The organism is Paucibacter sp. XJ19-41 (genome assembly GCF_028462495.1).
In the GTDB taxonomy this organism is placed as follows: domain Bacteria; phylum Pseudomonadota; class Gammaproteobacteria; order Burkholderiales; family Burkholderiaceae_C; genus Roseateles_E.
On sequence record NZ_JAQOWX010000023.1, the window covers coordinates 1 to 51,851 of the forward strand.

50 protein-coding genes and 1 tRNA gene are annotated in these 51,851 nt (G+C 67.6%); 37 read left to right on the forward strand and 14 right to left on the reverse strand.

Annotation, left to right across the window (positions count from 1 at the left end; translation table 11 throughout):
• From PO768_RS08290 to PO768_RS08300, 3 genes are all read left to right on the forward strand, one after another.
• Positions 1-394: urease accessory protein UreH domain-containing protein (locus tag PO768_RS08290; RefSeq protein WP_272645679.1), on the forward strand; the 394-nt coding region annotated here is incomplete at its 5' end.
• Between the two features lie 112 nt (positions 395-506).
• Positions 507-1,760: an NADP-dependent isocitrate dehydrogenase gene (gene icd, locus PO768_RS08295; RefSeq protein ID WP_272645680.1), complete on the forward strand. Its 1,254-nt coding sequence runs from the start codon at positions 507-509 to the stop codon at positions 1,758-1,760.
• A 156-nt stretch (positions 1,761-1,916) separates the two neighbouring features.
• Positions 1,917-2,660 carry a hypothetical protein gene (locus PO768_RS08300; RefSeq protein WP_272645681.1) on the forward strand — a complete coding sequence of 248 codons (744 nt, stop codon included), beginning with the start codon at positions 1,917-1,919 and terminating at the stop codon, positions 2,658-2,660.
• Between the two features lie 13 nt (positions 2,661-2,673).
• Here the strand turns inward: PO768_RS08300 and PO768_RS08305 are convergent, their stop codons facing one another.
• On the reverse strand, positions 2,674-3,507 hold the full coding sequence (locus PO768_RS08305) for a hypothetical protein (protein ID WP_272645682.1): 834 nt from the start codon (positions 3,505-3,507) through the stop codon (positions 2,674-2,676).
• Between the two features lie 159 nt (positions 3,508-3,666).
• On the opposite strand from PO768_RS08305, the gene PO768_RS08310 reads away from it, so the two are divergent.
• The 9 genes from PO768_RS08310 (at position 3,667) to PO768_RS08350 (ending at position 12,696) form a co-directional block, all read left to right on the forward strand.
• Positions 3,667-6,027, forward strand: coding sequence for a TolB family protein (locus PO768_RS08310; RefSeq protein WP_272645683.1), 2,361 nt, complete (start codon positions 3,667-3,669; stop codon positions 6,025-6,027).
• A gap of 100 nt (positions 6,028-6,127) precedes the next feature.
• Positions 6,128-6,820: a CPBP family intramembrane glutamic endopeptidase gene (locus PO768_RS08315; RefSeq protein WP_272645684.1), complete on the forward strand. Its 693-nt coding sequence runs from the start codon at positions 6,128-6,130 to the stop codon at positions 6,818-6,820.
• Positions 6,821-7,016: 196 nt separating this feature from the next.
• On the forward strand, positions 7,017-7,739 hold the full coding sequence (locus PO768_RS08320) for a hypothetical protein (protein ID WP_272645685.1): 723 nt from the start codon (positions 7,017-7,019) through the stop codon (positions 7,737-7,739).
• Positions 7,740-7,796: 57 nt separating this feature from the next.
• Positions 7,797-8,291: a VOC family protein gene (locus tag PO768_RS08325; protein WP_272645686.1), complete on the forward strand. Its 495-nt coding sequence runs from the start codon at positions 7,797-7,799 to the stop codon at positions 8,289-8,291.
• Between the two features lie 17 nt (positions 8,292-8,308).
• On the forward strand, positions 8,309-8,659 hold the full coding sequence (locus PO768_RS08330) for a hypothetical protein (RefSeq protein ID WP_272645687.1): 351 nt from the start codon (positions 8,309-8,311) through the stop codon (positions 8,657-8,659).
• 27 nt (positions 8,660-8,686) lie between these two features.
• On the forward strand, positions 8,687-9,112 hold the full coding sequence (locus PO768_RS08335; protein WP_272645688.1) for a YciI family protein: 426 nt from the start codon (positions 8,687-8,689) through the stop codon (positions 9,110-9,112).
• 87 nt (positions 9,113-9,199) lie between these two features.
• Positions 9,200-9,955, forward strand: coding sequence for a hypothetical protein (locus tag PO768_RS08340; RefSeq protein WP_272645689.1), 756 nt, complete (start codon positions 9,200-9,202; stop codon positions 9,953-9,955).
• A 103-nt stretch (positions 9,956-10,058) separates the two neighbouring features.
• On the forward strand, positions 10,059-11,285 hold the full coding sequence (locus PO768_RS08345; protein WP_272645690.1) for a serine hydrolase domain-containing protein: 1,227 nt from the start codon (positions 10,059-10,061) through the stop codon (positions 11,283-11,285).
• A 211-nt stretch (positions 11,286-11,496) separates the two neighbouring features.
• Positions 11,497-12,696 (forward strand): erythromycin esterase family protein, encoded by a 1,200-nt coding sequence (locus tag PO768_RS08350; protein ID WP_272645691.1) that lies wholly within the window; start codon positions 11,497-11,499, stop codon positions 12,694-12,696.
• A gap of 32 nt (positions 12,697-12,728) precedes the next feature.
• Here PO768_RS08350 and PO768_RS08355 read toward each other — a convergent pair whose 3' ends face one another.
• From PO768_RS08355 to PO768_RS08365, 3 genes are all read right to left on the reverse strand, one after another.
• Positions 12,729-14,099 (reverse strand): sensor histidine kinase, encoded by a 1,371-nt coding sequence (locus PO768_RS08355; RefSeq protein ID WP_272645692.1) that lies wholly within the window; start codon positions 14,097-14,099, stop codon positions 12,729-12,731.
• Positions 14,096-14,755: a response regulator transcription factor gene (locus tag PO768_RS08360; protein ID WP_272645693.1), complete on the reverse strand. Its 660-nt coding sequence runs from the start codon at positions 14,753-14,755 to the stop codon at positions 14,096-14,098. Before PO768_RS08360 ends, PO768_RS08355 begins: the two co-directional genes overlap by 4 nt.
• Positions 14,756-15,011: 256 nt before the next feature.
• Complete coding sequence (locus tag PO768_RS08365) at positions 15,012-15,248, reverse strand: cold-shock protein (protein ID WP_272645694.1); 237 nt, start codon at positions 15,246-15,248, stop codon at positions 15,012-15,014.
• Between the two features lie 222 nt (positions 15,249-15,470).
• On the opposite strand from PO768_RS08365, the gene clpS reads away from it, so the two are divergent.
• Both clpS and clpA read left to right on the forward strand, forming a co-directional pair.
• A complete protein-coding gene (clpS, locus tag PO768_RS08370) occupies positions 15,471-15,839 on the forward strand; it encodes an ATP-dependent Clp protease adapter ClpS (protein ID WP_137942239.1) in 369 nt (122 codons plus the stop codon).
• Entirely contained in the window at positions 15,836-18,160 is a 2,325-nt protein-coding gene (clpA, locus tag PO768_RS08375; protein WP_137942240.1) for an ATP-dependent Clp protease ATP-binding subunit ClpA, read from the forward strand. Before clpS ends, clpA begins: the two co-directional genes overlap by 4 nt.
• A gap of 27 nt (positions 18,161-18,187) precedes the next feature.
• Here clpA and PO768_RS08380 read toward each other — a convergent pair whose 3' ends face one another.
• Genes PO768_RS08380 through PO768_RS08400 form a run of 5 tightly spaced genes read right to left on the reverse strand, consistent with a single transcriptional unit; the run spans position 18,188 to position 21,372 of the window.
• Positions 18,188-18,973 carry a zinc-dependent peptidase gene (locus tag PO768_RS08380; RefSeq protein ID WP_272645695.1) on the reverse strand — a complete coding sequence of 262 codons (786 nt, stop codon included), beginning with the start codon at positions 18,971-18,973 and terminating at the stop codon, positions 18,188-18,190.
• Complete coding sequence (locus tag PO768_RS08385) at positions 18,973-19,746, reverse strand: UDP-2,3-diacylglucosamine diphosphatase (RefSeq protein ID WP_272645696.1); 774 nt, start codon at positions 19,744-19,746, stop codon at positions 18,973-18,975. The genes PO768_RS08380 and PO768_RS08385 overlap by 1 nt, the downstream gene beginning before the upstream one ends.
• Positions 19,733-20,227, reverse strand: a complete 495-nt coding sequence (locus PO768_RS08390; protein WP_137942447.1) for a peptidylprolyl isomerase — start codon at positions 20,225-20,227, stop codon at positions 19,733-19,735. The genes PO768_RS08385 and PO768_RS08390 overlap by 14 nt, the downstream gene beginning before the upstream one ends.
• Before the next feature lie 5 nt (positions 20,228-20,232).
• The gene (locus PO768_RS08395; RefSeq protein WP_442953201.1) at positions 20,233-20,802 is read right to left on the reverse strand and encodes a peptidylprolyl isomerase; all 570 of its coding nucleotides are present in this window, start codon (positions 20,800-20,802) and stop codon (positions 20,233-20,235) included.
• A 51-nt stretch (positions 20,803-20,853) separates the two neighbouring features.
• Positions 20,854-21,372, reverse strand: a complete 519-nt coding sequence (locus PO768_RS08400; RefSeq protein ID WP_272645698.1) for a tetratricopeptide repeat protein — start codon at positions 21,370-21,372, stop codon at positions 20,854-20,856.
• A 223-nt stretch (positions 21,373-21,595) separates the two neighbouring features.
• Here PO768_RS08400 and cysS point away from each other — a divergent pair, with 223 nt between their 5' ends.
• The 6 genes from cysS (at position 21,596) to PO768_RS08430 (ending at position 27,473) form a co-directional block, all read left to right on the forward strand.
• Entirely contained in the window at positions 21,596-22,972 is a 1,377-nt protein-coding gene (gene cysS / locus PO768_RS08405) for a cysteine--tRNA ligase (RefSeq protein WP_272645699.1), read from the forward strand.
• Between the two features lies 1 nt (position 22,973).
• Positions 22,974-23,627 (forward strand): DNA-3-methyladenine glycosylase family protein, encoded by a 654-nt coding sequence (locus PO768_RS08410; protein ID WP_269840917.1) that lies wholly within the window; start codon positions 22,974-22,976, stop codon positions 23,625-23,627.
• 62 nt (positions 23,628-23,689) lie between these two features.
• Positions 23,690-24,661, forward strand: a complete 972-nt coding sequence (locus tag PO768_RS08415) for an acetyl-CoA carboxylase carboxyltransferase subunit alpha (RefSeq protein WP_137942245.1) — start codon at positions 23,690-23,692, stop codon at positions 24,659-24,661.
• On the forward strand, positions 24,630-25,955 hold the full coding sequence (gene tilS / locus PO768_RS08420) for a tRNA lysidine(34) synthetase TilS (RefSeq protein WP_272645718.1): 1,326 nt from the start codon (positions 24,630-24,632) through the stop codon (positions 25,953-25,955). The genes PO768_RS08415 and tilS overlap by 32 nt, the downstream gene beginning before the upstream one ends.
• 106 nt (positions 25,956-26,061) lie before the next feature.
• Positions 26,062-27,333 (forward strand): aspartate kinase, encoded by a 1,272-nt coding sequence (locus PO768_RS08425; protein ID WP_272645700.1) that lies wholly within the window; start codon positions 26,062-26,064, stop codon positions 27,331-27,333.
• Between the two features lie 47 nt (positions 27,334-27,380).
• Positions 27,381-27,473, forward strand: a tRNA-Ser gene (locus PO768_RS08430).
• A gap of 59 nt (positions 27,474-27,532) precedes the next feature.
• Here the strand turns inward: PO768_RS08430 and pdxR are convergent.
• Positions 27,533-28,990, reverse strand: a complete 1,458-nt coding sequence (gene pdxR, locus PO768_RS08435; RefSeq protein ID WP_272645701.1) for a MocR-like pyridoxine biosynthesis transcription factor PdxR — start codon at positions 28,988-28,990, stop codon at positions 27,533-27,535.
• 57 nt (positions 28,991-29,047) lie between these two features.
• Between pdxR and PO768_RS08440 the strand changes: the two genes are divergently transcribed.
• Genes PO768_RS08440 through PO768_RS08450 form a run of 3 tightly spaced genes read left to right on the forward strand, consistent with a single transcriptional unit; the run spans position 29,048 to position 30,117 of the window.
• Positions 29,048-29,668 carry an FMN-binding negative transcriptional regulator gene (locus tag PO768_RS08440; RefSeq protein WP_272645702.1) on the forward strand — a complete coding sequence of 207 codons (621 nt, stop codon included), beginning with the start codon at positions 29,048-29,050 and terminating at the stop codon, positions 29,666-29,668.
• Complete coding sequence (locus tag PO768_RS08445; RefSeq protein WP_272645703.1) at positions 29,665-29,814, forward strand: hypothetical protein; 150 nt, start codon at positions 29,665-29,667, stop codon at positions 29,812-29,814. The genes PO768_RS08440 and PO768_RS08445 overlap by 4 nt, the downstream gene beginning before the upstream one ends.
• 12 nt (positions 29,815-29,826) lie before the next feature.
• Complete coding sequence (locus PO768_RS08450; protein ID WP_272645719.1) at positions 29,827-30,117, forward strand: GNAT family N-acetyltransferase; 291 nt, start codon at positions 29,827-29,829, stop codon at positions 30,115-30,117.
• Positions 30,118-30,122: 5 nt separating this feature from the next.
• On the opposite strand, the gene PO768_RS08455 is transcribed toward PO768_RS08450, so the two are convergent.
• A complete protein-coding gene (locus PO768_RS08455; protein WP_272645704.1) occupies positions 30,123-32,105 on the reverse strand; it encodes an alpha/beta hydrolase family protein in 1,983 nt (660 codons plus the stop codon).
• Positions 32,106-32,183: 78 nt separating this feature from the next.
• On the reverse strand, positions 32,184-33,869 hold the full coding sequence (locus PO768_RS08460) for an electron transfer flavoprotein-ubiquinone oxidoreductase (RefSeq protein WP_272645705.1): 1,686 nt from the start codon (positions 33,867-33,869) through the stop codon (positions 32,184-32,186).
• A 203-nt stretch (positions 33,870-34,072) separates the two neighbouring features.
• Between PO768_RS08460 and PO768_RS08465 the strand changes: the two genes are divergently transcribed.
• The 6 genes from PO768_RS08465 to PO768_RS08490 all read left to right on the forward strand — a co-directional run bounded on the left by PO768_RS08465 (position 34,073) and on the right by PO768_RS08490 (position 40,240).
• Positions 34,073-35,170 carry a phospholipase A gene (locus PO768_RS08465; RefSeq protein WP_272645706.1) on the forward strand — a complete coding sequence of 366 codons (1,098 nt, stop codon included), beginning with the start codon at positions 34,073-34,075 and terminating at the stop codon, positions 35,168-35,170.
• Positions 35,171-35,260: 90 nt separating this feature from the next.
• Positions 35,261-35,653, forward strand: a complete 393-nt coding sequence (locus tag PO768_RS08470; RefSeq protein ID WP_336297756.1) for a PAS domain-containing protein — start codon at positions 35,261-35,263, stop codon at positions 35,651-35,653.
• Between the two features lie 12 nt (positions 35,654-35,665).
• Positions 35,666-36,988 carry a sensor domain-containing diguanylate cyclase gene (locus PO768_RS08475; protein WP_269840326.1) on the forward strand — a complete coding sequence of 441 codons (1,323 nt, stop codon included), beginning with the start codon at positions 35,666-35,668 and terminating at the stop codon, positions 36,986-36,988.
• Positions 36,985-38,718: a putative bifunctional diguanylate cyclase/phosphodiesterase gene (locus PO768_RS08480; protein ID WP_272645707.1), complete on the forward strand. Its 1,734-nt coding sequence runs from the start codon at positions 36,985-36,987 to the stop codon at positions 38,716-38,718. The genes PO768_RS08475 and PO768_RS08480 overlap by 4 nt, the downstream gene beginning before the upstream one ends.
• Before the next feature lie 75 nt (positions 38,719-38,793).
• Positions 38,794-39,576, forward strand: a complete 783-nt coding sequence (locus PO768_RS08485; protein ID WP_137941953.1) for an SDR family oxidoreductase — start codon at positions 38,794-38,796, stop codon at positions 39,574-39,576.
• 4 nt (positions 39,577-39,580) lie between these two features.
• Positions 39,581-40,240 carry a YceH family protein gene (locus PO768_RS08490; RefSeq protein ID WP_336297757.1) on the forward strand — a complete coding sequence of 220 codons (660 nt, stop codon included), beginning with the start codon at positions 39,581-39,583 and terminating at the stop codon, positions 40,238-40,240.
• 10 nt (positions 40,241-40,250) lie between these two features.
• On the opposite strand, the gene PO768_RS08495 is transcribed toward PO768_RS08490, so the two are convergent.
• The gene (locus tag PO768_RS08495; protein ID WP_137941954.1) at positions 40,251-40,718 is read right to left on the reverse strand and encodes an Lrp/AsnC family transcriptional regulator; all 468 of its coding nucleotides are present in this window, start codon (positions 40,716-40,718) and stop codon (positions 40,251-40,253) included.
• Between the two features lie 131 nt (positions 40,719-40,849).
• Between PO768_RS08495 and PO768_RS08500 the strand changes: the two genes are divergently transcribed.
• Entirely contained in the window at positions 40,850-42,409 is a 1,560-nt protein-coding gene (locus tag PO768_RS08500; protein WP_272645709.1) for an aminotransferase class V-fold PLP-dependent enzyme, read from the forward strand.
• Here PO768_RS08500 and PO768_RS08505 read toward each other — a convergent pair.
• Positions 42,394-45,075, reverse strand: coding sequence for a TonB-dependent receptor (locus PO768_RS08505; protein ID WP_272645710.1), 2,682 nt, complete (start codon positions 45,073-45,075; stop codon positions 42,394-42,396). The genes PO768_RS08500 and PO768_RS08505 overlap by 16 nt on opposite strands.
• A gap of 304 nt (positions 45,076-45,379) precedes the next feature.
• Between PO768_RS08505 and PO768_RS08510 the strand changes: the two genes are divergently transcribed.
• From PO768_RS08510 to PO768_RS08540, 7 genes are all read left to right on the forward strand, one after another.
• Complete coding sequence (locus PO768_RS08510) at positions 45,380-46,615, forward strand: cyanophycinase (protein ID WP_272645711.1); 1,236 nt, start codon at positions 45,380-45,382, stop codon at positions 46,613-46,615.
• Between the two features lie 17 nt (positions 46,616-46,632).
• Positions 46,633-47,322, forward strand: a complete 690-nt coding sequence (locus tag PO768_RS08515; RefSeq protein ID WP_262970433.1) for an ABC transporter permease — start codon at positions 46,633-46,635, stop codon at positions 47,320-47,322.
• Complete coding sequence (locus PO768_RS08520; protein ID WP_272645712.1) at positions 47,319-48,005, forward strand: ABC transporter permease; 687 nt, start codon at positions 47,319-47,321, stop codon at positions 48,003-48,005. Before PO768_RS08515 ends, PO768_RS08520 begins: the two co-directional genes overlap by 4 nt.
• Before the next feature lie 4 nt (positions 48,006-48,009).
• Entirely contained in the window at positions 48,010-49,134 is a 1,125-nt protein-coding gene (locus tag PO768_RS08525) for a succinylglutamate desuccinylase/aspartoacylase family protein (RefSeq protein ID WP_272645713.1), read from the forward strand.
• A gap of 12 nt (positions 49,135-49,146) precedes the next feature.
• Complete coding sequence (locus PO768_RS08530; RefSeq protein WP_262970436.1) at positions 49,147-49,911, forward strand: ABC transporter ATP-binding protein; 765 nt, start codon at positions 49,147-49,149, stop codon at positions 49,909-49,911.
• Between the two features lie 10 nt (positions 49,912-49,921).
• Entirely contained in the window at positions 49,922-50,905 is a 984-nt protein-coding gene (locus PO768_RS08535; protein ID WP_272645714.1) for a GlxA family transcriptional regulator, read from the forward strand.
• On the forward strand, positions 50,902-51,851 hold a 950-nt coding region (locus PO768_RS08540; protein WP_272645715.1), incomplete at its 3' end, for an arginine N-succinyltransferase. The genes PO768_RS08535 and PO768_RS08540, both read left to right, overlap by 4 nt.

The following is a 51,851-nucleotide window of genomic DNA, read 5'->3' on the forward strand; positions in this document are numbered from 1 at the left end:
TCTCGGCCAGCGGGTCTCGCGCGAGGCCAGCGTCTCGCTGGCGGGGCTGCGGCCCGGCCAGGCGGTGTTGGGAGGGGCCCGGCCCACCCGCGCGCTGCTGGGCGGCCTGGCCTGGCTGGCCTGGCCCTGCGGCCTGCTCCAGTCGGCCCTGGTGGTGGCGGCGCTGGCCTCGGGGCCGGCTCAGGGCGCGCTGGTGATGACGGCCTTCGCCGCCGGCTCCGGCCTGGGCCTGGTGCTCGGGCCGGCGCTGCTGCGCCGCCTGTTTGGTGTCGGGGAGGGCGGCCTGGTCTGGGCGATCCGGCTGGCCGGGCTGGGTCTGGCGGCGGCCTCGGTTTTCGCGCTTGGCCATGGGGTCTGGGTGCAGATCGCCGACTGGTGCGGTCGCGCTTTCTGAGTCCAACACTTATATAAGACTTGAGCCCGTCGCCGGGCTTGCCGGCATAGAATCGGCGCCTCAGTCCTTACACCCTTTAGACCCCTTGCGCTTTGCGCGGAGCAGACCACACATGTATCAACACATCAAGGTGCCCGAGGGCGGGCAGAAGATCACCGTCAACGCCGACTTCTCCCTGAATGTGCCCGATCAGCCCATCATTCCCTTCATCGAGGGCGATGGCACCGGTTTTGACATCACGCCGGTGATGATCAAGGTGGTCGATGCGGCGGTGGCCAAGGCCTATGCCGGCCAGAAGAAGATCCACTGGATGGAGATCTATGCCGGCGAGAAGGCCACCCAGGTCTACGGCCCCGACGTCTGGCTGCCGGCCGAGACGCTGGAGGTGCTGCGCGAGTATGTGGTCTCGATCAAGGGGCCGCTGACCACGCCGGTTGGCGGCGGCATCCGGTCGCTGAACGTCGCACTGCGCCAGGAGCTGGACCTGTATGTCTGCCTGCGCCCGGTGCAGTATTTCAAGGGTGTGCCCTCGCCGCTGAAGGAGCCCGAGAAGACCCATATGGTGATCTTCCGTGAGAACTCGGAAGACATCTACGCCGGTATCGAATACGAGGCCGAGAGCGACAAGGCCAAGAAGCTGATCAAGTTCCTGCAGGAGGAGATGGGGGTCAAGAAGATCCGTTTCCCCAATACCTCGGGCATCGGCATCAAGCCGGTCTCCCGCGAGGGCACCGAGCGCCTGGTGCGCAAGGCCATCCAGTACGCGATCGACAACGACAAGCCCAGCGTCACCATCGTGCACAAGGGCAATATCATGAAGTACACCGAGGGTGGCTTCCGTGACTGGGCCTACAGCCTGGCGCAAAAGGAATTCGGCGCCGAGTTGATCGACGGCGGCCCCTGGTGCAAGTTCAAGAGCCCGAAGAGCGGCAAGGACATCACGATCAAGGATTCGATCGCCGACGCCTTCCTGCAGCAGATCCTGCTGCGCCCGGCCGAGTACTCGGTGGTCGCAACGCTGAACCTCAACGGCGACTACATCTCCGACGCGCTGGCCGCCCAGGTCGGTGGCATCGGCATCGCGCCCGGCGCCAATATGTCGGACTCGGTGGCCTGCTTCGAAGCCACCCATGGCACCGCGCCGAAATATGCAGGCAAGGACTATGTGAACCCGGGCAGCGAAATCCTGTCGGCCGAGATGATGCTGCGCCATATGGGCTGGACGGCCGCCGCCGACCTGATCATCAGCGCGCTGGAAAAGGCCATCGCCAGCAAAAAGGTCACCTATGACTTCGCCCGACTGATGGACGGCGCGACCCAGGTCTCCTGCTCCGGCTTCGGCCAAGTCATGATCGACCAGATGTAAGCAGGTTCCAGGGCGTTTTACCGAATCCCGCCCTCTTGGAGGGGCAAGCGGCGCTTGACCGCGCGCCCCTTCCCCGGCCAACGCGGGCTGGCCAAGCCAACCCCAAGTTGATGTATCCATGATGTTCGGCGTCGCAACCCATCGAGAGCCGAACCCATGGATACCATTGCTACAGACACATTCAGTGCCAAGACGCTGCGCCTGTGCGCGCTGGCCGGCGCGGCTTCGGCGCTGAGCACCCTGGCCCTGATCCTGCTACCGGAGCAGTTCCCGGCGGTCGAGACCATGGCCGACCGCGCCGCGCGGGCCGCCAGCCCGCTGTACCGCGCCTACCTGCTGATCTATCTGGTGCACCCGCTGCTGTGCCTGGCCGCCGCGCTGGCCGTCGCTCAGCAGGTCCGGCGGCAAGCGCCGCAACTCGCAGGATTGGCGCTGCTGGGGTTTGCCGCCTGGGCCTCGGCCGAGTTTCTGCAGCAATGCCTGTCCTGGGTGGCCAACATCGGGCTGGCCAATGCCTGGTCGGCGCCAGATGCCAGCGGGCGCGACACCTGGACGCAGCTGTGGCCCAGCTATCGCCTTGTCTGGGATGCCCTGTACCTGTTCCTGCTCTATGGCTTCATGCTGGGGAACACGGCCATGGCACTTGGCTTGGCGCGGGGGGGCGCCGTGCAGCATTGGTTCGGCCTGGCGTTTGGCGGCGCCGCCTTGCTGACGCTGGGTCTTCTGTCCGGTGAGTTTGGCTACCCCTTGCCGGCCGGGATGTTTGACTGGGCCTATCTGGTTTGGCAGCCTGCCGCCAGGCTGGCGGTGGCGCTCTGGCTGTGGCGCCTTGCGGCCCGTGCAACCCCGGCGCTGAGCGACGGCGACGCGGCGACGCGGGGCGCCGCTGCGGGGGTCTGATCGGGGCCGACGCTCAGGCCGATGCGAATCCCGTCGGCGCGGCGAACATGCCGGCGTCGATGGCGGTGCGCTTGGGCTCGGTGACCTCCACCGCCAGGGTGTTGGTCGAGCGGCCATCGCTGTCCTCGGTGCTGAGCTCGCAGTGCAGTCGCACCGGGTTCAGGCCGGGCAGTTCGTCGAGTGCGGCCCGGTGCTTGGCGCGCGACTGCGGGGTCAGCCTCAGCATCACGCTGGCCAGCGACAGGGTCAGCGCGGCCAGCGGGTTGGCGGTGTCCGCAAACTCGTCGGCGAACCAGAAGTCCAGCTTGTCGCTGAGGCTGAGGGACTCCTTGAAGAACAGCAGGCTGGCTTGTGCGCGCAGGCGACGCTCGATGCGCCAGTGTGTGGTGGCCATGCCCGCGACCCGGCCACCGGGGCCGATGCGCCGGACCCCGATGTCGAGATCGCGCAGCTTGAACTTCATCAGGCCGGCAGCGGCATCCGCCCCATGCTCCAGCGTGTCGGGCGTGAGCCGCTCGACGCGGCGCGACGCCAGGTCGTAGACCAGCAGGCTGCGTCCGCCGTCCTCGGTCAGCGCGAAGTCGCCCGGGCGCCAGTCATCATCCCCTTGCAGCACTTCGGCGCGGGCGCGCGGGCCCAGCGCCTGGGTGCGGGTCAGGATGCTGGGCTCTTGCCGCTGGCCCATGGCATCTTGGCTGCCGACATCCAGGCGCGCGAGGAAATGCCAGCCCAAGATTGCCGGTGCCGGTTGCTCGGCCGGCACGCGTGCCGCAGCCAGGCTGCCGCAGATGGCCAGCAGCGCCCGGCGACGGTCCAGGGCGGGTGCTTGATGCAAGGTCGGGTTCATGCTGGTGTCGGGCCATGTGGAGGGAGCCCCCAGCTTGGCGGGACCAGCTTGGATCGCGCTTGAAGCCACGTGGGCATGCCCAAGCGCTTTCAAAGCCACGCCGCGGCAGAGTCCCGCCTGCACGCTGCCTGCGTAAGGCCGGGCGCAAAGGAGCCGATGATGACGATGCAATTGGGCGCGGCGGGCAAGACCCGCGTCTGGATCCTGTACTGCGCCGTGGCGGCGCTGGCCGGTTGCGGTGGCGCCGGCGAGCCCGTGGAGCCCGCGCCGCAGCGCCGGGCCGCTGCCCTGCGTTCGAGCGGCCAGCCGGGTGGACCACCGACGGTGCCGGCCCTGGTCTTCGTCTCGCGTGCGATCGGCAATGGCGGCAGCATCTACTACGCCCCCGCCAAGGACATGCCTGGCGTCGGGCCGCACAGCCGCTTTGACAGTGCGGCGCCGGGCCAGCTGATCGTGCGCGAGAGCGATGGGCGGCTGCGTGTGCTGGTCGACGGCAACGATCCGGCCGGCAATGCCGCCGGCCTGGTCGATGTCAATGCGCCCGATGTCTCCTATGACGGCCAGCGCATCGTGTTTGCCGGACTGAAGGCCGCCTGCCGGCAGCGGCGCCAGGGCCCCGAAGGCTATGCCGGCTGCTGGCGCCTCTACCTGATCCATGCCGACGGCAGCGGCCTGCGCCAGCTCACCCAGGACGAGCCCGAGCGCGGCACGCAGCTGCGCGCCGCCGGCCTGCCGCAGAGCCTGACGAGCTTCGATGATGGGGACCCGGCTTGGCTGCCCAACGGCGAGATCGTCTTCAGCTCGACACGCTGGCCCTCGTTTGCGCATTACAGCGGGGTGCGCACGAGCAATCTCTATACCGTCGCCGACGATGGCAGCCGGCTGCGCCGCATCAGCGCCGAGCGCAATGGTGCCGATCGTCCGCTGGTCGATCCGCTGACCGGCGACATCGTGTTCGCGCGCTGGTGGCGCAATCACCGCTTCGCGGTGAACAGCATGAGCACGATCCGCGATGGCGAGGGCTACCGGCAGAAGGACGGCCTCACCGCTGATCGCGACAGCCGCGACCCGGATGCGGAGGCACTGTTTCGCAACGCCTGGCATGCCGCCGCGATCCGGCCTGATGGCAGCGGGCTGCGCATGTGGAGCGGTTTCTCGCGCGAGGACGCCGGCTACTTCATGTATGGCGGCAGCTTTGATGCCCAGGGCCGGTTGCTGGCCAATTTTTACCCGATGGTCAATATGACCGAGGCCGGCGGCTTCGGTGGCGTGCGGCGCATGACGCGCGGTGCGCAGCGGCCGCAGGCGTTGATGGGGCCCAACGAGATCACCGGTGACCAGAGTCGCTTCGTCGCGCCCAACGCGTTCGGCATCTATCGCCTGGAGCCCGGCCAGTACTACGCCTCCGACGCCGTGGCCCTGGCCGATGGTCGCCTGCTGCTGTCGATGGCTGGCGACATCCAGCAGGACTACGGACTCTATTTGCTCGGGGCCGACGGCCGCGAGCCGCAGCCGCTGCTGGACCTGCCCGGACGCAGCGAGCTGCGTGCCAAGCCGTTGCAGGCGCGCGCGCTGCCGCCCGTGCTGCCGGCGGCCGCGGCGACCGCAGCGGCGTTGCCGCCGCCCGCCCAGGGGCCCTTTGACGGCGATGGCAGCTTCGTCTTCCGCGCGCTCAATGTGTTCTTCAACGCGCCGGTGGACACCGAGATCGTCAGCGCACCGGCGGTGGGATCTGCCAGCACGCTGCGCTTCTTCATCGACCAGCAGCGGCAGAGCACGGGTTCCTTCCCGCATCTTGACTGGCCTGTGCTGATCGACGAGGCCCCGGTGTCGCCGGCCGGGCGGGTGCCCGACAGGCGCTCGCCGGCCAATGTACCGTTGTTCGAGCAACTGCGCGGCCCGGGGGGCAAGGTACCGCTGACGGGCGGCCCCCTGCCCAACGGCGCGGCCCATGTCACCGGCATGAACTTCGGTGCGCCGCGCAGCGTTGCCAGCTGCGTGGGTTGCCATACCGGGCATACGCAGATCCCGGTGCCGAGCAGCCTGGAGGCCATCGAGTACAGCAATCTGGCGCCCGGCGCCATGCTCAGCGCCTCCAGCAGCCATGATGTCAGCCGCCTTGGTGGCCTGGTCGATCGCATGGTGCAGATGGGCGAGATCTGGCGCTACTGGATCAGCGCCAACGGTCAGGCCGACGAGCAATGGGTCCGGCTGAGCTTCCTGGTGCCGATCAGCGTCAAGGAAGTCAGGCTCTACAACCCGCGCCCCGGCGACCAGGCCGGATCGACCCTGCAGGTGCAGCGTGCCACCGTCGAGCTGTGCGCCGACAGCGCATGCCAGCAGGTCGTCGCGCACAACACCGTCGGCCGCCTTGCCGTCGATGGCACGCCGGTGCCCTTCGCCAAGCAGAGAGCCCGCGCAGTGCGCATCCGCTTGCATGAGACCGGCGGGACCTTCTACGGCATGCGCGTTGCCGGCCTTGCCGAGGTCGAGGTCATCGCCAAAGGGCTGGCGCCTTGACTCATGTGTTCGTCACCGGTGCCAGCAGTGCCCGATGCAGGACGGGAAGCCCTTTCACACAAGCCGAAGTTCCTGAATCCAGCGCGGGCTGGGACATCCGATGAGCAGAGGCTCCATGCACGGTGGAGGGCGCTGGCGGGGCATGGGTGGCCGGCGCCGGCGCATCGAAGCGGCCGGGCTGCTGTTGGCACTCGCCGGTCCCGCCGGTGTGGCCGCGTGCAGCCAGTTGCTGCTGCCCTTGCTGGGCGGCCTTGGCGCCGCATTGCTGGGCTTGCTCCTGCTCTGGCTGCTAGCGACCGGGCTGATCGGCCTGGCGCGGCGCTTGGCAGGCCGTTACGGCGTGGCATGGGGTTGCAGGCCGCCAGGGTGGTGGAGCGTCGTGCTGGGCATTGCGGCGGGCCTGTTGCTGCAGTTCGTGCTGGCGCCGGTGGCGGCCGCCTGGGTGGTGCCGGCCGCCATGGAACCCGGCTTGGCGCTGCTGCGCGACTGGCCCCGGCCGCTGCTGGTCGCCGCAGCCTTGAGCGCCGGCATCGTCGAGGAAATCTGCTACCGCGGCTACGCGCAGGAGCGGCTGGCAGGACTGACCGGTCGCATGGGGGTTGCCGCCCTTGTCGTCATCCCTGGCTTCGCCGCAGCCCATGTCGTGACCTGGGGTGTGGGCATGCTGCCCTATTTCATGATTACCGGCGCCGCACTGACGGCACTCTATGCATGGCGGCGGGACCTGCTGTTGAACATGCTGGCGCATGGCACGGCGGCTGTGCTGGGTGTGTGGTCGGTGGGCGGCGCCTGAAATGCGCAAGACGCCGGCCAAGCGAACCCCAAGCCAGGGCCTACACACTTGCCGCCCAAGACTTGAAGACCGGCGGGCGGGATTTGCCAGCCAGGTTGAGGCTCGGGCCGGCCCGAGCGAAGTACGGCCCCGGCAGGGGATCCCTGGCTTGGCGACTACGGCGAATCCGCGCCGGAACTTGTTGGTGAGGTTGGCAATGAAAGCGTATTCCTGGATCGGCCTGATCGTGGCCGCACTGATGCTGCCCGGCTCGGTGGGGGCGTTTGCGCCCGCCTCTGATCCGGCGGCAGTGGCGATGGCGCGCCGCATGCTGGGGCATCTGGGCGGTGCGGATCGCTGGGCGCAGGCGCGCTGGATGTATGTGCGGGAGCAGGCGCATGCGCGCGGCGCCCCGGCGGTCGTGGTCTGGGAGTACTGGCGGCGCCTCGATCAACCGGCCTGGTGGGGCCGCAGCAGCGCGGCCGACGGGCGGGTCCTGCGGCTGATGAAGATGACGCCGACCGAGGCGTGGACCTGGCGCGAGGGTGTGCTGACCGAGCAGAGCCGGGAGAGCCTGCAGGAGCAGATCGGCTGGTGGCATCAGGAGATCTACACCATGTACCACCGCCTGGCGCGCGAAGACGGCGGGCTGCGCCTGAGCAAGACGGGCGACTTCCGGCTTTCGCTGATCGACGATGCCAGCGGGCGCGGCCTGGGCTGGTTCGAGGTGGACGGTGACGGCAGTGTCGTCAAGTGGTCCACCCGCTACGGCAACGACGGTGTCGAGTATGTCTACGGCCGCCCAGCCGATTTCGCCAATGGCTTGCGCCTGCCACGCTGGGGCAGTTACGTCGACGGCCGCTGGCGCTTTGAATACGTCGACGCCTCGCTCCACACCGGCGCGATGCCGACGCCGTTCGAACGTCCGCCCAGCACTTGAAGGGCGGCCGGCAAGAAGCCTGGCATGCCAGCCACGCCGACCATAGGAGTACCCAGGATGTCCAAACTGCCCTTCCTGCTGCTGCCCTTCTCGCTGATCACTCCGGCCGCCATGGCGGCGGACGGGGCCCGGCTCCCAGCGTCGCAGTTGCAGGGGGCCACCCCGTTCATTGCGGTATCGGTGGCCGACCTAGACAGGCAGCTCGCCTGGTACACGAGCACCTTCGGTCTGGCGGTCTACTCCCGTGGCGAACTCCCGGGCCGTGGCATCAAGTACGCCCTGCTGCGCAGCGATTCGGCGCTGATCGAGCTCCTGCAAGTGCCAGGCTCCCGTCCGCGTGCCCTGCTGGCGCCGTCCGTGAGCGACGCGGTCCAGCTTCATGGCTTCTTCAAGTCCGGTGTCGTGGTGCCCGATGTGGAGGCGGCCTTCAAGGCCTTGAAGGCCAAGGGCGAGAAATTTGCCTTTGAGCTGACTCGACCACCGGGAGGGCCGTACCGCGTATTCGGCCTGCATGATGCAGAGGGGAATCTGGTGCAGGTCTTTGGGAACTAGCGCTGCGCTCGCCAGCCGTGAAAGCAAGCGACGCAATCTCTGCGGCCCCGTCGAGTCGTCGGGAGCTGCTGCTGGCCTGCCTTGCCGCGTTGGCTGGCAGCGTGTATGCCGCTGCCGGGCCGATGAGGATTTATTCGGCGATTTACTGCCGCGCCGCTGGCTGGCAGGGCGATGTCGCGATGGCCGATCAGCCTGGCCTGGCCGGGCATGTTGAGCACCATGAGGCGCTCGGCCCACGGCTGATCGCTGCCGGACCGCTGGCAGTCCTGCGCGGGAAGTCGCTGTATGCATTGCTCGTGTATCAAGCCCCCGACGATGCCGATGCGCAGAGCTGGCTGAACGCCGACCCCGCATTGCGCGGCGGTTAGCTGAGCGGCACACTAGGTCGCTGGGACGTGAGCATGATTCGCGCGCTTCCGCTGAGGCCTCGCGCCGACCGAACCGAGGGTGTGCGCTGCCACACGCATGCCGCATCAAAGGGCCGGGCGCCGCCGTCGCTGACCCGCGCCGGCGAGCCTCCGATCTACCTGGCCTGGCTGATGCCCGCCCCAGGCCGGCACGGCTTGCGCCTCGGCGGCCATCGGCTGCAGGCGCATCGTCGCCATGTGCAGGCGCTCGGCTGCTGCTTGATTGCCGCGGGTCCGCTGATCCAAGGGCGAGCGAGCACCGAGTTGATCGTCTTCGAAGCCCCGGACGACGCCGGCGCGCAAGCCTGGTTGGCTGCCGATCCGGCAATACAGGCAGGGCTGCTCCGGGCCAGCGTTTGGCGTTGGTGGGTGCTGCGGATTCGCGAACTTGCGCCGACCGGCGGGCGAGTATGAGTCGACGCCGCGCACAGGGTCAAACGGGAACCATGCCTTTGACGCCGGGCGGCGCTTGAACGAGCACCAGGTCATGGAGGTGTGAGCATGCCTATCGAAGAGACCCGTCCGCTGTCGAACCGATCTGCCGCCGTGGTGTCGGCGACGCCAGTGATTGCGGCATTGACGCTCGGCGGCCCGACCGCGACGGCGCAGGATGCCGCCGGCGCGGTGCTCGCCGAGCGCCTGCTGAACGCCATCGGCGGCGCCGACGCCTGGGCGGCGACGCCAGGTTTGGAGATTGTCGAGATGGCCCAGGCCAGCGAGGAGGTGGCGCCGAGGCGCGTGCGCTTTCTGCGCGACCTGCTCCAGGGGCGCTTGCGCATCGAGCGCGAAGATGACGAGTCTCGTACCGATGTTCTGGTGCAGGCGGAGCGCAACTGGCGCTGTCGTGCTGGTCGGCTGGAGCTGGAGGCGCCCAAGAGCGCCGAGCAGCTGGCGCGCCGCTCCTGGCGCAGCAATGTCTATGTGCTTTATGCGCTGATGGCCAAGCGCGATCCGGCGCTGAGCTACCGCGCCATCGGCCCGCTGTCCTTCGAGGTGTTTGACGACGGGCGACGCATCGCGCGTTTCGACCTGGATGCCGGTGGCGGGCCACTGCGTTGGCAGCGCATGCGCAGCCAGCAGCCCGACGAGGTCTTCGAGACCTGGCTTTACGGGCCCGTTCGTGACTTTGGCGGACTGCGTTTGCCGGCCTGGGGCACGCTGCTGGATGGCAGTCTGCGCTTCAACTACCTGCGCATCGGCGCCTTGGACAAGCCATTGCCGGACAGCCTCTGGTCGCCGCCGGCCCAGGGCTGCTAGCGAGGCCGCGTCGCGGCGTGCGCTTGGCTGGCCGACGCCAAGCTGTTGCCAAGTCGCAATGGCGAGCATGCGGGCACTCCAACTCCCCATCTGCATCAGCGTCATGAAGTCCGTCACGCCACCCCAGCCACCCTTGCACTCAAGCGGCCGTCGCCGCTGGATGCAAGCGCTGGCCATCACCCCCCTGTTGCCGCTTGCAGGCTGCGACGGCGATGTCACGGTGAATGCCGCGACGCCAAGCCCGCCGGCCTTGCCTGCGGCGCGCGCAGCGGTCCGCGAACTGCTGCAATCGGTCAGCCACCGCCATGACCTGGCGTTCGTGCTGGCCGTTGCCGGCCCCGGCGGCGAATGGGTAGAGGCCAGCGGCCTTGCGGATCGCGCTCGCGGCGAGGCACTGAGCGCGGGCCATTTCGTGCAGGGCTACAGCATCACCAAGCTGCTGACCGCCAGCGCCGTTCTCAGACTGGTCGATCAAGGCCGCGTGGCATTGGACGCACCGATCGCTCTGTACCTGGCTCCTGCGCTGCTCGACGGCCGTCCCGGCGGCGGTGCGACGCCGGTGCGGGCGCTGCTGGATCACAGCGCTGCCATCCCCAACTTCAGCGATACCGAGGCCTACGACGCCTGGCTGCTTGGCAGCGACGCCGAACTGCCGCTGCAAGCGCAAGTGCAACTGGTTCAAGGGGCGCCCTTGCTGGGGCCACAAGGGCAATCGGCGTACTACTCCAACACCCACTACGCCTTGCTGGCGCTGCTCATCGAAGCCGTCACCGGCGATCTGCATGAGCGCTTCGTCCGCGCTGAGGTGCTGCTGCCGCTGGGCCTGAGTGAATGTCGCTACGGACGCGAGCGCAGCGGCGAGGCCTATCCGCAGGCACGCTACTACTCCACCAACAGCCTGATCTCGAAGGATGGCAAGCCGGTGGATGCAAGCGCCCTGACCCACAAGATCATGCGCAACGAACTGGGCAGCGGTGGGCTGGAGGCACCGGCGCCGGCTTTCGTGCGCCTGCTGCAGGGCGTGCTGCGGCCGGGTCTGCTGTCGGCGGAGTCGCGCATCGCCATGCAGCGCTGGCAGCCGCTGCAGGCCGGCATGGCCTCCATCCCGGAGTTCTATGGACTGGGTCTGATGCGCCTGGACCACGATCTGGGCCAGCGCGCCGTCGGCCACCCCGGTTCCGGTGTGGCCTGGAGCTATCTGGCGCATCTGCCCGACTCCCAACAGACCTTCTTTCTGGCCACGACCACCGGCGACGCCCCTGCGGACGGACCGCTCTACGACAACTTCCAGGCAGTGCGCGCCGGGGTGGTGCGACTGCTGGCGGGTTGAGTCGCATGCCGTCCCTGGATTTCAGGCGTACGCGAACGAGCGGCTAGCATGTACCGACCGGGGCTGACGGACCTATTGCCAAAGCGGGCAGGTGATGGCTGCCGCAGCCTTGCCCAGCTGCCGTTCCGGCTGGACGCAGTCTGAGCCGCGCGGTCCGCCAAGCGCATCCAAAGCCAATGGCCGCAGCATGCCGGAAAGATGGAGCTTGACGATGAACTTATGGCATGGGCTGGTCGCGGTCGCGCTGCTGCTGGCGCTGGACGAGGTCAAGGCGGCAGGCGCCGAGGCCAGCGCCTGGGTGCGGGCGCACATGCGCGCCATGCCGGCGGCGTCGCCAGCAGAACTCAGCGACGCGCAGCTGCAGGCCTTCGGTGACGCGGTTGGCGAGGCCCGCGTCGTCGCGCTGGCCGAGCAGACCCATGGCGGCCGGCAGGAGTTCGAGCTCAGGACCCGTCTGCTTCGCTATCTGCACGAGCGCAAGGGCTTTGATGTGTTGGTGCTGGAAAGCGGCGTCTTTGACATGGCCCTGCTGCAGCAGCAGCTGCAGCATGGCGGCAAGCTGGATGAACTGGCGCAGGGCAATGTCTTCTACATGTACGCCAACAGCGACGCCGGTCGCGATCTGCTGCGCTATGTGGATTCACGGCAGGCCGGATCACGCCCGTTGGCGCTGGCCGGCATGGACAGCCAGCTCAGCGGCCTGCTCAGCCAGCGCGAGCTGCTACCGCGCCTGCGTCGGCTGCTGAACGACGGCGATTGGCCGGTGTTCGAGCGCCACGCGCAGCGCCTGATGCAGATGGACAGGAGCCCACCGCCGGCCACCGAGATGAAGCGCTTCGAGGCCATGGCCGTCCGGCTGCAGCAAAAGACCTGCGGGCCCGGGGGCGACGAGTTGCTGTGCCGCAGCCTGAGCGGCCTGCAGGCGCAGGCGGCCGGCTTCTGGCGGAACGACTACCAGCGCGACCAGGCCATGGCCGACAACGTGCTCTGGCTGCTGCAGCGGGTCTATCCCGGCCGCAAGCTGGTGCTCTGGGCCCACATCATCCATCTGGCCCGCGGTGTCAAGCTGGACGACAGGCAGCGCTTTGCCGGCGACATCCTCGGCCAGCGCCTGGGGCGCGACTACTACGTGCTGAACCTCACCGCGCTGCAGGGCAGCTACCTGGAGTTCGCCAGCGGCGAAGTGCACAAGATCGCGCCGGCCCATCCCGGCAGCCTGGAGCAGGTGATGGCCGAGCAGCCCGGCGAGCTCGCCTTTCTGAACGCGCCGCAACGACTCAAACATGGTCTGCCGGCGCGCAGCACGCAGTTCGGCTATGACCTTCCCTTGGGCACGGGCACGGGCCTCGGTTCGCAATGGGATGGCGTGTTCTTCATCAGGACCATGGCTCCGGTGCTCATGCAGCGCTGAGGCCGCTTGCGCCGGCCGGCGTCGAGTCGTCTCTAGTCGGCGGCGGCAAGCAATGCCGCTGGTAGCAGGAGCCGGAACTCCACACCTCGCCCGCCTGGGCCTGGCGTGCAATCGACGCGGCCGCCGTGCAGTTCGGCAATGCGGCGCACGATTGCCAGGCCCAGGCCGCTCCCCGTGGCCAGCGCGTCGCTGCCGCGGGCAAAGCGCTCGAACACGCGCTTGCGCTCGTGGGTGGCAATTCCCACGCCATCGTCGATCACGCTGAGTGCGGCGCCGCCGTCGTCGCCAAGCTGCAGCGAGACCACCACGGTGCAGCCCGGCCCGGCATGGCGCAAGGAGTTGTCGATCAGATTGTTTAGCAGCGTGCGCATGGCGTTGGCATCAAGACGCAGGCAAAGCTTGTGCAGCGGGCAATGCCACTCCAGCCGCCCTCCGCAGGTCACTGCACGCGGCGCCTGCTGGGCGACGGCCTCCATGCCGAGCGCCACCAGATCGGTGGGCACCAGACTCGCTCCGGCCGCAGCGCTGGCATCGACACGAGCCAGGGTGAGCAAATGGCCCAGGGTATTGCCCGCACGTTCGATGCCGGTCTGCAGGGCCTGCAGTGCGGCCTTCCTCGACGTATCGTCGAGGGCGGTGATCAGCAAATGGGCCTGGGCCAGCAATGCGGCCAACGGCGTGCGCAGCTCATGCGCGGCATCGGCGAAGAAGGCACGCTCGGCTGCCAGCAAGGCGACGATGCGCTCGGTACGCTGATTCAAGGCTTGCACAAGCGGGACCAACTCGGCATGGACCTCGGGCGGCAGAGCCTCCAGCTCCGGTGCTGCGCCGACGCGCTGTGCCAGCGCGCGCAACGGCTGCAGCCCGAAGCGGGTTGCCAGCCAGGTAACCAAGGCGAGCAACAGCAGTGCCAGCAGCAGCGGCGCCAGGGTGACACCGATGGTCTGTGGCATTGTGCGCTGCAGCAGCGAGCGGTGGTAGGCGGCCAGCGCGATGCAGCAGGTGCTGCGATGTGTGGCGAGCAGCCAGTCGCCCTGCCACTGCGTGTCGGCATCACCCTTGATCACCGGCAGGGTCGGAGCGTGCTCCGAACGCGCCAACACCAGACCGTCGTGCGTCTGAATTAGCCAGCCGAGCTCCCCTGGTAGCAGTTCGTCATAGCGGGCGCTGATCTGCTGCAGCCGTTCGGCCAGACGGCGCGCAATCGTCGGTTCGGTACCACCGCTGGCGTCGACCAGTTCACCCAAGGCCTCGGCGAGCAGGCGCAGATCGCGTTCGAAGGACGCGCCGCTGCGCAGACGGCTCAACTCGTAGCTGATCGCGCCAATCTGTACCAGAAAGATCAGGCCTAGCTGAACGCACAACAGGCGTTTGAAGAGCGAACGGCGCCATGGCGAGTTCATTGCACGGCCAGAAAATAGCCGACACCCCTCACCGTATGGATGGCCGCTGGTGGCAGCTTGCGGCGCAACTGGTGAACGAAGTATTCCAGTGTCGTATCTGTGACTTCGCCAGGACCGCCCCAGACGCGTTCAATCAAGCGCCTCTTGGGCACCACGCGGCCGGCCTGGCGGGCCAGTTCGAGCAGCAACTGATACTCGCGTGCCGTCAGCCCGATGACTCGCCCCCGAGTCTCGACACGGTGCTGCTCAACGTCGATCTGCAGCGCGCCGACCCGCCAGCAGGCGGCGGCCTGTCCGCTGGCGCGACGCAGCACAGCGTGCAGGCGCGCGAGCATTTCGGGCACCGCGAAGGGTTTGACCAGATAGTCGTCGGCGCCGCATTGCAAGCCCAGCAGCCGGTCATCCAGCTGATCGCGGGCGGTGATCAGGAGCACCGGCAGACGTTTGTCGGCATCGCGCAGCGCGCTCAGCAGGCTCATGCCGTCACCGTCGGGGAGGCCCAGGTCCAGCAGCAGTCCGTCGACACCGCCATCAGCCAGCAGCGCATGCGCTTCGGCCAGACGGCGCAGCCAGGTGGGCCGAAAACCGGCTCCGGCGAGTGCGCTGGACAGTGCGCTGCCGAGTTGCAGATCGTCTTCGACCAACAAGATGTGCATGAGACGGCGAGGGTCGAGTGAAAGTCAGCCCTAGAACGGAAGACAGGCCCAGGCGCGCACGACCGCGCTTCGGTGAAGCTTAGAGCTTCGAGGCGCCCCAAGTGCTCCGATACGAAGCGAAACATGGCGCGTTCTTAACGGGCATCAAGAGGGGCAACATTGCCAGGCCGGGCTTGGATTCTGCTTGGCGTCGGCTGGACATGCGCAACCGGCATGACAGGTCCCGGACTGCTGCGCGCGCCGTCTGCGGTGTTCATCAGGCGGCGTCGCGCTCCATCTGAGCCGGCTCGTCGATCGGCGTGATGTTCTGCGCCAACTGGCCCTTGGGGCCCTGCACCAGATCAAAGCTGACCCGGCCACCCTGGCGCAGCGTACGAAAGCCTTCCATCTGGATGGCCGAAAAATGGGCGAATACATCCTCTCCGCCCGCCTCCGGTTCAAGAAAGCCGAAGCCCTTGGCGTCGTTGAACCATTTCACCGTTCCTACTGCCATAACCGTCTCCACCCCACTGGTTTTTGTACCGGCGGGATTCTCAAAGCGCGGTCCACCGGCTGTCAATTCAGGGCCTGCCCGGGGGGTAGTTGTACGGAGAGGGTGGGGTGGCGCGTTGAAAAGGCGCGCAGCTCGCCCCCATATTCCGTGCTGCTTGTGGAATGCTTGACGGAAGATCCCCTTGCAGCGGCGCGCTCCGGCCCCACTCTATAGAATCAGCCCATGCCCGATCTACCCAATAAGCCCCCCGAACCGCCGGTGAAAACCCCGGGCGTCGGGCCCGGCCGCGACGATGCGGACGGCACCACCACGCTGGAGCGGGTGGCGCAGAAAACCGAGCCGCCGCGCCTGTACCAGGTGCTGCTGCTCAATGATGATTTCACGCCCATGGAGTTTGTCGTCATGGTGCTACAAGAGTTTTTTCGCCATGACTTGGATACTGCAACCCAAATCATGCTGAAAATCCACCATGAGGGCCGGGGCGTTTGCGGTGTGTTCACCAAGGACGTGGCGGCCACCAAGGTTGAGTTGGTGCTGGCCGCCGCAAGGCGAGCCGGCCATCCCCTGCAGTGCATTATGGAGGCCGCATGATTGCGCAAGAGCTTGAAGTCAGCCTGCACATGGCGTTTGTCGAAGCGCGTCAGCAGCGTCACGAATTCATCACCGTCGAACACCTGCTGATGGCCTTGCTGGACAACCCGTCTGCGGCCGAGGTGCTGCGGGCCTGTTCGGCCAATATCGATGATTTGCGCAAGAGCCTGGCGCAGTTCATCAAGGAAAACACCCCCACGGTGGGCGGCAGCGAGGAAGTGGACACCCAGCCGACGCTGGGCTTCCAGCGCGTGATCCAGCGCGCCATCATGCATGTGCAGTCCACCGGCAGCGGCAAGAAGGAAGTGACCGGCGCGAATGTGCTGGTCGCGATCTTCGGCGAGAAGGACTCGCACGCGGTCTACTACCTGCACCAGCAGGGCGTGACCCGGCTGGACGTCGTCAACTACATCGCCCACGGCATCAAGAAGAGCGAGCCGCCCGAGCCTCCGAAGGGCCAGGAGGGCAGCGGCGGTGGCGAGAGCGAGCGCGAAGAGGCCGATGCGCAGGGCGGCGGCAAGGGCTCGCCCCTGGAGCAGTTCACGCAAAACCTCAACCAGCTGGCCAAGGACGGCAAGATCGATCCGCTGATCGGCCGCGAGCACGAGGTCGAGCGCGTCGTGCAGATCCTGTGCCGCCGGCGCAAGAACAATCCGCTGCTGGTCGGTGAGGCCGGTGTCGGCAAGACCGCCATTGCCGAGGGCCTGGCCTGGCGCATCACCGAGGGCGATGTGCCCGAGGTGCTGTCCGACAGCGTGGTCTATTCGCTGGACATGGGCGCGCTGCTGGCGGGCACCAAGTACCGCGGCGACTTCGAGCAGCGCCTGAAGGCGGTGCTCAAGCAGCTGAAGGACCAGCCCAATGCGGTGCTCTTTATCGACGAGATCCATACCCTGATCGGTGCCGGTGCGGCCTCGGGCGGCACGCTGGACGCCAGCAATCTGCTCAAGCCCGCCTTGTCCTCCGGCGCGATGAAGTGCATAGGCGCGACCACCTTCAGCGAGTACCGCGGCATCTTCGAGAAGGACGCGGCGCTCTCAAGGCGCTTCCAGAAGGTCGACGTCGTCGAGCCCTCGGTCGAGCAGACTGTCGAGATCCTGAAGGGCCTGAAGTCGCGTTTCGAGGAGCACCACAGCGTCAAGTACGCGCTGGGTGCGCTGCAGGCGGCGGCCGAGCTGTCGGCCAAGTACATCAACGACCGCCATCTGCCGGACAAGGCCATCGATGTGATCGACGAGGCCGGCGCCGCCCAGCGCATCCTGCCCAAGAGCAAGCAGAAGAAGACCATCACCCGCAACGAGGTCGAGGACATCGTCGCCAAGATCGCGCGCATCCCGCCCGCTTCGGTGTCCAGCGATGACCGCGGCAAGCTCAAGAGCCTGGACCGCGACCTCAACAGCGTGGTGTTCGGCCAGGAGCCGGCCATCGATGCGCTGGCGGCCGCGATCAAGATGGCGCGTTCGGGCCTGGGCAAGCCTGACAAGCCGATCGGCAGCTTCCTGTTCAGCGGCCCGACCGGCGTCGGCAAGACCGAGGTGGCCAAGCAGCTCGCCTATATCCTGGGCATCGAGCTGATCCGCTTCGATATGTCCGAATACATGGAGCGCCATGCGGTCAGCCGCCTGATCGGCGCGCCTCCGGGCTATGTCGGTTTCGACCAGGGCGGTCTGCTGACCGAGGCGATCACGAAGAAGCCGCATGCGGTGCTCCTGCTCGACGAGATCGAGAAAGCGCATCCGGATGTCTTCAACGTGCTGCTGCAGGTGATGGACCATGGCTCGCTGACCGACAACAACGGACGCAAGGCCGACTTCCGCAACATCATCATCATCATGACGACCAATGCGGGCGCCGAGACGATGAACAAAGCGAGCATCGGCTTCACCAACTCGCGCGAGCAGGGCGACGAGATGGCCGACATCAAGCGCCTGTTCACGCCCGAGTTCCGCAACCGGCTGGACGCCATCGTGTCCTTCCGGGCGCTGGACGAGGAGATCATCCTGCGCGTGGTCGACAAGTTCCTGCTGCAGCTGGAAAGCCAGTTGCAGGAGAAGAAGGTCGAGGTCACCTTCAGCGATGCGCTGCGCAAGCATCTGGGCAAGAAGGGCTTCGATCCGCTGATGGGCGCGCGGCCGATGCAGCGCCTGATCCAGGACACGATTCGCCGTGCCCTGGCCGACGAGCTTCTGTTCGGCCGCCTGGTCGACGGTGGGCGTCTGGGCGTTGATGTGGATGAGGCGGGCGCGGTGCAGCTGGATATCCAGCCGCTCAAGCGTGCCAGCGACAACAAGCCCAAGGCCGAGCCGGCGACGGCGAGCTGATCAGAAAAGGCCCCTCGGGGCCTTTTTTCATGGTGCCGGGTCTTGCCTGAAGTAGCCGGCCAGTAGCTCATACAGCGCCGGCTGCTCCCACTTCAGCTCGGTGGGGGCGACAAAGAAGGCTTCGGCCGAGACGGCGAAGAACTCCTCCAGGCTCTCGGCGCCGTAGGGATCGATCAGGGTAGTCGCGCCGGCATCGACCTGTTCGCAGAACCATTGCCACTCGGCCTCGATCACATCGAGCCAGCGTTCGCGCTCGGCCACCGAGCCCAGCGGCGGCACGCCATCGGCGAGACCGTCGCCCATGTCCAGCACATGGGCGAATTCATGGATGACGACGTTGTAGATGCTGTCCGGCGCTGCCGAGGCGGGGTCGCCGCTGTCGACCTCGCTCCAGGCCAGCATCAAGGGGCCGCCCTCCATCGCCTCGCCGGCCAGCACCTCCTCGTAGCGGTGGACCACGCCGTCCTCGTCGACGAACTCGCGCTGCGCGACCACCTCGCCCGCATGCATCACTATGCCGACAAAGCCGTCGTAGGCCGTCAGGCCCAGGCGCAGCACCGGCAGGCAGGCCTGGGCCGCGACGGCCAGGGCGACCTCGTCCGTGACCTCGAAACCGTCCACGCCATGGAATTCCTTGGCGGATAGAAACAGCGAGCACAGGCGTCGCAGCTCGGCCAGGTCCTCGCTTGAACGGACGGCGATGAAGGGGTAGCGCAGCAAGGTCAAGCGCCACAGCGGCTCGGGGATGGCGTAGTCGCGCAGCGTTTGCGCCTCCTGCCTGGCCCGCCAGGCCGACCACAGGCGACCCAGCATCAGAGCAGGGCGATGCGCCGCAAGCCCTGGGCGTCCAGGCGCAGCACATCGGCGCGCGGAAGTTCGGCCTCCAGGTCCCAGTCTGACAGCACCCAGCGCCACAGGCCGTCGCCCAGATCATGGGCGGCCGGGCGGTGTGTGTGACCATGCAGCAAGACTTGGCATCGGGTTTGCCGCAGCCAGTCGCGGCAGGCGTTGGCATCGAGGTCGGACCAGGCTTGCGGGCTTTGCTGACGCTTGTTCAGCTCGCTGGCCTCGCGCATCTGGCGCGCGATCGCGCGTCGCTGCGCCAGCGGCTGGGCCAGGAATTCGCGCTGCCAGTCCGCGCCGCGCACCTGGGCGCGAAAGCGTTGGTAGTCGTGGTCGTCCAGGCACAGCGCGTCGCCATGGCTCAGCAGAACGCGCTGGCCGAAGGCCTCGAGAGCGACCGGGTCGGGCAGGAGCTGCATACCGGCGTCCTGCGCCATCGCCTTGCCGAGCAGGAAGTCGCGGTTGCCGGCCATGAAGAAGAGCCGGTGTCTCTGGCTGGCGCGTTGCAGCAGGGCCGTGCACGCGGCTTCAAAACCTTCGAAGCGGGCATCGTCGCCGATCCAGACTTCGAAGATATCGCCAAGCAGGAACACTGCCTGGGCCGGCGTGCGCTCCAGGTGCTGCGCCAGCGCCGCCAGCGTCAGCGGCGTGGCGGGCGCCAGATGCAGATCCGACAGAAAGTCGATCACGCCCCACTCGGGAGGCGCGATCAGGGTCGGGGTGTCGATATCAGGCGATTTCAACCGCGCGCTCGATCACCACATCTTCCAGCGGCACATCGTCATGGAAACCGCTGCGGCCGGTCTTGACCTTCTCGATCGCATCGACGACTTCCTTGCCTTCGATGACCTTGCCGAACACCGCATAGCCCCAGCCCGACGGGGTCTCGGACTTGAAGTTCAGGAAACCGTTGTTGGTTGTGTTGATGAAGAACTGGCTGGAGGCCGAGTGCGGGGCATTGGTGCGGGCCATGGCCAGCGTGTAATGCTCGTTGGTCAGGCCGTTGTTGGCCTCGTTCTGGATCGTCGCGTCGGTGGGCTTTTGCTTCATGCCGGGTTCCATGCCGCCGCCCTGGATCATGAAGCCCTTGATGACGCGGTGGAACACCGTGCCGTCGTAATGGCCCTTGCGCACATAGCTGAGGAAGTTCTCGACGCTCAGCGGTGCCTTGGCATCGTCGAGTTCGACCTTGATCAGGCCGTGATTGGTATGCAGTTCAACGATCTTGCTCATTTCTTGGGCTCCACAATGGCCTTGGTGATGATCACGGGCGCAACCGGCAGGTTTTGGTGCATGCCTTGGTTGCCCGTGGGTTTGATGCGAATCTTGTCGACGATGTCCATGCCCTCGACGACACGGCCGAACACCGCGTAGCCCTTGCCATCGCGCGCGTTGGCGGCGTCCAGGAAGGGGTTGTCGACGACATTGATGAAGAACTGCGCGGTGGCGGAGTTGGGGTCGCCGGTGCGGGCCATGGCCAGCGTGCCGCGCACATTGTTCAGGCCGTTGCCGGCTTCCAGCGGGATCGGCGGACGCGTCGGCTTTTGCTCCATCTTGGTCGTGAAGCCACCGCCCTGGATCATGAAGCCCTCGATCACGCGATGGAAGATCGTGCCGTTGTAATGGCCGGCCTTCACATACTTGATGAAGTTGTCGACCGACTTGGGCGCCTTCTGGGCGTCCAGCTCGATGCGGATATCGCCCTCGGTCGTGCTCAGCTTGACCGTCTGAGCCCAGGCCGGTGCGGCGGCCAGCAGCGCCAGCAGGCCCAGCGCAGGGAGTGAGGAGTGTTTTTGCATGAACATGGTTGCGGGCTGAAAAACGCGAGAGCGCTATTGTTACCCAGGCCGTCAGCGCGCCGGGCTCAAGCGGCTCAGCTTGAGCTTGAGCGCCGCGCCGTCGCCGCTGCCATGTTTGAGCGCCAGCCCATAGGCCCGCGCCGCCATGCGCAGCAGCACATCGCCCAGATTCTCCTGGGCCTGGGCGTGCTCGGGCTGCAGCCGCACCGCCTGTTCCAGCGCGGCATGGGCCAGGTCCAGCTCGCCCCGGGCGGCATAGAGCACGGCCAGGTTGTTGAACGGGTCGGCCAGGTCGGGGTAGTCCTGGGTCAGGGCCAGCAGCCCGGCTTCCGCCTGGCTGGCCTGGCCGAGTTCCATCTGCATCACGGCCTGGGCAAAGCGCAGCTTGGCATCGTTGGGGTTCAAGGCCAGCGCGGCCTGCACGGTCTGCAGCGCCTGGGTCTTCTGACCTTGCAGCCACAGGGCCTGGGCCGCGTCGAAATCCTGCGCGCCGGCCGGCAGCGCGCACAGCCACGCGCTCGTCAGCAGCGCCGCAAGGCGCAGCCTCTGGGGGCGGAAAAAGAGATGCAAGCTAGCAGCAGGACTGTGCATAAGTTCTTGGGCGCTGAGCCCGGGGCCTGGGCGTCGCCGAAGAGCGAGCCGCTATACTGAGCGATTCTACGGGGCCCACCGCTGCGCGCTTGATGCGATCTCGAAGTGCCTGATTTCGAAGTCCCCATCGCAACAGAGCCACCCGCAGCCCAACCCTGAGCTCGCCATCGATTCACGACCGACGCTGGCAAATCAAGATCCCATGTCCCTGCGCATCTACAACTCGCTGACCCGCAAGGTCGAGCCCTTCAGCCCTATCGATCCCGGCCATGTGCGCATGTATGTGTGCGGCATGACGATTTACGACCTCTGTCATGTCGGCCATGCCCGCATGATGATGGCTTTCGATGTGGTGCAGCGCTGGCTCAAAGCCTCGGGCTTCAAGGTCACCTATGTGCGCAACATCACCGATATCGAGGACAAGATCATCAGGCGTGCGGTCGAGCGGGGCATCAGCATCCGCGAGCTGACCGACGAGATGATTGCCGCGATGCGCCGCGATATCGGCGCGCTGGGCGTCGAGACACCCACGCATGAGCCGCGTGCCACCGACTATGTGGGCCAGATGCTGGACCTGATCGGTACCTTGGAAAACAAGGGCCTGGCCTACCGCGCCAGCAACGGCGATGTGAACTACGCGGTGCGCAAGTTCCCTGGCTACGGCAAGCTGTCCGGCAAGTCGCTGGACGATTTGCGTGCCGGCGAGCGTGTCGCCGTTGACGATGGCAAACTCGACCCACTGGACTTCGTGCTCTGGAAGGCCGCCAAGGACAGCGAGCCCGAAGATGCCAAGTACGCTGGCCCTTACGGCCCCGGCCGCCCCGGCTGGCATATCGAATGCTCGGCCATGGCCTGCGCGCTGCTGGGCGAGCATTTCGACATCCATGGCGGCGGGCAGGATCTGCAGTTCCCCCACCATGAGAACGAGATCGCCCAGAGCGAGGGCGCCAGCGGTGGCAAGCCCTTCGTCAATGTCTGGATGCACAACGGCTTCCTGAACGTCGACAACGAGAAGATGTCCAAGAGCCTGGGCAACTTCTTCACGATCCAGGATGTGCTCAAGCGCTACGACGGCGAGACGCTGCGCTACTTCATGCTGCGCACCCATTACCGCAGCCCTTTCAATTTCAGCGATGCCAATCTGGACGATGCGCGCAGCGCACTGCGCCGGCTCTACACGGCGCTGGATGGCCTCGACGTCGAGGCCGGCGAGATTGACTGGACACAGCCGCAGGCGGCCGCCTTCCGGGTCGCGCTGGCTGATGACTTCCATGCGCCCGGCGCGGTGGCCCAGCGCTGCGAGCGGGCCGCCAGCCTGAACCGCAGCCGCTCGCTGGACGAGGCGCGCCTGCTGAAGAGCCTGGGCGCGGTGCTGGGGATTCTGCAGCAGCCGCCGCGCCAGTACCTGCAGGCTGGCAGCGGCCTGGACGAGGCCGCGATCCAGGCGCAGATCGACGCCCGGGCGGCGGCGAAGGCGGCGCGCAACTTCGCCGAGGCCGACCGCATCCGTCAGGAACTGCTGGCCGCCGGCATTGTCTTGCAGGACTCGCCCCAGGGCACGACGTGGATGAAGGCCTGAGGTGGGACGCGCTGCAGCGGGGGTGACCCCGGACTACTGGGACGAGGCTTGTCGTCATCTGGCCAAGCGTGACCGCGTGATGAAGAAACTCATCCCGCAGTTCGGCGAGGCACGGCTGCAGGTGCGCGGCGATGCGTTCACGACCCTGGCGCGCTCCATCGTCGGCCAGCAGATCTCGGTCAAGTCCGCGCAGGCGGCCTGGGAGAAGTTCGCCGCGCTGATCAGCATGCCGACCGCCCGCGTGATCCAGCCGGCCGCCGTGCTGGCCCTGCCGGTGGCCGATCTGCGCGCGGCCGGCCTGTCGGCCCGCAAGGTCGAGTACCTCAGCGATCTGGCCCAGCACTTCGAGGCGGGCCGTGTGCATGTGCGCCAATGGACGCAGATGGACGACGAAGCCATCATTGAGGAGCTGGTGGCGATCCGTGGCATCAGCCGCTGGACGGCCGAGATGTTCCTGATCTTCCACCTGATGCGGCCCAATGTGATGCCGCTGGACGATCCCGGTCTGCTCAAGGGCATCAGCCAGAACTACTTCAGCGGCGAGCCGGTCTCGCGCGCCGAGGGCCGTGAGGTCGGGGAGGCCTGGGCCCCTTACCGCTCGGTAGCCACATGGTACATTTGGCGCAGCCTTGATCCGCTCCCGGTGGAGCCCTGACCCTGGTATCTCGGCCCGTATCTACCGATCGCGGGCCGTCATCTCTGAAAGACCTAAGCAGGATGAGCAAGAAACATTTCCTCGAATTCGAGCAGCCGATCGCTGAGCTCGACACCAAGATTGAAGAGCTGCGCTACGTGCAAAGCGAGTCCGCCGTCGACATCTCCGAAGAGATCGACCGCCTCAGCAAGAAGAGCCAGCAGCTCACCAAGGACATCTACGCCAATGTGGCGCCCTGGCAGGTCTACCAGATCGCCCGGCACCCGCAGCGCCCGCAGACGTTGGACTATTGCGCCGATGTGTTCACCGAGTTCCAGGAACTGCACGGTGATCGCCATTACGCCGACGATGCCGCCATCGTCGGAGGTCTGGCCCGCTTCAACGGCCAGGCCTGCATGGTCATCGGCCACCAGCGTGGCGCCGACTCGAAGGAGCGCACCAAGCGCAACTTCGGCATGCCGCGCCCCGAGGGCTATCGCAAAGCCTTGCGCCTGCTGAAGCTGGCCGAGAAATTCGGTCTGCCGGTCTTTACTTTCATCGACACCATGGGCGCCTATCCCGGCATCGGTGCCGAGGAGCGTGGCCAGTCGGAGGCGATCGGCCGCAATATCTTCGAGATGGCCCAGCTGGAAGTGCCCATCATCGCCACCGTGATCGGCGAGGGTGGCTCTGGCGGCGCGCTGGCCATCGGCGTGGCCGACCAGGTGCTGATGCTGCAGTTCGCCGCCTATTCGGTGATTTCGCCGGAAGGTTGCGCGTCGATTCTCTGGAAGAGCGCCGAACGTGCGGCCGAAGCGGCCGATGCGCTGGGCATCACCGCCCACCGTCTGAAGGCCATGGGCCTGATCGACAAGATCGTCAACGAGCCGGTCGGTGGCGCCCACCGCGACACCAAGGCCATGGCCTCCTATCTGAAGCGTGCGCTGTCCGATGCGCTGCGCCAGGTCAGCGATCTGAAGCCCAAGGAATTGCTGGAGCGCCGCTATGAGCGCCTGCAAGCCTATGGTCGCTTCACCGACACCAAGAGCCGCTGAGCTTCAGCCGCGCCGCTGTGTAGCGGTCGCCTACAGCGGCGGCCGTGATTCCACCGCCTTGCTACATGCGACGGCCCGCCAGGCCGGCGAACTCGGCCTGGAGGTCGTCGCCCTGCATGTGCATCACGGGCTCAGTGCCCATGCCGACGATTGGCTGGTCCACTGCGAGCGTCAGTGCGAGCGCTGGGCCGCCTCGGGGCTGCCCTTGCGCCTGCTGTCGCAGCGTCTGGAAGGAGCACCAGCGGCGGCGCAAAGCGTCGAGGCCTGGGCCCGCGAGGGTCGTTATGCGGCGCTTAGCATGATGGCCCAGGCGGCCGGCGCCGATCTGCTGCTGCTGGCCCAGCATCGCCGCGATCAGGCCGAAACCCTGCTGTTGCAGGCCCTGCGCGGCGCTGGCGTGGCCGGGATGGCGGCGATGCCGGCGCAGCAATGGCGCGATGGCCTGCTCTGGGCCCGACCCTGGCTGGCGCAACCGCGCGAGGCCATCGAGGCCTATCTGCACGCCCATGGCCTGGACTATATCGATGACGACAGCAATGGAGACCCTCGCTATGCGCGCAACCGCCTGCGCCTGCAGGTGTGGCCGGGGCTGAGCAAGGCTTTTCCGGCTGCCGAAGCCAGCCTGGCGCAGACGGCTGAATGGGCGCAGCAGGCCTTGGCCTTGCAGCATGAGATGGCCGCTGTGGATCTGGCGGAGCTCGTCGGCCCCGAGGGCCTGGACATGGCGGGTCTGCTGGCCCTGTCGCCGGCACGCGCCAGCAATGCCTTGCGGGCCTGGTTGCGCACCCGGCTCGGCCGACCGGCGCCGGCCAGCCTGGTGCAGCGGCTGTTGCACGAGTCGAGCGCAGGGCAGGGGGCCTGGCCCTGCGCAGGTGGTGCGCTGAGGCTGTATCGGTGGCGATTGCTGCATGCCCCCGCCCGGGCTGTGACCGCAGCGCCTGTGGTCGAACTGAATCTGGGGCGACCCGGTGTCCATCCCGTGCCGGCTTGGCAGGGAGAGTGGATTGTTGAAGCCGTCGAGCAAGGTGGCGTGGCCGCCACGCGCCTGGCATCGCTCGTGATGCGGCCGCGCGAGGGGGGCGAGCAGTTCCAGCGCCATCCGGCCGGCCCGCCGCGCAGCCTGAAGAAGGCGTTCCAGAGCGCGGCCCTGCCGGCCTGGCAGCGCAATGCTCCCTTGCTCTATGCGGACCAGCAACTGCTGTTCGTGCCCGGGCTCGGCCCGGATGCGCGCTGTCTGGCCCGACCGGGCGAGCCGCAGCTGCGCCTGGACTGGCGTCCTGTGCCTCGCATGTAACGCCCGGACGTCGTTTGTTGCGGTGCGGCAGCTAGAATCGAGGGCTGCGACCGCGGCGCACCCCTTGCCCGATTCAGGGCCTCGACCCCCGCGTTGAAGAATCCCCATGGCACTGATAGTTCACAAATACGGCGGGACCTCGATGGGGTCCACCGAGCGCATCCGCAATGTGGCCAAGCGCGTCGCCAAATGGGCGCGCGCCGGGCATCAGATGGTGGTCGTGCCTTCGGCAATGAGTGGTGAGACCAACCGCCTGCTGGGCCTGGCCAAGGAGCTGTCACCGGCTTCATCGAGCCCCGAGCTGAACCGCGAGCTGGACATGATTGCCGCTACCGGCGAGCAGGTCTCGGTCGGCCTGTTGGCGATCGCGCTGCAGGCCGAAGGCCTGGAAGCCGTCAGCTACACAGGCTGGCAGGTGCCGGTGCAGACCGACTCCTCGCACACCAAAGCCCGCATCGAGAGCATCGATGACGCGCGCGTGCGCGCCGATCTGGCCGCCGGCAAGGTCGTCGTGATTGCCGGCTTCCAGGGCGTGGACGAAGAGCAGAACATCACGACCCTGGGTCGTGGCGGCTCCGACACTTCGGCCGTGGCGATCGCCGCTGCGATGAAGGCCGACGAGTGCCTGATCTACACCGATGTCGACGGCGTCTACACCACCGACCCGCGCATCGTGCCCGAGGCGCGCCGCCTGCACACCATCAGCTTCGAAGAGATGCTGGAGATGGCCTCGCTGGGCTCCAAGATCCTGCAGATCCGCTCGGTCGAGTTCGCCGGCAAGTACCGCGTGCCGCTGCGCGTGCTGTCGAGCTTCACGCCCTGGGACATCGATATCAACGAGGAAGCCAAGTCCGGCACCCTGATCAGTTTTGAAGAGGACGAAAAAATGGAACAAGCCGTCGTGTCGGGCATCGCCTTCAACCGTGACGAAGCCAAGGTGACCCTGCTGGGCGTGCCGGACAAGCCGGGCATCGCCTTCCAGATCCTGGGCCCGGTGGCCGAGGCCAATATCGACATCGACGTCATCATCCAGAACGTCTCGCAGGACGGCAAGACCGACTTCAGCTTCACCGTGCACCGCAACGATTACGCGCGCACGATGGAACTGCTGGAGAGCACCGTCGGCCCGGCCACCCAGGCCGCCAAGGTGCTGGGCGACCCGAAGATCTGCAAGGTCTCCATCGTCGGCATCGGCATGCGCTCGCATGTGGGCGTTGCGTCCAAGATGTTCCGCGCACTGAGCGAAGAGGGCATCAATATCCAGATGATCAGCACCAGCGAAATCAAGACTTCGGTCGTGATCGACGAGAAGTACATGGAGCTGGCGGTGCGCGCGCTACACAAGGCCTTCGATCTGGATCAGGAAATTTCTGCCTGATTTTCCTTGAAGCCTCGAATTCTTCGTATAGAATGCGAGGCTCAGCTGGAGTCGTGACCGAGTGGCCGAAGGTGCTCCCCTGCTAAGGGAGTATGTGGGCAAAACCTGCATCGAGAGTTCGAATCTCTCCGACTCCGCCAACAGTTGAAAAGCCCCCGCAGCGCAAGCTGCGGGGGCTTTGTTGTTTCCGGACCGCCCCTTATCGCCAGGCGCGGGCCAGCGTTGCGACGGCGGACCGGATCTGTGCCTCGGTCACGCCGGCAAAACCCAGCAGCAGGCCGGCGCGCGCGCTGGCCGGCAGCACGGCGCCGACCTGGCGCAGCGGGCCCAGCTCGACGCCCTGGGCCTCGGCCAGGGCATGCAGGCGCTGCTCCTGCACGGCACTGTCCAGCGGCAGCAGCGCGTGCAGGCCGGCATCGACCTGCGCCAGCGGCAGCGCGGTGCCGAAGTGCTGCTGCCAGCTGCCCAGCAGCGCGTCGCGCCGGCGCTCGGCGGCGCGACGCACCCGGCGCACATGGCGCAGGAAGTGACCCTGCTCGATGAAGTCGGCCATCACGCTCTGATCGGCGATCGAAGCATGCCGGTCCAGCAGTGCGCGCAGCTTGGCCAGATTCGAGGCCCAGGCCGGCGGCGCCACCAGATAGCCCAGGCGCAGGCCCGGGAACAGCAGCTTGGAGAAGGTGCCGATATAGAGCGTGCGGCCGCTGCGGTCTAGGCTGGCCAGCGGCGCAAGCGGCACGCCGGTGTAGCGGTACTCGCCGTCGTAGTCGTCCTCCAGGATGTAGGCGTCATGGCGCTGCGCCCAGGCCAGCAGGTCCAGGCGCCGCTGCAAGCTCATCACCGCGCCGCCGGGAAACTGGTGCGAGGGCGAGACGTAGGCCAGCCGGCAAGGCCCCAGCGCCTCCAGCGCGCCGACCTGCAGGCCCTGGGCATCGACCGGCACGGGCAAGACCCGACCCCCTTGCAGGGCCAGCGCCGCAGCGGCGGCACGGTAGCCGGGCGACTCGATCGCGGCGCGCTCGCCGGGCCCGAGCAGGGCCAGCGCGGCCAGCGCGATGGCCTGCTGAGAGCCGCCGGTGATCAGCACCTGCTCGGCCGTGCAGCGCAGGCCGCGCGAATGGCTCAGGTAGCGGGCCACCATCTCGCGCAGGCGCGGCAGGCCGGCAGGGTCGGAGTAGCCCAGCGATTGCTGGCCGGCGCGGCGCCAGAAGCGCGCCTGCAGCCGGGCCCAGATCTCGGCGGGGAAGAGGTCCAGTGCCGGCACGCCGTAGCGGAAAGCGCGCGGCGGCCCCTCGACCATGCGGGGCTGGCTGTAGCGCTGCAGATGCTGCCACAGCGCGGTGCTCGGCATGGCCTGCTGCGCTGCGACCCCGGCGGCCTGTGCGATGGCGCCGCCCGGCAGCCCGGCCACATAGCTGCCATCGCCGACGCGGGTCTGCAGAAAGCCCTCGGCCAGCAGCTGCTCATAGGCCCGCACCACGGTGTTGCGCGACACCCCCAGCGCGGCCGCCAGCTCGCGCGTGGTCGGCAGGCGCAGTGCGGCCGGCAGCTGGCCTTGCAGGATGCGTGTCTTCAGCTGCGCATGGATCTGACGGGCCAGCGGCTGACCCGGCTGCAGCTTCATGCCGGCTGGATCGAGGGCCAGGATTGGTGCCATAAAAATTCCGGATATTGGATCTTTGATCGTACCAAGCGATGCCCTAGAGTGGCGCCCATGTACACACCCAAACACTTTGCACTGAGCGATCTGGCGCTGGCGCGCCGGCTGATCGATGAACAACCCTTCGCGATGCTGGTCGGCCCCGATGCGCAGGGGCAGAGTTTCGTGACCCATCTGCCGCTGTCCTGGGGGGGCGATGAAGAGGGCTGGTGGCTGGAGGGCCATATGGCGCGCGCCAATCCGCACTGGGCCTGGCTGGCCGCGCAGGGCCAGGTGCTGGCGGTGTTCAGCGGGCCGGACGGCTATATCTCACCGACGCACTACGAAACCCGGCTCAATGTGCCGACCTGGAACTACCTGGCCGTCCATGTGCACGGCGCGCTGGAGACCATCGACGAGGCCGCCGCCAAGGACGCGCTGCTCAAGCGTCTGATTGCCCGCCATGAGCCCGGCTATGCCGAGCAGTGGCGCGGCCTGCCCGAGGACTTCCAGCACAAGCTGCTGGGCGCCATCGTGGGCTTCCGCATCAGGGTGGCGCGCTGGGAGGCCAAGGCCAAGCTGAGCCAGAACCGCTCGGCGCTCGAGCGTGCGCGCATCATCGCCCACAGCGAGGCCGGCACGGCCAATGAACGCGAACTGGCGCGGTGGATGCATCAACTGGGGCTGGGCGCATGAGCCGGCCGGACTGGACGATTCGGCCCCTGCAGGCCGCAGACCGTGCCGGCTGGGAGCCGCTGGCGCGCGGCTACAAGGCCTTCTACGAGACCGCGCATGACGAGGCCACCTACGAGCTGGCCTGGCAACGCCTGCTGGCCGGGTAGGAGGTCCATGGGCTGGCGGCGGTCGGTGCGGACGGCCGGCTGCTGGGCCTGGCGCACTACCTGTTTCACACCAGCGTCTGGACCGGTTCGAGCTGCTATCTGCAGGACCTTTTCGTCGACCCGGATGCGCGCGGCCAGGGGGTGGCTGCGGACTTGATCGAGGCGGTGGCCGAGCGCGCCGCCGCGCAGGGCGCGACGCGCTACTACTGGCTGACCCAGGCCCACAACGCCAGGGCCCGCGCGCTCTATGACCGGGTGGCCCAGCATCGTGGCTTTGTGCGCTACGACTATCCGCTGGGCTGACGCGATCAGGGCTTGAGCTGCTCGGCCAGAAAGCGCTCCAGCAGGTCCAGCATTTCGTTATGGTTGCCGGTGAGCCGGTAGCCGTGGCCTTCGCCGTACTTGGCCAGCCAGAGCGGCTCATTGCCGGCACGCTGCAAGGCGCGGCGCATGCTCTCGGCCTGCTCCAGCGGCGTGCGGCGGTCATCGACACCGGCGTAAATCAACACCTTGGATGTGATTCTGTCGGCCAGATGGACCGGCGAGACGGCCTGCAGCGCGGCGCGCTGCTGCTTGGGATCACCCACCATCTCGACCCAGAACTCGCGCGCCCGCTCGTTGCTGGAGATGTCGCTCCAGCCCGAGTCCAGCAGCGCCGGCAGATCGCTGACCGGCAGGCCTGCCACGACGCAGCGGTAGCGCTCGGGCGCGCGCGCCGCCGCCATCAGGCTGGCATAACCGCCGTAGCTGGCGCCCATGATGCACAGGCGCTGCGGGTCGGCATCGGCGCGCTGGAGCACGGCCGCCAGCACATCGTCCAGATCATCCTGCATGGCCAGGCCGAACTGGCCGCGCGAGGCTTGCAGCATGCGCTTGCCGAAGCCCAGGCTGCCGCGAAAGCTGGGCAGCACGACCAGATAACCGCGCGAGGCCAACCAACGGGCCGTGGCCATGTCGCCGTACTCATCGCCCCAGACGGCACCACGGTCCCAGGGGCCGCCGTGCACCAGCATCAGCACGGGCAGGGGTTGGCCTTTTGGCGCCCTGGCTGGCTTGAGCAGATACGCCAGCAGGGGCAGGCCGTCGCGGGCGCGCAGCTCCAGGATCTCGGTCCCCGGCACGCGTTCGCGTGCCAGCCCGGGGCGGCTGTTCAGCAGCTCGGTGAGCAGGCCTTGCCGGCTGTCCAGCAGATACCAGCGCATCACCTCGGTGTCTGAGCTGGAGCCCACCAGCACCCGATCGCCGGCGCTGAACTGCAGGATGTTGCTGCGGCCCGGCAGGGCCTTGTCGACCAGTGCCTGCACAGCCCGGCGGCGCTCGTCCATCCAGAGCTGCAGCGGGCGCTCGGCCGCGACGGCAAAGCCCAGCAGCTCGTGGGTGAGCTCATGATGCAGCTGCGCGCCGACGGGCGATCCCAGCGCGTCAACGGCCACGTCGTAACGCGGATGCTCGACCAGGACCTCGCCCCATTGCTGGCGCTGCGGGTCATATTCGCGCACGGACGTGGTGTCGCGGCCCTCGTTGCTGGCGACCAGCAGCTTGCCGTCGGCCTCGATGCTCAGCGGCACGCTGATGTCGCCACGGCTGCCGCGATGGCGCCAGAGCTCGCGCCAGCTGCCGTCGCTGTCACGGTAGTGGCTGATCAGATCCAGCGAGTCGGCCTCCCGGCCGATCGCCACCCGGGGTTGAAGCTGCGCATCCAGCACCCAGCGGCCGATGCGCGGCGGGCGCTTGTCGGTCAGCAGTGTGCGTTTGCCGGTCAGCACATTGAGGCGATAGAGATCGATGCTGTGCTCGTCCACATCGTTGCTGGCCACGATCAGCTCCTCATCGCTGCCCGGCACGCGTTGCTGCGGCCACATCTGCACCATCCGGCGCACGCCCGTGTTGGCCCATTCGCCGGCGGTCTGGAACAGGCGGCGCTGCTCCTTGCCGTCGCGGCCAACCACATAGAGACCACCGACATGGCTGCTGGTCTTGCGGCTCTGTCCCAGCTGGGTCAGCGAGAACACCAGACGCGCGTCACCGAGCCAGATGAACTCGCCGACGTCGGCAAAAGGCACGGAGATTCGGGCGCTGAAACGGGCGCTGTCAAGATCGAGGACGGCCAGGTTGCGGCGGCGGTCTTCGCCGGGTACCAGAACGGCCACATAGCGGCCGCTGGGCGAGAGCTGGGCGGCGGCATAGTCGGGCGAGCGGAACACCTCGGCGCGGCTCAGCGGCTGGGCCTGGGCGGCCGACCCTGCCAGGGCGGCGATCGTGAGCAGGGCAGTGCGGATCAGCGAGGGCATAGGGATAAGCAAGGCAGACATGAAAAAGCCCGCCGGTGAGGGCGGGCTATGGCGGAAGGCTAAGCGCTGCGTCGGACTTTACATGCCTGCGTAGTTGGGCCCGCCCCCACCTTCGGGGGTGACCCAGACGATGTTCTGCGTCGGGTCCTTGATGTCGCAGGTCTTGCAGTGCACGCAGTTCTGCGCGTTGATTTGCAAGCGGTCCTCGCCGGCATCGGTCTTGACGAACTCGTAGACCCCGGCAGGGCAGTAGCGGCTCTCGGGGCCGGCGAACTTGGCCAGATTGATGGCCACCGGCACCGAGGCGTCCTTCAGCGTCAGGTGGGCCGGCTGGTCTTCCGCATGGTTGGTGTTGGAGACGAAGACCGAGGAGAGGCGGTCGAAGGTCAGCTTGCCATCGGGTTTCGGGTAGGCGATCTTGCTCGACTCGGCGGCGGGGCGCAGATAGACATGGTCGGGCAGGGTGCGGTGGATCGTCCACGGCGGGCTCTTGATGCCCAGCTTGGGCAGGAACCATTGCTCGATGCCGGTCATCAGCGCGCCGACCGTGTTGCCCTTCTTGAACCACTGCTTGAAGTTGCGCGATTGGTTCAGCTCGGCGTGCAGCCAGCTCTGCTCGAAGGCGGCCGGGTAGGCGGCCAGCTCGTCGTGCGAGCGGCCGGCGCCCAGGGCCTCGAAGGCGGCTTCGGCGGCCAGCATGCCGGTCTTGATGGCCGCATGGCTGCCCTTGATGCGGGCCGCGTTCAGATAGCCGGCATCGCAACCGACCAGGGCGCCGCCGGGGAACACGGTCTTGGGCAGGCTCAAGAGGCCGCCGGCCGTGATCGCGCGCGCGCCGTAGCTGATGCGCTTGCCGCCCTCCAGATGGGCGCGGATGCTGGGATGGGTCTTCCAGCGCTGCATTTCCTCGAAGGGCGAGAGCCAGGGGTTCTTGTAGTCGAGGCCGACGACAAAGCCCAGCGTGATCTTGTTGCCTTCCAGGTGGTAGAGGAAGCCGCCGCCATAGGTCTCGTTGTCCATCGGCCAGCCGGCGGTGTGCACGACCAGGCCGGGCTTGGCCTTGTCGGCCGGCACTTCCCACAGCTCCTTGATGCCGATCGCATAGCTCTGCGGGTCCTTGCCGGCGTCGAGCTGGTATTTGGCGATCAGCTGCTTGCCCAGATGGCCGCGCGAGCCCTCGGCAAAGATGGTGTACTTGCCCAGCAGCTCCATGCCCAGCTGGAACTCGCCGGTGGGCTCGCCGTCCTTGCCCACGCCCATATTGCCGGTGGCGATGCCGCGCACCTCGCCCTGCTCGCCATAGACGATCTCGGCGGCGGTGAAGCCGGGGAAGATCTCGACGCCCAGTGCCTCGGCCTGCTCGCCCAGCCATTTGCTGACCGCGCCCAGCGAGATCACATAGTTGCCGTGGTTGTGGAAGCACTCGGGGATCAGCCACTGCGGCGTGCTGGTGGCGCCGGTCTCGCTGAGGAACAGCACCTCGTCGCCGGTCACCGCCTGCTTCAGCGGGGCGCCGAGCTCCTGCCAGTTCGGGAACAGCTCGGTGATGGCGCGGGGGTCCATCACGGCGCCGGACAGGATGTGCGCGCCGGGCTCGGAGCCCTTTTCCAGCACCACCACGGACAAGTCCTGACCCTTGGCGGCCGCCAGCTGCTTGAGCCGGATCGCGCTGGCCAGGCCGGCCGGGCCACCGCCCACCACGACCACGTCGTATTCCATGTTCTCGCGCGGACCGTACTGGGCCACAAGTTCTTCGCTCGTCATGCTTGTCCTTGGTTCTTTTGCTGGAGTCACGCGGGCGGCCGCGCGCTGTTCGGGCCGCATTCTACTGGTGCGATTGAAAAATAGAACGATCGTGCTTTTTGCCTCTGGACTGAGGCCTCTAGCACGGCGCGGAAACCCCGTGTCACAGACCGGCAGCGCCAGGGCTGCGATCATGCGCAGCTCGAATCGTTTTCAATGCCCTCATGACCAGACATTTCGCTGCCCCATCGCTGTTGATCCTGCTGGCTGCCGCCTGTGCTCAGCCGGCATTGGCCGATGCCGAGGCGCCGACCCTGGCCTACTGCGCGGCGATCGGCGCCCCGGCCGACCGCCTGGCCTGTTACGACAAGCTGGCGGGCCGCGCGCCCGAGCTGCCGCCTTCGCCCGAAGCGGCGCCCACGGCGGTGGCGGCGCCCTTGCCATCCAGCTCCGAGCTGGCTCCCAAGGGCGCACTGAACGCCGGGCAAACGCGCAGCAGCTCCAGCCTGATGTCCAAGTTCTGGGAGCTCGACGCCGAGGACAAGCGCGGCACCTTCAACTTCGTCGGCTACAAGCCCAACTACGTGCTGCCCTTTCACTACACCAGCCGTATCAACCGCCAGCCGCAGTCGCCAACCCAGGCGGTGGTGGCGCAGCCGAACTACCGGCGCGAGGAGGCCAAGTTCCAGCTCTCGCTGCGCACCAAGCTGGCCCAGGACCTGATCTTGCCCGGCGGCGATCTGTGGGTGGCCTTCACCCAGCAGGCGATGTGGCAGATCTGGAATGGCAAGGACTCCAAGCCCTTTCGCAACAGCGACTACGAGCCCGAGGTGATCTATGTGCTGCCCACGCCCGAGGCCTGGCGCCAGCTGCCCTTCGGCTGGCAATGGCGCTATGCGCAACTGGGCATCGCCCACCAGTCCAACGGCCAGTCCGATCCGCTGTCGCGCAGCTGGAACCGCGTCAATCTGGGCGCCGGCTTCGAGCGCGGCGACTGGTCGCTGAGCACCCGGCTGACCCAGCGCCTCAACGAGCCGCTGGCCACCGACAACAACCCCGACCTGGTCAGCTACCGCGGCCGCGGCGAGTTTCAGCTGAACTGGGCCCATGGCAAGCACACCGCCTCGCTGCTCTATCGCAGCACCCTGAAGAACGTCAAGTACGGCGCGCTGCAGCTGGAATGGACCTACCCGGTCTTCGAGGACCAGCCCAACGGCCTGCGCTGGTATCTGCAAGCCTTCCGCGGCTATGGCGAAACGCTGACCGACTACAACTTCCGCCAGACCAGCATAGGTGCCGGGGTGAGCTTCATGCAGTTCTGAGCCGGCCGTGGCCTCATGTTTCCTGCCGTTGAGCCGAAAAGACGGTATACCCAGAGAGCGATTTGCCTCCCATCTGCCCAAGAGAACTCGATGAACACTGTTCAAAACCCCGCTTTTGCCGATCAAGGATTGCTGATGCTGCTTGAACAGGCCGGCGATGCCGAGCTCGATGCCCTGGACTTTGGTGTCATCGGTTTTGATGCTGAAGGGGTGGTCCGGCGCTACAACGCTTTTGAGTCCAAGGCCGCCGGCTTGTCGCCGGAGCGCGTGCTGGGGCATGCGCTGTTCACCGTGGTGGCGCCTTGCATGAACAACTTCATGGTGGCGCAGCGCTTCGAAGACGCGCAGCAGGCGAGCAGCGCGCTGGATGACATGATCGACTATGTGCTGACCTTGCGGATGCGGCCCGTCAAGGTCAGGCTGCGCCTGCTGGCTAGCCCCGGCGCTGCACGGCGCTATGTGCTGGTCAACCGTGCCCCTTGAGCCTGCCCCCCGATGAGCACCTCCGTGATCGAGCAGGAGCACGAGGCGCTGCTGCAGTTTCTCTACATGGCGCCGATAGGCCTGCTGCAACTGCGCCCTGACGGCGAGATTCTGCTGATCAATCCGCTCTCCGCACAGCTGCTGATGCCGCTGTCGCGCGACGGCGCGCTGGCCAATCTCTTCACCGCGCTGGCCGATGTGGCGCCGGACCTGCGCCACCGCGTGGCCGACTTTCAGGGCTCGCACGGCATGATTGTCGAGGCGCAGCAGCTGCAGGTGGCCCCAGCCGGCTCGGGGCATGCCGAACCGCAGTTGCTGTCTCTGAGCCTGCTCAAGCTCGATGACGAGCGCTTGATGGCCGTGCTCAACGACGTGACCCAGTCCGTCAGGCGCGAGCGCGAACTGCGCCAGAGCCAGGCCTGGATCAACACCATCGTCAGCGGCATCACCGACTATGCGCTGCTGCCACTGGACGAGCAGGGGGCTGTGCAAGCCTGGAACCCCAGCGTCGGACGGGTGACCGGGTTTGCGGCCGAGGCCTCGTTAGGGCGCGGCTACGCGGTCTTCTATCCGCCCGATGACCTGTCGCCGGCACGGATGCAGGATCGTCTGCATGAGGCCGACCGCAGCGGCTGGAGTCTGGACGAGGGCTGGCGGCTGCGTGCCGACGGCTCGCGCTTCTGGGGCAGCTGCCTGATCGCGCCGCTGCATGAGGGCGCCGACGAGGCCGGCGCGCCGCGCGGCTACAGCCTGATCATCCGCGACATCTCCGACCGCCGCGAGGCTCATGAGGCCTTGCGCCGCTCGATCTTCTGCGACCACCTGACGGGCCTGGCCAACCGTCGGGCCTTCTTCGAGGCCGCCGAGATCGAGTTGCAGCGCTGGGCCCGGCAGCCGCGCCCCTTGTCGCTGGTGATGATCGATGCTGATCATTTCAAGCAGATCAATGACCGCCATGGCCATGCCGCCGGCGACGCGGTGCTGCGCCATCTGGCAGTGGCGCTGGGCGCCTGCTCGCGCTCGCTCGATGTGGTGGCCCGGGTCGGCGGCGAGGAGTTCATCCTGCTGCTGCCGGACACCACGATCGACGGCGCCGAGGCTCTGGCATCGCGCCTGTGCCAGAGCATTGCGGAGCGGCCGGTCGAGATCGACGGACACTGCGTCCGCTACACCGTCAGTGCCGGCGTGGCCCAGATGCAGGCCGGTGTGGCCGGTCTGGATGCACTGATCAAGCGCGCCGACGCCGCGCTCTACCAGGCCAAGGCGCTGGGCCGAAACCGGGCGCAGCGCTGGCATGGCAGCGCCGCCCCCAGCGAGCTGGAGACCGGCCTATGAAGCCGGAGGCCGGCGCCTACGAGGCCTTGATCCAGTTTCTCTACCAGTCGCCGATCGGCCTGCTGCAGGCGCGGCCGGATGGCGAGATCATGATGGCCAACCCGATGTCGGCGCAGCTGCTGATGCCGGTGGCGCCCGGCGGCAATCTGCTCAATCTTTTCGATGCCTTGCAGACCGTGGCGCCCGAGCTGCGTGCGCAGACGGCCGCGCTGGGCGAATCGAACGGCGTGATCTGCGAGGCACTGCGGGTGCCGGTGGCGCACCCGCGCAGTCTCGTCAAGGCGCTGGACATCCGCCTGCTCAAGCTCGATGCCGACACCTTGATCGCCAGCGTCAGCGATGCGACGGCGGCGGCGCTGGACGAGCAGCAGCGGGTGGCCTCGCAGCTGCGCGACGCCACCCGCACCGACAGCCTGACCCTGATCCCGAACCGCGCGGTGGCGCTCGAGCGCATCGAGCAGGCCCTGCTGCATGCGCGGTCCGATGCGGCCTATCAGTTCGCGCTGCTCTTCATCAATATCGACCGCTTCAATCGCGTCAATGCCAGCCTGGGCCCCGGCGTCGGCGACGAGCTGCTGCGCCTGATCGCCGAGCGGCTGAGCAGCACGGTGCGGCTGGGCGATGTGGTGGTCAGCGGCATCGCGGTGCCGTCGCACACCCAGACCGCCGCCCGGCTGGGCAGTGACGAGTTTGTCGTCGTGCTGGAGGGCCTGCGCCGCGCCGACGATGTGCACGGCGTCGCGCAGCGCCTGCTTGATGCGCTGGCCAAGCCCTATGGCATCGCCCACGAGCAACTGCATCTGAGCGCCAGCATGGGCGTGGTGCTGCGGGCCCAGGCCGAGGGTGATGCCGATGCGGTGCTGCAGGACGCCAGCACCGCGATGCGGGTGGCCAAGCGTGCGGGCGGCGCCCGCTACTGTGTGTTCGAGCCGCAGATGAAACAGCGCGCGGCGCGGCGCGGCCAGGTCGAGAGCGATCTGCGTCGGGCGCTGGCGCAGGGCGAGCTGTTTGTGGTCTATCAACCGCTGGTCGATCTGGTCGGCGGGGCTTGCAGCGGGGTCGAGGCGCTGGTGCGCTGGCAGCACCCGGCGCGCGGCCTGGTGCCGCCGGTCGAGTTCATCGATGTGGCCGAGGAGACCGGCCTGATCGCGCCGCTGGGCGCTTTTGTGCTGGACACGGCCTGCCGGCAGTTCGCCGCCTGGCAGCGCCAGCTCGGAGACGGCGCGCCGCAGATCCTCTCGGTCAATCTGTCGCGTGCGCAGCTGGCCGATGCCCATTTGCCCGAGCTGGTAGCCCGCTCGCTGGCCGACAGCGGCCTGGCGGCACGGCATTTGCAACTGGAGATCACCGAGAGCCTGGCCGCGCAGGGCGAGTCGGTGCAGCGCATGCTGCATCGGCTCAAGGCCCTGGGCATAGGCCTGGCGCTGGACGACTTCGGCACCGGCTACTCCTCGCTGGCCAGCCTGCACCTGCTGCCGGTCGATGTGGTGAAGATCGACCGCTCCTTCGTCAGCCAGGCCGAGACCAGCGCCCACCACCGTGTGCTGATCGAGGCGACTGTGCGGGTGGCGCGCAGCCTGGGCATGCGCACGGTGGCCGAGGGTGTCGAGACCGCCGGGCAGGCGGACATCCTGGCGGTGCTGGAGTGCGACAAGGGCCAGGGCTATCTCTATGCCCGGCCGCTGCCGGCCGAGCAGGCACAGGACTGGATCATCGAGCACCTGCGCTGACAGACCGTCGCTGAGTCCGATCATGGCCGGCGCGCATGCTATCGTTTCCTCCAGCAGTTTTCCGAGGACGAGACCATGAGCTACAGCATTGACTTATCGGGCCGTGTGGCCCTGGTGACCGGCGCCTCCAGCGGCCTGGGCGCGCAGTTCGCCAAGACCCTGGCCAAGGCCGGCGCCGGGGTGGTGCTGGCCGGTCGGCGACTGGACCGGCTCAAGGCCTTGCGCGCCGAGATCGAGGCAGCCGGCGGCGACGCCCATGTCGTGACCCTGGACGTCACCGATCTGGACAGCATCAAGTCGGCCGTCGCCCATGCCGAGACCGAGGTCGGCACGCTGGACATCCTGATCAACAACTCCGGCGTCAGCACGACGCAGAAGCTGGTCGATGTCGGCGTCGATGATTACGACTTCGTGATGGACACCAATGTGCGTGGCGCCTTCTTCGTTGCGCAGGAGGTCGGCAAGCGCATGCTGGCGCGGGCCCGCGGTTCGGCGCCGGGCACCTTCATCGGCGGGCGCATCGTCAATATCGCGTCGATGGCCGGCCTGCGGGTGCTCAGCCAGATCGGCGTCTACTCGATGAGCAAGGCCGCCGTGATCCACATGACCAAGGCGATGGCGCTGGAGTGGGGCAAGTACGGCATCAATGTCAACGCGATCTGCCCCGGCTATATCGACACCGAGATCAACCATCACCACTGGACCACCGACGGCGGCAAGAAGCTGATCGACCTGCTGCCGCGCAAGCGCGTCGGCCATCCGCAGGACCTCGACACCTCGCTGCTGATGCTGTGCGCCAACGAGAGCCATTTCATCAACGGGGCCGTGATCCAGGCCGATGATGGCTTCGGAGTCTGAGCGCATGTCGACACTGCGTGACCTGACCTCCCTGGAGGCCCGCGTGCTGGCCGTGCTGGTCGAGAAGGAGCACACCGTGCCGGACAGCTACCCGCTGTCCGTCAACGCGCTGACCCTGGGCTGCAACCAGAAGACCGCGCGCGACCCGGTGATGAATGCCTCCGAGTCCGAGGTGCTGCAGGCGCTCGATGAGCTCAAGGCCATGCACCTGATCAACACCGTCAGCGGCAGCCGCGTCGTGCGCTTCGAGCACAACGCCGCGCGCGTGCTGGGTGTGCCCGGCGCGGCGCTGGCCATTCTGACCCTGTTGATGCTGCGCGGCCCGCTGACCGCCGCCGAGCTGCGCCTGTACACCGAGCGCCTGCACCGCTTTGCCGACATCTCCTCGGTCGAGGGCTTTCTCGATGAACTGGCCAGCCGCGAGCCTCAGCCCTATGTGATCAAGCTGGCGCGTGCGCCGGGTGCGCGCGAGTCGCGCTGGGCCCATCTGCTGAGCGGGCCGGTGGCGCACGACGCCTACAGCGGCGGAGCAGCGGCACCGGCGCTGCCGCGCGAGCAGGAGATCGAGGCCTTGCGCGCCGAGCAGGCGCGCCTGCGGGCCGAGGTCGAGGCCTTGACGGCCCTGGTCCACCGCATGGCCGCCGAGCTGGGCATCGCGGCCTGACGCCGCCTTTTCACTTCACATAGCTCAGCGGCAACGCCGTCGTCAGCTTCAGCTCCTCCATCGCGAAGCTGGAGCTGACGTCGTGCAGCTCGGTGCCGGCGATCAGGCGCTTGTAGACCGCGTCGTAGGCCGCGATATCGGGCACAACCACGCGCAGCAGATAGTCGACATCGCCGCTCATCCGGTAGAACTCGACCACCTCGGGAATCGCCTGGATGGTGGCGCGAAAGCGCTCGAACCACTCCTGGCTGTGGATGCTGGTGCGCACCGAGACGAAGACGGTGACGCCCACATTGATCTTGCGCGCGTCCAGCAGGGCCACCTGGCGGGTGATCACGCCGGCTTCCTTCAGGCGCTGGATGCGCCGCCAGCAGGGCGTGGTCGACAGGCCCACCTGGGCGGCGATCTGCGCCACCTGCTGCTCGGCGTCCTGCTGCAGCAGTTCAAGAATTTTCAGATCCAGGGAATCCAATTTCATAATTATTCTCTGTTGAGAAATGGGATTGCATAACAAGACCGGAGAACGGTCAACAACGAACGTTGTTTCCGGCCCCGGCCGCGCAGAATTCCGGGCATCAGCAAAGCCAGCGGTGCCCCGCGCCCGATCCCATGGAAATCTATCTCGATGCCAATGCCACCACGCCGGTGCTGCCCCAGGCCCGCGACGCCGCGCTGGCGGCCATGGCCGATGACTTCGGCAACCCCAGCAGCATCCACAGCACCGGGCTGAAGGCCCGCGCGCTGATGGACGCCGTGCGCGCGCAGGCGCGGCGGGTGCTGGGCGCACCCAGCGGCCAGCTGCTCTTCGTCAGCGGTGCCACCGAGGGCATACAGACGGCGGTGCTGTCGGCGCTGAACGCCTTGCGGGCCCGGCGCGATGCCGGACAGTTCGTCCCCGATCTGCTGCTGTATGGCGCCACCGAGCACAAGGCCGTGCCCGAGGCGCTGAAGCACTGGAACGCGTTGCTGGGCCTGAACTTTGTCGTGCAGGCGATTCCGGTCGGCCGCGACGGCCGCCACGATCTGGACTGGCTGCGCGCCCAGGCGCCGCGCGCCGGCCTGGTCTGCACCATGGCCGCCAACAACGAAACCGGCGTGATCAGCGATCTGGACGGCATCGCAGCCGCGCTGGCCGACAGCCCGGCGCTGTGGCTGGTGGACAGCGTGCAGGCCCTGGGCAAGCTGAGCCTGGACCTGGCCGCGCGCCGTATCGACTACGCGCCGTTCTCGGGCCACAAGCTCTATGCGCCCAAGGGCATAGGCCTGCTCTATGTGCGCGAAGGCGCGCCGCTGACGCCCCTGATGGCCGGCGGCGGCCAGGAGGGCGCGCAGCGCGCGGGCACCGAGAATGTGTCGGGCATTGCCGCGCTGGGCGCGGTGCTGGCGGCGCTGGATGAGGGCAAGACCTTCAAGCACCATGCCGTGCTGGCCGGCTACCGCGAGCGCCTCGCCGACGCGCTGCGGCAGGCCTTTCCCGGCCTGGTCTTCAATGCGCCGCCAGATCTGTGCCTGCCCACCACGCTGAACTTCGCGGTGCCGGGCCTGAGCGCCAAGCTGCTGCTGGACCTGTTCGACGCCGCCGAGATCCGCGTCAGCGGCGGCTCGGCCTGTGGCGCCGCGAAGGCCCAGCCCAGCTATGTGCTGGAGGCCATGGGATTGCCCGACTGGCAGACGGCCTCGGCGGTGCGCCTGTCCTTCGGCCCGGCCACCGAGCCCGAGTTCATCGCCCAGGCCTGCGAGCGCATCCGCGCCTGCGGCGAGTCCTTGCGCCAATGCAGCGCCGGCCCGCGCCCGCTGCATCCGGTGCTGTCGCTGGAGGGCGGTGATGCGCAGGAGCAGCGGCCGGAGCTGGACGCCGCCGCCGTGCGAGCCCTGCTGCAGCAGCACCCCGAGCTGCTGCTGGTCGATGTGCGCGAGCCCTACGAGCAGCGCATGGGCCTGAGCCTCGATCTCGGCACGGCCTTGCCCTGCCAGGCCGTGCCGCTGTCGGCGCTGCCCGAGGCGCTGCCCGGCTGGCTGGCCCTGCCGGCCGGGACGCCGCTGCTGTTCTTCTGCCGCAGCGGCAAGCGCAGCGCCCAGGCCGCGAGGGCGCTGCGGCGGCTGGGCCGCGACCAGGCCTTCAGCCTGGCCGGCGGCCTGGCGCTGTGGCCCGCTCAGCGGAAGCTGTAGTTCAGGCTCGCAAACCAGGTTCGGCCGCGCGGGTCGGTGTAGGTCGGGTCATAGGTGGACAGGAAGTAGTAGGACTGGTTGCTGAACGGCGGGTCGGTGTTCAGCAGGTTCAGCAGGCCGGCGCGCAGCTTCAGGTCCTTGCTGATCGCGTAACTGCCGCTCAGGTCCCACAGCGCATAGGCCTTGACCTTGCGCGGCTGGGTGTCGGGCAGGTAGCTGTCGTCGGTATGGCCCGAGAAGTAGCTATTGCCCAGGGTCAGGCTGGCGGGGCCGAAGTCCCAGTCCAGCGACAGGCGATGGCGCCAGCGCTGGATGGTCTGGTCCTGCAGGAAGCGGCCGGCGTTCTCGATGAAGGGTTCGGTCTTGCCGAACTGGCGCTTGTACTCGATCACATAGGTGCCGCTGAAGTTCACACCGAAGCGGCCGGCTGCCGTGCTGGCCGAGCGCCAGCGGCCTTCGAAGTCCAGACCCGAGGTCTTCAGGCCGCCCTGGTTCTCCTTGCGCAGGATCAGGGTCGGGAAATCGTCGATCGGATCGCGTTTGATATAGGCGGCGTAGCGATCCGGATTCTCCAGGATGATCTTGCCGGACAGGTCGCTGATCACATCGGTCTTCTTGATGTGCCAGTAGTCGACGCTGACGCTGGTGTCGCGCAGCGGCTCGAACACCAGGCCCATCGAGAACTGCTTGCTCTTCTCGGGCTTCAGATCGGGGTTGGCGACCTTCTCGGTGGGGTACTGCTCGAAGGAGTCATAGACGCCGTCGTACAGGAAGGCGGCGCTGGTGCCATAGGAGGTCGGGCGGTAGAGCTCACTGAAACTCGGCGCCCGGAAGCCCGTGCCGGCCGAGGTGCGCACCAGCAGCTCCTTGTTCGGCTGCCAGCGCAGGCCCAGCTTGGGGTTCACCGAGCTGCCGACGCGCTGGTAGTGGTCGGCGCGCAGCGCGGCCTGGATCTCCAGGGTCTTGCTGTAAGGGGCGCTGATCTCGGCATAGGCCGAGCTGATATTGCGGCCGTTGCTGGTGGCGACGAGGGCCGGGCTGGTGCCGCTGCCGTCGCGGTCGCCACCGATATTGTTGCTGACCAGCAGGGCCGAGGGCGTGAACTTCTGGGTCTCACGGCGCAGCTCGGCGCCGAAGGCCACGCCGATATCGCCGCCGTCAAGCTGGCCGAGGGTGCCGGTGATCTTGGCGTCGAGGCCCGAGGTCGTGCCCTCGCTGCGGCGTGCCGCATCGTCGATGCGCAGCGACTGGATCAGCGCCTGGCTGGCGGCCGGGCTGGGACCGAAGGGGTTGATCTGGCCGCCGCGCACGGCCGCTACCAGCTCATTGAACTTGAAGTAGCCGTTGACATAGCGGTCCTCGACCTTGTTGAGCGCATGGCTGGCGCCCACCGTGTAGTCCCAGCTGCCGAAGGTGCCGGTGGTGCCGACGACGACGCGATTGGCTTCGCTGGTCACTTCGCTGCTGCGGTTGCCCAGCTCGGTGGCGCGAAAGCGCACTTCGAAGCTGCTCGGGTGGTTGACCGGATTGGGCAGGAAGGCGTTGACCGCGCTCCAGTTGACGCCGGTCAGCGTGGTCGGGTTGGGCGACAGCACATACAGCGTCTCGGCCCGCGCCAGCATCAGCTCGGCAAAGACCTGCTGGCCGCCGCCCAGATCGGCGATGCCGCGGCTGAGGAAGGCGATCTTGTCGGACTTGGGATAGATCTCGGTATCGGCCATGTAGTCATAGCCGCAGGCCTGGGTGCCGACCAGCTCGGTGTAGACCGAGGCGGGCGGATTGCAGCCCGGTGCGAACAGATTGAGCGTGCGCTGGTTGTAAGGCTGGCCGTTGAAGCGGTAGCCGGCGGCATTGATCGCGGCCAGCTGGGCGTTGCGGGTGGCGGCCGTGCCCGACAGTCGGATATTGCCGGGGAAGGGGCGGCTCGACAGGTAGTAGGGCACGGTCTCGGCCAGCGGACGGTCCTGGATGAAGTCGCGCTGGGTGCTGCGCAGCGCGTCGAGCTTCTGGATGTCCAGCGTCGCGAAGACATTGAAACGGTCGCGGTTGAGGTCGCCGACGCCGCCGCTCAAGGTCACGGTGCGCTTGCCGGCGCCGCCGTCCTGGGTGTCGGCCACATAGGCGCTGATATCGACGCCGCGATAGTCCTGGCGGGTGATGAAGTTGATCACGCCGCCGATCGCATCGGTGCCGTAGATGGCCGAGGCGCCGTCTTTCAGGATCTCGACGCGCTGGATCGCGCCGGCCGGGATGCTGTTGAGATCGACGCCGGCGCTGTCACCGGGCGATGCGAAGTTGGCCAGGCGGCGGCCGTTCAGCAGCACCAGGGTGCTGGAGACGCCGATGCCGCGCAGATTGGCGCCGTTGAAGCCGCGCTGGCCGCCGGTGTTGTCGGTGATCGACGCGCCGTCGCCGAGATTGGCGGCGCTGGCGCTGATGTTCTTCAGCAGCTCGGCGGCGGTGGTGACGCCGCTCTTGTCGATGTCGTCACGCTTGATGGTCTGCACCGGCAACGCGGTCTCGCCGTCGATGCGCTTGATGCTGGAGCCGGTGATCTCGACGCGCTCGAGCTTGGCCTCCTGCGCCAGCGCGGCGCTGCTGAGCAGCAACAGGCTGGCCTGAGCCAGCAGATGAAGTTGGGGGCGGCGGGAGCGGGGCATGGACATAGAGAGCCTCTTTGGCGAACGGTGGAGGGAGCGGGCCCGGGACTGCAGGCCTTGAGGCGACTCTAGAAGTCGGCCGCAAGTCGCGGGGATGGGGTTTTGGCGGGGCGGTCGCTTGTGCGCAAGTCCTCGTCGCTTGCGTGCAAGCCCTTGTTGCGCCGCCGCCCCCGGCCTGCTGCGGTCTTGCGTGAATGCGACATGCAGTTGCGGCCTGGGCGCAGCGAGGGCTTTTCCAGGGCCTTACCCGCTGGCCGGGCGCGGCGACGGCTGACAAGATGGCAGCCATCGACCACAAGACCGACGCTCCATGCCTTTCTTGAAACTGTTTCTGCTGCTGGCCGCGCTGCTGCAGGCCGGCCCTGCCAGCGCCCAGACCGCCATCGCGATCGGCGGCGCGCTGAAATTCGACAACGACGCGGTCTGGAAGCGCATCGTCGACGAGGCCGGCGGCCCCGGTGCGCGCTTCGCGGTGTTCGCCACCGCCGCCGGCAACCCCGAGCGCAGCGCCCGCCAGATCATTGAGGCGCTGAACCGCAACGGCGCCCAGGCCGAGCACATCCCGGTCGCCCCGCGCCTGAAGGGCGAGGACCTGCAGGCCCGCCTCCATGACCCGGCGCTGATCGCCCGGGTGCGCGAGTCGCGCGGTGTCTATTTCTCCGGCGGGGCCCAGGAGCTGATCGTCGACACCTTGCAGCCCGGTGGCCGACCCACCGAGATGCTCAAGGCGATCTGGTCGGTGTTCGAGCGCGGCGGCGTCGTGGCCGGCAGCAGCGCCGGCGCGGCCATCATGAGCCGCACGATGTTCCGCGATGCGCAGGACACGCTGAAGGTGCTGAAGGGCCAGCTGCGCGAGGGCATAGAGACCGACCGCGGCCTGGGCTTCGTCGGCCCGGACCTCTTCATCGACCAGCACTTTCTCAAGCGCGGCCGCTTCGGCCGCATGCTGCCGCTGATGCAGGCCCAAGGCTACCGGCTGGGTCTGGGTGTCGAGGAGAACAGCGCCGCCATCATCCGTGGCGGCGAGATCGAGGTGATAGGCGCCAAGGGCGCGCTGCTGGTGGACCTGGGCCAGGCCAGGCATGACGCCAAGCTCGCGGCCTTCAATGTGCGCGGAGCCAGCCTGAGCTATCTGGATCGTGGGGATCGCCACTCGCTGAAGAGCGGCGTGACAACGCCCTCGCCGCAGAAGGCCAAGGACCTCTTCATCGACCCGCATGCCACCGGCTTCAAGCCCTATTTCAAGAGCGTGCCTTTCTATCCCGACATGCTGGGCGACACCACCATCGTCAACGCGATGGGCCAGCTGCTGGACAGCCCGGCGAGCGAGGCCCGTGGCCTGGCCTTCAGCGGCCAGCCGCTGGCCGACGATGCCAAGCCCGACCTGGCCTTCGAGTTCCGGCTCTACAAAGGCCCCGACACCCGCGGCTGGTTCACCGGCGCCTTTGGCGGCGAGGACTACACCGTGGTCCGCATGCAGCTGGATGTGCTGCCGGTGCAGATCAGGCGACCTTTTTACCTGCCGATGAACGCGCCCACCCCCTGAGCCGCGAGGAGTTCCCGATGTTGCATGGATACGGCGCCAGCCTTGCCGAGGGCGCCCTGATGACGCTCGTGCTCGCGCTGGCTTCGCTGGGCGTGGCCCTGGCCCTGGGCCTGCTGGGCGCGCTGGCCAAGCTCTCGCGCAGCCGGCTGCTGCGCGGCCTGGCCCAGAGCTACACGACGACGATACGGGCGGTGCCCGATCTGCTGCTGATGCTGTTGGTCTTCTTCGGCGGACAGGCCCTGATCAACGAAATCGCGCTGCGCCTGGGCCATCAGGACTACATCGACATCAATCCCTTTGTTGCCGGCGTGGCCACCATCGGTTTCATTTTCGGCGCCTATCTGACCGAGACGTTTCGCGGCGCATTCATGGCCGTGCCGCCAGGCCAGCGCGAGGCGGCCCAGGCCTTCGGCATGGGCGCGTGGCGGGTGTTCTCGCGCATCGTCGCGCCGCAGATGCTGCGCCATGCGCTGCCGGCGCTGGCCAACAACTGGCTGGTGCTGCTCAAGAGCACGGCCATCGTCTCGGTGATCGGCCTGACCGATCTGATGCATCGCGCCGGCCTCGCGGCCGGTGCCACCCGCGAGCCCTTTCTGTTCTACGGCACGGCGGCCCTGGTCTATCTGGCCTTCACCAGTGTCTCGGAGCTGGGTTTTGCGCGCCTGTCGCGGCGCCTGGCCATCGGCGTCAAGGGGAGCCGGCTATGAACTGGGATCTGGTTGCCGAGGCGCTGCCGCTGTATCTGCAGGGCGCCGTCACCACCTTCAAGTTGCTGCTGCTGGCCCTGCTGCTGGGGTTGGTCTGTGCCGTGCCGCTGGCGCTGCTGCGGGCCTTGCCCTCGCCGTGGCTGAGCCGGCCGGTGTTTGCCTTCACCTACTGCATCCGCGGCACGCCGCTGCTGGTACAGCTCTTCCTGCTGTACTACGGCCTGGCCCAGTTCGAGGCGGTGCGCGAGAGTGTGGCCTGGCCCTGGCTCAGCTCGGCCTGGTTCTGCGCGGTGGCAGCCTTTGCGATCAATACCTGCGCCTACACGACCGAGATCATCGCCGGCGCGATCCGCGCCTTGCCGGCCGGCGAGATCGAGGCGGCCTATGCGATGGGCCTGAGCCGGGCCCAGATGCTGCGCCGTGTGGCCCTGCCCAGCGCGCTGCGCCGCGCGCTGCCGGCCTATGGCAACGAGATCGTGATGATGCTGCACGGCACCTCGCTGGCCAGCATCGTTACTTTGGCCGACCTGACCGGCGTGGCGCGCCAGTTCAACGCCACCCACTACCTGCCCTTCGAGGCCTATCTGACGGCCGGCGCCTTCTATCTGCTGATCACCCTGGCCCTGGTCGGTCTGCTGCGCGCTGCCGAGCAGCGCTGGCTGCAGCCGATGCTGGCCCGTTGAACCGATGCAAACCCTTCACCATGTGATCGAGCTGGGCACGCCCGGCACCCGGCGCGAGCTGCTGAGCCTGCATTACGGCCCCGATCAGGAGCGCAGCGGCCGCAAGGCCGTGTTGCAGGCCTCGCTGCATGCCGACGAGGTGCCCGGCATGCTGGTGGCTCATCATCTGCGCCAGATGCTGCAGCGCCTTGAGGACACCGGGTCGCTGCGCGGCGAGATCGTGCTGCTGCCGGCCGCCAATCCGATCGGCCTGTCGCAATGGCAGCAGCTGGCCCACCAGGGCCGCTTCGATGCCAACTCGGGCGAGAACTTCAACCGCCACTACGCCGACCTGAGCCGCCAAGCCGCCGAGCGCGCCGCGCCGCGGCTGACGCAAGACCCGACCCTCAATACGGCCGTGCTGCGCCAGGCCTTGCGCGAGAGCCTGGCGGCGCTGCCGGTCAGCAGCGAGCTGCAAAGCCTGCGCAAGATCCTGCTGGGCCTGGCGATTGACGCCGATGTGGTGCTGGACCTGCACTGCGACTGCGAGGCCGTGCTGCATCTGTACAGCGCCACGCCGCTGTGGCCGCAGGCCGAGCGCCTGGCCCGCCATCTGGGCGTGAGCCTGAGCCTGCTGGCCAATGAGTCCGGCGATGCGCCCTTCGATGAGGCCTGCTCCCAGGTCTGGTGGCGGCTCGCCCAGATCTTCGCGGGCCGCCATCCGGTGCCGCAGGCCTGCTTCGCGGCCACCATCGAGCACCGCGGCTACGGCGATGTCGGCCATGGCCTGGCGGTCCAGGATGCGATGGCCATCCTGGCCTTTCTGAGCGAGCGCGGCTTCATCGATCAGCCGGTCAGCGAGCCGCCGCCGCTGCGCCGGGCCGCCCGGCCGCTGGAAGGCTCGATGCCCTTGCACGCGCCGCATGCCGGCATCCTGGTGTTTGCACGTGCGCCTGGCGACGAGCTCAGGGCAGGGGACTTGATCGTCGAGCTGATCGACCCGCTCAGTGGCGCGATCACGCCGCTGCTGAGCCCGGTCGACGGCCTGCTCTACGCCCGCGAGCACCGCCGCTACGCCCATGCCGGCCTGCGCTTGGCCAAGATCGCCGGCGAGCAGGCGCTGCGCAGCGGCAAACTCCTCAGCGCTTGAAGAAGAGAGATCATGGACAGTCTTGTTGTTGAAAACCTGCACAAACGCTATGGCGAACGCGAGGTGCTCAAGGGCGTCTCGCTGTCCGCGCGCAGCGGCGATGTGATCACCCTGATCGGCTCCAGCGGCTCCGGCAAGAGCACCTTCTTGCGCTGCATCAACCTGCTGGAGCAGCCCTGGGAGGGCCGCTTTTCGCTGGGCGGCGAGCCACTGAAACTGGGCCGCGACCGCGACGGCAGCCTCAAGGCCCTGGACGCCAAGCAGCTGCAGCGCTGGCGCGCGCGGCTGGCGATGGTGTTCCAGAACTTCAACCTCTGGGGCCACCGCACCGTGATCGAGAACGTCATCGAGGCGCCCGTCTATGTCTTGGGCGTGCCCAAGGCCGAAGCGATGGAGAAGGCCGAGGCCTTGCTGGCCCGCGTCGGCGTGGCGCACCGCAAGGATGTCTACCCGGCCCAGCTCAGCGGTGGCGAGCAGCAGCGCGTTGCGATCGCGCGGGCGCTGGCGGTGGAGCCGGAGGTGATGTTGTTTGATGAGCCGACCTCGGCGCTGGACCCGGAGCTGGTGGGCGAGGTGCTGAAGGTGATGCGCGATCTGGCGGCCGAGGGCCGCACGATGATTGTCGTGACCCATGAGATGGGTTTCGCCCGTGAGGTCTCGACCCACACGATGTTTCTGCACCAGGGCAAGGTCGAGGAGCAGGGCAATCCGCGCGAGGTGCTGCTCAAGCCGCAGAGCCCGCGCCTGCAGCAGTTCCTCAGCGGCGGGCTGAAGTAGAGTCGTGCAGGTGAGTCCGACCCGCCCCATTGCCCTGCTGCTGCTGCCCGGCTATTCGGCGCTGGCAGCGGGCGCCTTGCTGGAGGCGTTCTACCGGGCCAATGACTTGCAGGACGAGGCCGAGTACCGGCCGCAGCCGGTGTCCGTGAGCGGCGGGCCGGTGGCCGCGAACAGCGGCGCCCAGTTCATCACCGAGGCGCTCGACCCGCAGCTGCCCTGGCATGCGCTGTTCGTGCTGTCCGGCGAACGCGCGCCGGCCAGCGCGGCCTTGCTGGCCCTGCTGCGCGAGCTCGGGGCCAGGTCTTGCGTGCTGGCCGGTGTCGACGGCGGCAGCGCCGTGCTGGCCGCTTCCGGCCTGCTGCAAGGCGAACGCGCCAGCGTGCACTGGACCCTGGCCGAGTCGCTGATGGAGGCCTACCCGGCCGTGGTCTGGTCCGGCCAGGTCTGGGAGATCAACACGGCGGCCAGCCGGCTCAGCTGTGGCGGCGGCACCGCCTGCCTGGATCTGGCGCTGGCCTGGCTGGGCCGCCTGCATGGCGAACGCCTGGCGCAGGAGCTGAGCCTGGCCCTGGGCCTGGAGCGCTTGCGCGGGCGCGACGAGCGCCAGCGCCGGCCCAGCTCCGAGCGCGCCGGCAGCCCCAAGCTGGCCGAAGCCCTGGCCCTGATGGAGGCCAATCTGGCCGAGCCCCTGCCCACCGAAGAGGTGGCTCGGCTGGTGGGCGTCTCGCGGCGCCAGCTGGAGCGCCTGTTCAAGCAGCATCTGGATTCGCTGCCTTCGCGCTACTACCTGGAGCTGCGCCTGAACCGCGCACGCCGCCTGCTGCAGCAGAGCAGCCAGTCCATTTTGCAGATCGGCCTGTCCTGCGGCTTTTCGTCCGGGCCGCATTTCTCCAACAGCTACAAGGCCTCCTTCGGCCACACGCCGCGCGATGAGCGCAGCCAGCGTGCCGCCGCCTGGCGCAGCCTGCCCTCCACGGAAGAGACCCCGCCATGAACCCGCTTGCCCTTTTGCTGCGCCCGGTGGCCGGCGCTGATCTGCCCGCGCTGGAGCGCATCGCCGCCGCCAGCGCCCATGGCATCGGCTCCCTGCCCAGCGACCGCGACAAGCTCAGCGCACGCATCGCGCGCTCGATCGAGGCCTTTGCCAGCCAGGACGTCGCCAGCGGTGAGGAGACCTATCTCTTCGTCTTGGAGGATCGGGAGGCCGGTCGCGTGGTCGGCTGCAGCGGCATCGCCGCCAGCGCCGGCTTTCGTGACCGTTTCTACAGCTATCGCAACGAGTTCGTCGTCCATGCCTCGGCCCCGCTGGGCGTCAGCCAGCGCATGCACACCCTGCATCTATGCCATGACCTGACCGGCTACACCTTGCTGACCTCCTTCTATATCGAGCCCGCCTATGAGCAAGGCCTGGCCCCGCAGCTGCTGTCGCGCGCCCGGCTGCTCTTCATCGAGCAGCACATCGAGCGCTTCAATGACCGCATCGCGGCCGAGAGCCCGGGTCTGGCCAACGAGGCCGGCCAGAGCCCGTTCTGGGACGCGGTGGGGAGGCGCTTCTTCAATATGGACTACCCGCAGGCCGAGGCCCTGACCGGCGGGCGCAGCAAGGCCTATATCGCCGACCTGATGCCGCATTCGCCGGTCTATGTGGCCCTGCTGCCCGAGGACGCGCAATGGGCCATCGGCCAGCTGCATCCGGTGGGCGAGCTGCCGTTTGCCATCCTTCAGGCCGAGGGCTTCGATGCCGACACTTATATCGACATCTTCGACGGCGGGCCGACGGTGGAGGCCAGCCTGGCGATGCTGCGCAGCGTGCGCCATGCCCGCACACTGCCGCTGCGCGCCGGCGCGGTGACGCTGGGGCTGCCGGCCTGGCATCTGATCGCCACCAGCGGGCGTGAGGACTTCCGCGCCGTGCTGGCCCAGCTGCCGCCGGCCGCGCA

Bases quoted from the DNA above. Each gene is read 5' to 3' on its own strand.
- PO768_RS08500 (WP_272645709.1), top strand. From the start codon at position 40,850: ATGGAAATCTATCTCGATGCCAATGCCACCACGCCGGTGCTGCCCCAG.
- PO768_RS08480 (WP_272645707.1), top strand. From the start codon at position 36,985: ATGAAGCCGGAGGCCGGCGCCTACGAGGCCTTGATCCAGTTTCTCTAC.
- PO768_RS08340 (WP_272645689.1), top strand. From the start codon at position 9,200: ATGCCTATCGAAGAGACCCGTCCGCTGTCGAACCGATCTGCCGCCGTG.
- PO768_RS08440 (WP_272645702.1), top strand. From the start codon at position 29,048: ATGTACACACCCAAACACTTTGCACTGAGCGATCTGGCGCTGGCGCGC.
- PO768_RS08355 (WP_272645692.1), bottom strand. From the start codon at position 14,099: ATGAACTCGCCATGGCGCCGTTCGCTCTTCAAACGCCTGTTGTGCGTT.
- PO768_RS08300 (WP_272645681.1), top strand. From the start codon at position 1,917: ATGGATACCATTGCTACAGACACATTCAGTGCCAAGACGCTGCGCCTG.
- tilS (WP_272645718.1), top strand. From the start codon at position 24,630: ATGGTCGCTTCACCGACACCAAGAGCCGCTGAGCTTCAGCCGCGCCGC.
- pdxR (WP_272645701.1), bottom strand. From the start codon at position 28,990: ATGGCACCAATCCTGGCCCTCGATCCAGCCGGCATGAAGCTGCAGCCG.
- PO768_RS08445 (WP_272645703.1), top strand. From the start codon at position 29,665: ATGAGCCGGCCGGACTGGACGATTCGGCCCCTGCAGGCCGCAGACCGT.
- PO768_RS08395 (WP_442953201.1), bottom strand. From the start codon at position 20,802: ATGCAAAAACACTCCTCACTCCCTGCGCTGGGCCTGCTGGCGCTGCTG.
- PO768_RS08460 (WP_272645705.1), bottom strand. From the start codon at position 33,869: ATGACGAGCGAAGAACTTGTGGCCCAGTACGGTCCGCGCGAGAACATG.
- PO768_RS08510 (WP_272645711.1), top strand. From the start codon at position 45,380: ATGCCTTTCTTGAAACTGTTTCTGCTGCTGGCCGCGCTGCTGCAGGCC.
- PO768_RS08505 (WP_272645710.1), bottom strand. From the start codon at position 45,075: ATGTCCATGCCCCGCTCCCGCCGCCCCCAACTTCATCTGCTGGCTCAG.
- clpS (WP_137942239.1), top strand. From the start codon at position 15,471: ATGCCCGATCTACCCAATAAGCCCCCCGAACCGCCGGTGAAAACCCCG.
- PO768_RS08475 (WP_269840326.1), top strand. From the start codon at position 35,666: ATGAGCACCTCCGTGATCGAGCAGGAGCACGAGGCGCTGCTGCAGTTT.
- PO768_RS08380 (WP_272645695.1), bottom strand. From the start codon at position 18,973: ATGCTGGGTCGCCTGTGGTCGGCCTGGCGGGCCAGGCAGGAGGCGCAA.
- PO768_RS08455 (WP_272645704.1), bottom strand. From the start codon at position 32,105: ATGCCCTCGCTGATCCGCACTGCCCTGCTCACGATCGCCGCCCTGGCA.
- PO768_RS08350 (WP_272645691.1), top strand. From the start codon at position 11,497: ATGAACTTATGGCATGGGCTGGTCGCGGTCGCGCTGCTGCTGGCGCTG.
- PO768_RS08495 (WP_137941954.1), bottom strand. From the start codon at position 40,718: ATGAAATTGGATTCCCTGGATCTGAAAATTCTTGAACTGCTGCAGCAG.
- PO768_RS08320 (WP_272645685.1), top strand. From the start codon at position 7,017: ATGAAAGCGTATTCCTGGATCGGCCTGATCGTGGCCGCACTGATGCTG.
- PO768_RS08515 (WP_262970433.1), top strand. From the start codon at position 46,633: ATGTTGCATGGATACGGCGCCAGCCTTGCCGAGGGCGCCCTGATGACG.
- PO768_RS08425 (WP_272645700.1), top strand. From the start codon at position 26,062: ATGGCACTGATAGTTCACAAATACGGCGGGACCTCGATGGGGTCCACC.
- PO768_RS08305 (WP_272645682.1), bottom strand. From the start codon at position 3,507: ATGAACCCGACCTTGCATCAAGCACCCGCCCTGGACCGTCGCCGGGCG.
- PO768_RS08345 (WP_272645690.1), top strand. From the start codon at position 10,059: ATGAAGTCCGTCACGCCACCCCAGCCACCCTTGCACTCAAGCGGCCGT.
- PO768_RS08530 (WP_262970436.1), top strand. From the start codon at position 49,147: ATGGACAGTCTTGTTGTTGAAAACCTGCACAAACGCTATGGCGAACGC.
- PO768_RS08470 (WP_336297756.1), top strand. From the start codon at position 35,261: ATGAACACTGTTCAAAACCCCGCTTTTGCCGATCAAGGATTGCTGATG.
- PO768_RS08525 (WP_272645713.1), top strand. From the start codon at position 48,010: ATGCAAACCCTTCACCATGTGATCGAGCTGGGCACGCCCGGCACCCGG.
- PO768_RS08315 (WP_272645684.1), top strand. From the start codon at position 6,128: ATGAGCAGAGGCTCCATGCACGGTGGAGGGCGCTGGCGGGGCATGGGT.
- cysS (WP_272645699.1), top strand. From the start codon at position 21,596: ATGTCCCTGCGCATCTACAACTCGCTGACCCGCAAGGTCGAGCCCTTC.
- PO768_RS08360 (WP_272645693.1), bottom strand. From the start codon at position 14,755: ATGCACATCTTGTTGGTCGAAGACGATCTGCAACTCGGCAGCGCACTG.
- icd (WP_272645680.1), top strand. From the start codon at position 507: ATGTATCAACACATCAAGGTGCCCGAGGGCGGGCAGAAGATCACCGTC.
- PO768_RS08490 (WP_336297757.1), top strand. From the start codon at position 39,581: ATGTCGACACTGCGTGACCTGACCTCCCTGGAGGCCCGCGTGCTGGCC.
- PO768_RS08415 (WP_137942245.1), top strand. From the start codon at position 23,690: ATGAGCAAGAAACATTTCCTCGAATTCGAGCAGCCGATCGCTGAGCTC.
- PO768_RS08310 (WP_272645683.1), top strand. From the start codon at position 3,667: ATGACGATGCAATTGGGCGCGGCGGGCAAGACCCGCGTCTGGATCCTG.
- PO768_RS08325 (WP_272645686.1), top strand. From the start codon at position 7,797: ATGTCCAAACTGCCCTTCCTGCTGCTGCCCTTCTCGCTGATCACTCCG.
- PO768_RS08485 (WP_137941953.1), top strand. From the start codon at position 38,794: ATGAGCTACAGCATTGACTTATCGGGCCGTGTGGCCCTGGTGACCGGC.
- clpA (WP_137942240.1), top strand. From the start codon at position 15,836: ATGATTGCGCAAGAGCTTGAAGTCAGCCTGCACATGGCGTTTGTCGAA.
- PO768_RS08465 (WP_272645706.1), top strand. From the start codon at position 34,073: ATGACCAGACATTTCGCTGCCCCATCGCTGTTGATCCTGCTGGCTGCC.
- PO768_RS08520 (WP_272645712.1), top strand. From the start codon at position 47,319: ATGAACTGGGATCTGGTTGCCGAGGCGCTGCCGCTGTATCTGCAGGGC.
- PO768_RS08365 (WP_272645694.1), bottom strand. From the start codon at position 15,248: ATGGCAGTAGGAACGGTGAAATGGTTCAACGACGCCAAGGGCTTCGGC.